This is a genomic window from Cohnella pontilimi, from assembly GCF_005049045.1.
GTDB classification, from domain to species: Bacteria; Bacillota; Bacilli; order Paenibacillales; family Paenibacillaceae; genus Cohnella; species Cohnella pontilimi.
On record NZ_SUPK01000004.1, the window covers coordinates 346029 to 403699 of the forward strand.

Sequence of the window (57671 nt, forward strand, 5' to 3'; positions counted from 1 at the left end):
AAAACGGTTCATCGCCTCCGGATTCAAAAAGGGCACCGACGGCATGGCGCTCCGGCGAACGAAGCCCGCATCCTCCTCTTCCTCCTGCTGGGCAACTGTGACAAGCCGGCCTTCAGAATCCAGCGGTTCTATCGTATCCACACTCCACTCCCGGCCGATCCGCACCAGGCGGATTCTTTCCCGCTCGACCCGCTCCTCCAGCCATGGTGTTCCCATTTGTTCAAAAGAACGCACCGTATGCAAGGCGATGTCCGCCACCAACTCTTTGTCGCCTGCGCCGACCGCGGAGTATCTCTCGATCCTCGCCCGGATCTCGCTGCGAAGCGCCCGAATCCCGCGCTCCGCTTCCCGCTGCCACAATGCCTGCGCCCGTGCGGCAAGCCGGTTCCGGTGCGCGGCATCCGGAACCGCCGTATACAACAGTCCGGTATCGCCCCGAAGCCCCGCTTCATTCACCGCGTTCACGTACCCGACAATCGCCTGCTTCCAGTCCGCCGGGTTAATTTTGGATTCCGGCACCGGATATCCCCCTTCCCCGCTTGCGCCCGAAGGCGCAGATTGAGTCGGTTCATCCTATTCGCAACCCGCGGTTTTCATGCCCGCATGAAACGGATGAAGCAAGCGGAATCTAAGGCGAAAAGCAGGCAAAAAGGCTTTACGCAGCAAGCGCGAGAGAGTATACTAATAACAGAAATGATTTTTTTGAAATCGTGTTTCACACAGTGAAACGGATGTCCATTTTTCGCAAGGAGGCTGACCCACTTGTCCACTTTACCGAAGCAATTCCAAGCCGACCTGCAGTCGTCCGGCCAATCATTCCGGTACTACCGTCTGCAAGGTTTGGAAGAACAAGGCTTGGGCCCCGTATCCAAACTTCCTTTTTCGATGAAAGTGCTGCTTGAAGCAGCGGTTCGCCAATTCGACGGACTCAGTATTACCGAAGAACACGTGAAGCAGATCGCCAACTGGACGAACGGCCGCGTGGATAAAGAAATTCCGCTGATCCCGGCGCGTATCGTGCTGCAGGACTTCACGGGCGTTCCCGTCGTCGTCGACTTGGCCGCTATGCGCGATACCGTGAAACAAGCAGGCGGAGATCCGAAGCGCATTAATCCGCTCGTGCCGGTCGATCTCGTCATTGACCACTCCGTTATGGTCGACGCTTTCGGTTCGCCGGACGCGCTGAAATACAACATGGACGTCGAGTTCGAGCGCAACGAGGAACGCTATCGCTTCCTTCGCTGGGCGCAAACCGCGTTCGACAACTTCCGTGCCGTTCCGCCGGCAACCGGTATCGTTCACCAGGTTAACCTCGAGTACCTGGCTTCCGTTGCTGCGAAAAAGAACAAAGACGGCGTAACCGAAGTATTCCCGGACTCCCTCGTCGGTACTGACTCTCATACGACGATGATCAACGGTCTTGGCGTCGTGGGCTGGGGCGTCGGCGGTATCGAAGCCGAAGCTTGCATGCTCGGTCAGCCGCTGTACTTCGTCATGCCGGAAGTTATCGGCTTCAAATTGACGGGCAAGCTGTCGGAAGGCGCTACGGCAACCGACCTGGCCCTGACCGTTACGCAAATTCTCCGTAAAAAAGGTGTTGTCGGCAAATTCGTCGAGTTTTTCGGCTCCGGTTTGTCCAACATTACGCTGGCCGACCGTGCGACGGTCGCCAACATGGCGCCGGAATACGGCGCGACGATCGGCTTCTTCCCGGTCGACAACGAAACGCTGAACTACCTGCGCCTGACCGGCCGCGACGAGAAGCAAATTCAGCTCGTCGAAGATTACTACAAAGCCAACGGCATGTTCCGCACGGACGAGACGCCGGATCCGGTGTTCACCGACGTGGTCGAGCTCGACCTGTCCACGATCGTTCCGAGCCTCGCCGGCCCGAAACGCCCGCAGGACCGCGTAGAATTGACGGCGATGAAGAAGGCGTTCAACGACATCATCCGTACGCCTGTCGACAAAGGCGGTTATGGCCTGTCCGACTCCAAAATTCAAGAAACCGTCGAAGTGAAGCACCCGAACGGTCAAGCGAGCCGTTTCGGTACGGGCGCGGTCGTCATTGCCGCCATCACTTCCTGTACGAATACTTCCAACCCGAGCGTTATGCTGGGCGCCGGTCTCGTCGCGAAGAAAGCGGTCGAGCGCGGGCTGAAAAAACCGGCTTACGTCAAGAGTTCCCTCACTCCGGGCTCCCTGGTCGTTACCGAATATTTGACCAAATCCGGCCTTCTGCCGTTTTTGGAGCAGCTCGGCTTCCACGTTGCGGGTTACGGATGCGCAACCTGTATCGGGAACTCCGGTCCGCTTCCGGACGAAGTGAGCCTCGCGATCGCCGATAACGACATGACGGTCGCTGCCGTACTGTCCGGTAACCGGAACTTCGAAGGCCGCGTGCATGCGCAGGTTAAAGCGAACTACCTCGCGTCTCCGCCGCTTGTCGTCGCCTACGCGCTCGCCGGTACGGTCAACATCGACCTCGCCAACGAGCCGATCGGCTACGACGGCAGCAACCAGCCGGTGTACCTGAAGGACATCTGGCCGACGAACGAGGAAATTCAGCAAGCGATGGCGACTTCGCAAAATGCGGAAATGTACCGTCAGAAGTACGAGCACATTTTCACGCAAAACGAGCGTTGGAACAACATTCCGGTGCCGAAGGGCGAAATTTACGAGTGGGATTCGAACTCCACGTATATCGCCAACCCGCCGTTCTTCACCGGTCTCGAAGGCGCAGCCGGCGACATCGGCGAGATCAAAGGCGCGAAAGTGCTGGCGCTGCTCGGCGACTCCGTTACGACGGACCACATTTCGCCGGCCGGCAACATCAAGGTTGACAGCCCAGCGGGCAAATATCTGATCGAGCATGGCGTCGACAAGAAAGATTTCAACTCGTACGGCTCCCGCCGCGGTAACCATGAAGTGATGATGCGCGGCACGTTCGCCAACATCCGCATCCGCAACCATGTGGCGCCGGGAACGGAAGGCGGCGTCACGACTTACCTGCCGACCGGCGAAGTGATGTCGATCTACGATGCTTCGATGAAATATCAAAATAAGAAAACGAATCTGGTCGTCATTGCCGGTAAAGAATACGGTACGGGAAGCTCCCGCGACTGGGCCGCGAAAGGTACGTTCCTCCTCGGCGTCAAAGCCGTCATCGCCGAAAGCTTCGAGCGGATCCACCGCTCCAACCTGGTCGGCATGGGCGTGCTGCCGCTGCAATTCCAGCCCGGACACGGCTGGCAGACGCTCGGCATCACCGGTACCGAAACGTTCGAAATCAACGGCCTGTCTAATGACATGAAACCCGGCCAAACGATTACCGTCACCGGCAAACGCGAAGACGGCACGACGTTCGAATTCCCGGTTATCCTCCGGATCGATTCCATGGTCGAACTGGATTACTACCGCAACAGCGGTATTCTCCAAACCGTTCTTCGCCGCATGTTGGCCGAACAGAAGTAAATCTTCTGCAAACCCCGCGGCTCGCGGAGCCTCAGCCTCCTTCTCCTGTATGGGGAAGGAGGTTTTTTGCTCCGTGCGTTTGGGCGGGACAGGTTCGATCGGTTATAATGAAACCGTCCTCGTTTTCATTTGCTGCACACGGAGGTGCCCGAACTTTTGACCACTCAACGCACCCGTTTTTACCGCCGTTATCTTACGGCTATTCTGGCCGTATTTCTTGTTTTGGTATTGGCTGCGGCTTATTTTTTCTCTTGGCCTTATGTGATTTATGGGCCCGGCTCCGCCGAACCGGTTCATCCGCGCGTGCATACGGGCAAAAATCTGGATGAAAAAGGCTCGTTCCTCTTCACCACCGTATCCGCTTATTCGCGTCCGAACGCGATATCTCTTTTGTATGCGTGGATCAATCCCAGAATGGACATCCAGACCGAAAAGTCGGCAACCGGAGGAACGACCGACTATGCGTCTTATCGGAACTTGCTCGCCTGGATGCGCGACAGCTCGGAAGCGCAAGCGCTGCTCGCCTCTTACCGCGCCATCAGCCGGCCGCTCGACGTGAAGCAGCAGGGAGTCATCGTCGTTCGTTTCCTCGAGGAGACGAAAGCGATCCAAAGCGGCCTGCACGAAGGGGATATCATCACCAAGGTGGATGACAAACCGACGACCACGGCGGAGCAGCTCTCCTCCACCCTGACCTCCCGCAAGCCGGGAGACAAAGTGAAGCTGTCCGGCACCCGCGGCGGCAAGCCGTTCAGCGTAACGGTACCGCTGATCAAAATGCCGGGAACAGGTCGCGCGGGCATCGGGTTCCAGCACAACACCGTGCTGAAGGTGACACCCCCCGATCCGGTGAAGTTCGATTTCGATGATGTTGGCGGCCCTTCGGCAGGTCTCATGATGTCGCTGGAAATTATCGCCCAGCTCAGCGGTGAAGATTTGACGCACGGATACCGGATTGCCGGCACCGGCACGATCGAAGAGTCCGGGAAGGTCGGCCAAATCGGCGGCATCCAATACAAGCTCATGGCAGCGGACAAGGAGAAAGCGGACTATTTTCTCGTGCCATATGACAAGGAGCAAGGTTTGTTGAACTGGAAGGACGCCGAGAAAACAGTGAAGAACTTGAAGTTGAACGTGAAGCTCGTCCCCGTCTCCACCTTGAAAGAAGCGCTGGACTTCGTCCGCAAGCTATCTCCGAAATCGCAAGCTTCATAAGCTTACACGAAATGCCCCCACCGCCGGACGAGCAACACTGCCGGTTGATGAGGGCATTTTTGTTTTTCAACGCTCACCGCAATAACAAAAGGACACCTCCGAAGCTTGCTGCTCCGGAGGTGTCCTTTTTTACACCGCTTTATCGTGATTAGGCTTGGCTGACTTTCAGCGCCTGCTCCAAATCGTACAAAATATCGTCGATAGATTCCGTGCCGATCGAGAGACGAATAAGTCCTGCCGTTACGCCGCTCGAGATTTGTTCCTCTTCCGACAGCTGTTGGTGCGTCGTGCTCGCCGGGTGGATTATCAGCGACTTGGAGTCACCTACGTTGGCCAAATGCGAGAACAGCTTGACGGAGTCGATCATTTTGCGTCCGGCGTCTACCCCGCCTTTGATGCCGAAGGTGAGGATCGCGCCTTGGCCTTTGGGCAAATATTTGCGGGCGAGCGCGTGAGACGGATGGCTCTCCAGACCAGCGTAGCTTACCCACTCGACAGCCGGGTGGCTCTCTAGGAATTGCGCCACTTTCAGCGCATTCTCGCTGTGGCGTTCCATCCGCAGATGCAGCGTCTCCAACCCTTGCAGCAGAAGGAACGAGTTGAACGGCGAGAGTGCGGCGCCGAGATCGCGCAACAGCTGCACGCGCATTTTGATGATGTAAGCAAGCGGTCCGAGCGCTGCCGTATACGCAACTCCGTGATAGCTCGGGTCCGGCTCGGTCAGCCCGGGGAATTTGCCGCTGGCCGCCCAATCGAATTTGCCACTGTCTACGATAACGCCGCCGATGGACGTACCATGGCCGCCAATGAACTTGGTCGCGGAGTGAACGACGACGTCGGCTCCGAACTCAATCGGACGAAGCAAATAAGGGCTCGGGAACGTATTGTCGACGATGAGCGGGATTCCGTTTTCGTGGGCAATTTTCGCTACCGCTTCAATGTCGAGCACATCGCCTTTCGGGTTGCCGATCGTCTCCGCGAACAACGCTTTCGTTTTACCGGTAATCGCCTTGCGGAAATTTTCCGGATCGCTCGGATCTACGAAATGGACCTTAATGCCGAGCTTCGGAAGAGTGGTGGAGAACAAGTTGAACGTACCGCCGTACAAACTCGTTGCGGACACAATCTCGTCCCCGGCACCGGCAATGTTCATGATCGAATAGCTGATTGCCGCCATGCCGGAAGCTACCGCTAACGCGCCGACTCCGCCTTCCAACGCCGCAATGCGCTGCTCGAACACGTCGGACGTCGGGTTCATGATGCGCGTGTAGATGTTTCCGAACTCTTTTAAAGCAAACAAATTGGCAGCATGCTCCGTGTCGCGGAATCCATAGGATGTCGTCTGGTAGATCGGGACAGCGCGGGATAAAGTGGCAGGATCCAGTTGCTGACCGGCATGAACGGCCAAAGTTTCGGGCTGAAGCTTGCGTTCTTCTGACACGGGATCATCCTCCAATAAATAAAAGATAGTTTGTTTATTCCGAGCAAAAAAGTCGGGTTTAATGGGATTTTATACTTGTGTTAGGGTTCTGTCAACAACATCTATGTATGTTGCCATAACGCGTTTGATGCTCAGTTCAAATCGCATCAGGTGCTATTAATAACGAATGATTAACTGGACAAAAACTTTCAAGATTACTGTATTATCCCTTGCTTGCTAGCGCCCCCCTATTACTTATCGATAATCGGTTCAGTCTTCACCACGTATACTTCTTAACGAGCTTTATCAAATCATGAATTTCTGGCATCAATCGGCACTGGGTAGCCCCACAAAGAAAAACCTTGAGTGGCATGTGCCAATCAAGGTTTTTGTCGTCCATTTATTTCACTTGGTAGACTGTAATAGCTTTGTCTGACTCACCCATGAAGTTATCCATTATTTCAACTTTAAATTTTACATTAGGAAGTAGCTCCTTAAAACGCAACTCCCAAAAATACTTGATAATTTTGCAGAACTCAAAATAAATATCATCATTATCTAATGAACTATCTCTAGCCAGTAAGAAAAAATCTGTCAAAGACCAGCTATTAACATGTTTTTCAATCTTCTCCTTGTCGAAATTAAACTCTTGTTCTAACGATTCGATGTTTCCATTATAAAACTCCGAAATGAAGAAGCACCCTTTAGCCTCAATTATCCTAGGCGATAAGACCGCAGCAATTGCTAAATAACTTTCAATGCTACAAGCATTAAAAGCATGATTCATCATAGTCTTTCCCATCGGATTAGCAAAGCATTTCAATAATTCCTCATTAGTTATGCCCTCATACATTCTCATGTTTAATCCCCTACTTTAATAATTCTAATGGAACCCTACCTTCTAGTTTAACATCTCTCGGATAGTAATTTCCGTTTGGCGCTTTATCCCAAACGGTCATTTTTACCCTTTCACGTGAAATATCATAAATTAGTCTACCATCACCATCATAAACGAGAGTGTGTCCTGCATCTGTTTTAACGTAACTATTCGGATTACCGTTTAATGGTCTGCCCTCACCACTTCTTCCTCCTGATTTTATTGTGCCTGCATTTTTAAGATTCTTAAGCAAATTTTTATCTAGTTCTGAAGTCTTTGTTACGTTTCGAGTTAGAAGATTACCCGTCGCTTTTGGACTACCAACGCCCATTGATTTATTTGTGGAGCCAATAGGCGATCCCAGAGAAGATATTGCCAAGACAAACGCCTTTTCTTGTTCCTCTTTAAGATACACACGTAAAAACTCACCTTTTGCCCAAGCGGCATTTCCGGCACTATTTTTGTAAGGACTTGTTTGCGTCAACAATCCAAATAAATATTTAAACCTATTAGCGGATAAAATTGATTTAAATCTTTTATCCATGATGTTCCATGCCACTTTATACCTAGGATCGGTTTTAGAGGTGATTTTCATCACTTCAGGAAGTATTTCTTTATTGAGTTCTTGATAATTAGCCGTGTAAAAAATGATTTTATGTCCACTCGGATCTACATACATCAATGGATTGTTGGCTGCATACGTATATTGGTTTAACGTTAATGGACTGTCAATCTCACCCTCATACGAATCCTCAGAGATGAACCGAGCGGGACGAGGGTCGTAGTAACGGGCTTGCAGGTAGTAATACTGCGTCTTGCGATCCCAATAGTAGCCGGCGTAGCGAATTGGGTTTTCTTTCACCAGATCCGTGGTGATGTCGTCGGTCGGCTCGGTATCGTCAGCGATTAGAGCGTCCAACGTTGCCGTTACCGATTCCGTTGACGAGTCAGCTTTCGTTGTTACAAACGACGTATCGCCTGTATTGTCTTTGCTCTTCTTCCCGTTACCGTTACCGTTGCCGTTACCCTTACCATTGCCATTACCCGGGTGATAGTCCGGTACAGTATTGCCGCTGTCGTCTTCGGGACCTTGAACTGAGCCCGGGCTGCCGTTGCCGGTGCCGAGGTCACCGATGAAGCCTATGCTTTCCCGGACTTTTTCGCCGTAGCGGTTGTACATGCCGGTGACAAGTCCCCAAGCGTCATATTCATAACGGGCTGCGACTTTGCCATCTTTGTCGGTGAGTGCCATGACGTCGCCGTGTCCGTTGTAGACGTACCAGAACGTCTGGCCCTTAAAAGTGATCGATAGCGGGCGATCGTTGGCGTCATAGGTGTACATTTTGCCGGATTCGCCGTCTTCGTTGTCTCCATTTTTGATCTCATCGGTCAGAACCCAAGTATCGCCTTTGTAACGGTAAGTCGTTGTTTGCTGCCCGTTTCCATTATGGTCAAACCGTGTCTTGGTAACGCGGCGGCCCAGCGTGTCATACGTGTACTTCTCGCCGAAACCGTCCGGGAAGGTGACTTTAGTCAGCTGCCCGCGGGCATTCCACTCGAACTTGCTGCGTCCGTCAGTGAGCAGGTTGCCGGCATCGTCGTACTTGTAATCGTAGTCCTCGTAACGGATGAGATTTTCCCGATGTACAAGCTGGTTACGAGAGTTATAAGTATAGTTCGTTCCGATGATGGTATATCCTTTGCCAACCTGGCGAATCCGCTCGAAAAGTTTCGTTTTGTCGCCCGGCGGTAGGTTAACTTCGCCGTTAACGATGTTGTCGATGGCGATACTTTTACGCAATTTTTTAATACCTATAATGCTTCTATCCACCGGGCACCTTTATTACAACTCGGAACGCTATCAGTGGACGTTAAAAAAGATGACCCCTGATGAATACAGGAGTCATCTTCTGACCGCTTAGCTGTGTTTATATAACTGTCCTCACATCGGGTCACAGTTCAGTCTCTCACGTGGCTAAATATACTAGTCATTCGATTTTTTTCTTTTGCACCAATCTATTGAAATGGAGCATTATTCTGCGCATTAATCATTCGAAACTCATTTTATAGACCAAATCCATCTAATTTTCACCGAAGTTACTCCCTAAAATAATTCAAATGAGTCGTTATCGATTTTACCGTCAAATGTAAAATATAGTTTGTATTGTCCAATGTTTTTTTTATGGTAACGAATGGGGATCATTACGACTATGTGATTGTAATCAAACTCTGGGTAGTTGCCGTAATTAACACTGACGGTTTGTATCTCTGTAACTAGATCTGCTTGTTCAATTTCACCAAAAGTTGTTCTATATTCGGCATACTCTTCGTTTTTATATTTATTTAGTACTGTTCTGAAACAGTTATAAGTTTGTTCCTCTATTTGATATTCCTTCAGCCATGCTCTTATCTCAGACACATTCATTTAGTCAACACCACTCCATTATTTTAATGTGTTTTTTCAAGCACCTCGAAAATTATATGTCCCAATTTTTCGTCGTAGTTACCAAGCACTCTCCACGCACCATATTTCCCCTTTATCTTAATTTCATATTTATAAAATTTATTTCCAACTTTTATTCCATTTCCAGATAAAATTTTCAGCATACGCATTAGCAAACCCTTTTATCATTGAACTTGCAAACTTCATCTGTGCTTCCTTGCCAAGCGATTTTGCAATCTCTTTATAAGTTTCACGTTTGATCCATCCTCTTATCCTGCTAGGCCCACCGACCATACCCAATGCTACGGATTCGATTGCCTCCTCAGTTTTAATGTATTGTTTGTCATAAGCCTTCATTAGTTCGCGCTTAGCCCATGCAGCTTTATCCTCAGTGTATCCGTGTGCAGCATCTTCTTTAGTTGCGTTGCGGCATTGGCCATTTGGTTTAAAAACAGTCATTGTAGCTAAATTAAACAGATACAAAAATTGATTACGGCTTAAATCGACATCACCCCATTTTCTTCCTACACCAAGTTCTGATTTAATACTCCAATATACTTGAGATGCACTGCCCCCAGATTTTCTGGCAATATCAATCTTAATTCCAATCCGAAACCCAGGTTGTGTTTCATGGCCTGTTGGATCCACATACATCAGTGGGTTATTTAATACATACACGTACAAATTCAAACTCTGAGGGTTTTCAATGCCCCCTTCATACGTATCCTAGTTTATAAAGCGGAATGTACTTTCACTCCGTGTTTAATGAATAAATTCTCAAAAAATTCAATTACAACCTTAGAATTTGCTTTTTCATCCATCAACTCGTAACCACCAAATCGATAAACTTCATATCCGCTTAGTTTTAACTCCCTATCCGCTTTAACCATTTCAGCATACTTTTTGGGACTTGCTATATTATCATCTGCATAATGTTGTTTACCGTCAATTTCTACCACTATTCTATGTTTGTTTGAGAACAACATTAGAAAATCCATTCTTTGCCTGGGAAGAACGGGTATATTGCCTCGGGTTTTAAGTGTATAGGGGTCATAGTGTAAGTAGACCTGTGGAACGATAGCAGGGAAGTTTTTATGATGGATGTCTTTAAACATCTTAAAATATTCTTTAAATAGAAACTTCTCGGGATCAGAACCTAGTGAGACCGCTAATCTTTTATATAGATCAATCTCCGTTGGCTTATCATTAATAGACAGCCCATTTAAGTCTGCCCACCAACTTACAAGGTCAGACCAATTAAGCCCTGTATTGGGTATTTCTCTATCATACACCAAGCAATTCTTTTCATTTTTCACGATCTTTATATCGTTATTGATTGAATCACTTATTATGATTTCTGGTTTATTGCCTATTGCTGCAAATATTAGATTCTTTACTCTTCCGTTAACACCAGCAGTCATTTTTGTGACTTTGTAAATCGGAAAACCTGAAATGTTATCCGATACAGCAAGAATATATCCATCTTTTTGTAGACGCTCATTTAAAACTGATACATATTCAATTTGTTCGAGCTGATCTCTTATCAAAGGATGAACTACTTGCTCAAGAAACCGACAAAATATTTCGTCAGTTGAGATGAGCAATTCAAGGTATCGTTCGAATAAATAAACATCATCCCAATCTGAATTGTTTATCATATGTTGCCAAATATCACCCGTTGCTGTATCAAAGCGACTATCAGTTGAAGGCATTTCATCCAAATTCCAGATTCGTTTAAGAAAATCAATTAAATCATATTTCCCTGCAATATTCCCTAATGTGTATAGTTCATCCATGATGTTTCTTCTTGTAATCTCTGAAATGGAAAATACTCCATTCGGTGATATAGATAAAAGTATTCTTGCGAGTTGTTTTGCTTCATCTCCGTAGTCTGAAACGATTCTTTTTGCCAAATCAATTAAAAATAATTGATCTTTTCCTTTTAACCTGCGTTCTACATATAATCTACGACTTTGGAATGCTTCGCTTTCTTCCCCTGATTCCAAACCATATTTCAAACAAACACTAGGAACATTATATGCCTTCTCACCAGATAGGATATAAGTGATACCAGCTAGTAAATCCTTTAATGTTGCCATTACCTCTACCCCCAAAATATAAAGGTGACAACCAGATTTCCAGTTGTCACCAATTATATCATCCCGCTTGTTTGGTCGGTACATTTGGCATCATATACGCCGTTTTTTTCGTCATCATAGCATAGATGATATTGACCAACTTCCTCATGATACATACAACAGCTTTCTGCTTCGTTTTTCCTTCCGCCAGCTTCTTCTCACGTAACGGCGATCTGACGAATGGCAAGCCCCTTGATAATATCATGTAGCTCTCGGTTTCCCTGTTTACTCTTGTAGTTTCGATGCTTGTTTCCTGAACCAACCGCTACTGGTGCAATTCCTGCAAATCGAGCGAGCTTATCCGCTGACGAGAAACGGTGTATGTCTCCGATCTCCGCTACCAACTCAGCCGCTGTTACCAAGTCAATACCTGTCATCGTTTCGAGTTGTAGACCGAGTTCTTGCATCAACACTGCAATCTTCTTCTCGGACTTGGCTATCTCGTGTTGATGGAATCGAATACTTCTCACAAGACTGATGACGATAAAATCATGCTCATCCTGAAAGTCCCTTGAGGTATCGCCATCTACGGCAATGAGCGACAGAATTAGCTCTGCTTTTTTTTTGATCGACAATCCATTGTTGCTTAGGAGTCGAAGGAACTGTGCTAGGTTATCGGCTTGTATTCCCTCTAAGTGTTTAGGTGAAGGAAACCTGTGCCAAAATGCCAATGCCGTTTTGCCATCAATTTCGGAAAAAAACTTCTTGTAACTTGGATAATTGTAGCCAAGCTTCTGATGAAGTCTCTTTCCCATTCCTGATAAGAGGTTTGCCATACTCTTTCTTTGAGTTGCTAACTGCCCGATTGCGTAGAAAAGGTCAATCGGTTTGGTATCTGGCAAGTTGTTTAGTTCGTCCTTTAGAACTCTGGCGACACATTCAGCATCCCAGCTATCCGATTTTTGAACGGTTACATGGCTTTTCCGTCTCGTATTAGAAAGTTTCGGATTAACTTCTTTCGTCCAAAACTTATTCTCGGTAAGATAGACCGCTAACGCTCTGCCATAACCCCCGACATCTTCTAATCCAAAAACAGGCGTGAGTTTACGCTTAACGTGCTTCTTAACTTCTTTGATGAGCTGAGGGAAGGCTGACGGCTTATTGTCAAACTTGATTTCCCTTAGCTTAATGTTCCAGCAGTCGATGATGACTGCGGTATGATGCTCTTTACGCAGGTCAACGCCTACATAAATCAGCTTTTGCGGCTCAATCATTCTGCTCTCCCTTTCTTATTCTCCCGATTTGAATAATCACTAATGAGTTCAATCCCTATCATCTTGGCAAATACGTCTACCAAGACACTTTCCGCACAGATTCAGCCCATTAGTAACCACTCAAGTGAGCGGCTGGCATACACTTGGCATACGTAGTATGTCAACAGGTTTTTTCCACAATTTTCACTGCATCGACAAAATACCAATTAATAATTAAAGAAAAACCACATGGAGTTGTTACACTCGCATGTGGTAAATCTCTGCTTTGTATCTCATGGATAGGGTGTTGGGTCTATATTCTCCCCCTCCCTTATCCACCATTCAGAGTCCTTTCCGTAATACAATGTTTTTGCCCAATACTCTTCTCCACCATGAGAAATTGTTAGATATTCCTCTCCTGTGAAGTCAGTTTTTCCCCAGTAACGATTAATTCTACCTACAGCCTCTTCTTTCGTGATTTCAAACAATTCGATTAACTTATCAACCACACGAGCAAAAAATTCTTCACCATCTGAATCTAACTTCATTGAAAACCGATTCACGCTAATACCTCCTGTTATAAGAATGGTTGTGGCATCAATATAGCCGGAACAATGTGTCTAAATAGCCAACCCGCCATTCTAGGTGTGTGGATACTAATTTGATGCCCCCATGGTTTTGGAGAGCCTTGTCCTTTAAGCCAACCTAAATTCCCCAGCATCGGACCTTCTACATAATCATAAGAATGCATTTTAACTGTACCATTACGATTGCCTTTTACAAAGGTTTCCCACGACTTGCCTGCCCATAGGAAAACTCTCCCTTTAAACACAGTGTATAGCTCCGATGGCTTTACTTTAAATACAACAATCGCTCCATTCGGACCCGCCCATCGAGCCGCTTGCTTAATATTTTTAGTAACATAAAATCCTTTGCCAAAATCTGTTTTCGTATTCTGCTTACTTAGATCAATACCTTTCTTAAAGATATTCGCGGAACTTGCTCTGCTGGTTCCATGATAAAGGAAAAGATACCCTTGGTTTCTTGTTTGATCATTATTCAAAAAGGGAATAGGCACTTCACCAGCACTTGCTCTTTCTTTTGCCCTATCAATCATCTCTTGGCTTTCTCCTGCAATGGTTGGTTCAAAAAGCGCCCCAACAACTGCACCGGCAAAAGTTAATAATAAGTTCTTGCCTTTTTTCGCTCCCTGCGTTGCTCCCTTTTTACCGCCTTCAATAACTTTTAAGCCTTCTCTTTTGAATTCTTCTAAATATTTATCAAAATTCGGTGATGCTTCATGGCCGGATTGATCAGTATAATATGTCGGATTGTTAGAAACGTAAGTATACAAATTCAAACTCTGCGGATTCTCAATTTCACCCTCATACGTATCCTCAGAGATAAACCGAGAAGGACGCGGGTCGTAGTAGCGTGCTTGCAGATAGTAATATTGTGTCTTGCGATCCCAGTAATAGCCGGCGTAGCGGATTGGGTTTTCTTTCACTAGATCCGTGGTGATGTCCTCGCTCGGCTCGGTGTCGTCAGCGATAATCGCGTCCAGCGATGCCGTCACGTCTTCGGTTGATGAGTCAGCTTGTGTTGTAACGGACGACGTATCGCCTGTATTATTTTTGCTCTTCTTCCCGTTACCGTTACCCTTAACCTTACTATTGCCATTGCCATTACCCGGATGATAGTCCGGCACGGTGTTGCCGCTGTCGTCTTCAGGGCCTTGAACAGAACCTGGGCTGCCGTTGCCGGTGCCGAGGTCGCCGATAAAGCCGATGCTTTCGCGGACTTTTTCGCCGTAACGGTTGTACATGCCGGTGACAAGTCCCCAAGCGTCATACTCATAGCGGGCTGCGACTTTGCCGTCTTTGTCTGTGAGCGCCATGACGTCGCCGTGGCCATTGTAGACGTACCAGAAGGTTTGTCCTTTGAAAGTAATCGACAGCGGGCGATCGTTAGCGTCGTAGGTGTACGTTTTGTTGGATTCGCCGTCTCCGTCTACGACTTCTTCGGTAAGAACCCAAGTGTCGCCTTTGTAACGGTAAGTCGTTGTCTGCTGCCCGTTTCCATTGTGATTAAACCGTGTCTTGGTGACGCGGCGGCCGAGCGTGTCGTAGGTGTACTTCTCGCCGAAACCGTCCGGGAAAGTGACTTTAGTCAGCTGCCCGCGGGCATTCCACTCGAACTTGCTGCGTCCGTCAGTGAGCAGGTTGCCGGCATCGTCGTACTTGTAGTCGTAGTCCTCGTAACGAATGAGATTTTCGCGATGCACAAGCTGGTTACGAGAGTTATAAGTATAGTTCGTTCCGATGACGGTATATCCTTTGCCGACCTGGCGGATCCGTTCGAAAAGTTTCGTTTTGTCGCCCGGCGGCAGGTTCACTTCCCCATTAACGATGTTGTCGATGGCAGCCAGGATGTGCTCGATTTTTCCTGTCTCGAACATCGCGTCAATCGAAGTTGAAGCATCGGTGCTATCTTCAGAATCTCCACCATACTTCTGGCGTAGCTTTTTCCACAGGCCCAGCTTTTTGCCGTTGCCCTCCTCCAGCGCCTTCATCCAGTCTTTAGAGCAATCGCCTCCGTTGCCGTTGCCGTTGCCATTGCCATTGTTATTCCCATTACCGTTACCATTACCATTTCCGTTGCCGTTTCCGTTTCCTTTGTCGCCCTTATCCTTGTCATGCCCATAAGCGTTGCCATTTCCATTTCCATTGCCGTTCCCATTGCCATTTCCGTTGCCGTTACTATTGCCGTTGCCGTTATCATTTTTGGCGATGAAGTCCATGGTTAGGGAGGCGACTTTTACGAAACTGTCTGTTACTGCATTTTTACCGTTACCATTGCCATTGCCGTTCCCTTTACCATTGCCGTTGCCGTTTCCGTTACCATTACCGTTTCCGTTGTTACCCTTATCCTTGTCATGCCCATAAGCGTTGCCGTTGTTGGACTTGCAAGGATCCGGAATGTCGGAGCTGGGATCCGACGGTTCGGAAGGATTGGATGGATTGGGCTTCATGCCGGATGAGCCCAAAACGAGTTCCAAAAGCTCCTCGGTCGTAATCACCTTGTGCTTGTCTTCTTTCGTTCCTTGGATAATCGTTTTCCGTACAGTGCGGTTGCCTGCACCGTCATACTCGTAGAGCATGACGTCGCCTTCCGGCGTCTCAATGCGGCTCAGCTGTTCCCGGTTGTTATATTGATACGCCGACTTGTCCTCATGATCCTGCACATCGGTAATGAAATCACGCGCATTGTAGTTATATGTGCTGGCATGCAGCTGCAGATCGGCAGCGGTCGTTTTTTGCGTGCCCACCAAATGACCCGGCTTGTAATCGATGGACGTTACGGTGCCGTTCGGATATTTAACCGAGGTCACATAACCATCCGCATCGTACGAGTACCCATAGACAAAACCTGCCGAGTCAGTATAGCTGGTCGGGCGGCCCGCCGCGTCGAGATCGATCTCGGTACGTTTGCCGTTGGTGATTTCTGCGGCTTTCTCCCCGTTGGCGTTGTACTCGTACTCCACAACGTCGCCGTTTGCATACACCGCTTTTTGCAACTGGTTGTTATCGTAATAGGTGTACGTGATCGTTCCTTCTGCGCTCGTACGGGTGAGAACATTGCCTGCCTTGTCGTAGGTGTAGGCAATGGAAGTCCCGTCGCTGTAGGCCTCGAGCGTTTTACGGTTCATAAAATCATACGTATACGTCGTGGTCAGTCCGCCTGGCTTCGTTTCCGACAGCAGATTGCCGTTCGGGTCGTACGTGTATTGGAACTCGTCCTGCCCGGATTCCGAACGGGTGACCACTTTCTTGACGCGCTGGCTGGCTTCGTCGTATTTGTAAGTAGTCGGCTGCGAGTTGCCGTCTTTTTGGCTCGTACGGTTCTGCACGGCGTCATAAGTATACTCGGTTTTCGCCTGCGGCTCCGTAACTGCTGTCAGGTTGTCACGGGAATCGTAATCGAAATAGGTAGCGCCGTAAACCGGCCGCTGTTCCTCGCGTTTGTTGCCGGCAGCGTCGTAGTGGTAGGAGTAAGTTCCCTCGCTCGGCGTAGCTTTGGTTGTCATTCGACCGGCCGGATCGTACGTATAGTGCGTAGATTGACCTAATTTGTTATATTCCGTGGAGGTGCGGCCATCTACGTCCAGCTCGTAGCGAGTAACGTTACCGAGCGGGTCTTTTTCCTGTACCACATTGCCGCGGTAATCATAGACCCATTCCGTGTCGCGTCCGAGCGGGCGGCGCTCAGCAGTCATGAAACCGGCAGGACTGTACTCGTACTTGATCCAATGTCCGGAAGGATCGACGGACAGTGTTTGTTGACCATTGGCGTTGTAAGCGAATCGCGTCCCATGACCGTTGCCGTCGGTGGATGCCACCATAAGGCCCCTCGGATCGTATGCGTACGTATTGACGATCTGTTCGCCGGACATATCAGGAGACTCAAAATGCGTCTCCGACAGCAGCCGGCTTTCCCGATCATAATCGGATTTCACCACATTGCCGTTCGGATCTTGCGCGACAACGATTCTTCCCAAGGCGTCGTAGACATAAGTCGTTTTGGCAGCCGCTTGAGAAGGATCTAGGATTGCCGCTCCTTCTTTATAACGGATCTCTTGCGTCATCTGGCCGGTTGCATCAAAACGATACTCCATCGCGTTGTTCAGTCCGTCGATGCCTACGACTTGGTCACCACGCGTGTTGAACACAGAGTATTCTTTGCTGCCATCTGGATGCGTGACCGAAGTTTGCCGTCCCATGGCATCGTAACCATATTGGGTGATGCGACTGGAACCGGTTGTGGTATCGGTTTCGATCAATTGCTTAGTGCGTCCGTGCTCATCGTAAGTATAAGCGGTCATCATTCCCGCTGGATCCGTAGATTGCAGCAAGTCTCCTTCAGGAGAATAGCGGTAGCCGGAGACAGCCCAGCCGTCCTTCAGTTCCCGGAGCTCTTCGCGCAAGTGACCCCAAGCGTCGCTCGCATAGCGGATCGTCTGGGTCAGGCCGGAAGAATTGACCGTTTCTACCCGTTCGGTGACTCGTCCGTACACATCGCTTTTCGTATGAACTTGCTGGCCTTCTTCATTGACGAACAACGTCACATGTCCGAAAGCGTCGTACTTCGTCTCGGTGACGGAGCCCGACTCGGAGACGGTTCGAATCACCTGACCGGCCGGGTTGTAAAATTCCTTGTGCTCATACATGACCGGATTGCCATACTCATCCCATGCCGGAACCGAGGTTTCAACCGAACGTCCGTCATATTTGTAAGTGGTCGTATACCCATTGCCGTCCGTCTCGCTTATCAAACGATTGAACTCATCGAATGCATAGCTTCGAGTGATAAGCGGCTGCTCTCTGGCGGCGGTCAACGATCGCACCGATGCGGACACCAAAGAAACGCCGTTCCATTCCGGCGCCGGACCGCCGGCAGACTCATCCGTCACGTTTCCGTTGCCGTCATAAGCATACCGAGTCCAAGAGCCGTCCGGATTTTTCTCTTCTATCAATCTTCCTGTACTGTCGTATTGCATTAGCGTGATCGACAAATAAGACGGTATGCTGCCAAGCGTTACCGGAAGGTTCCCCGGATCGTTAGCGCGGACGAGTTGCCGCTCTTCTACCACGCGATCCCACAGGTCATACGTATAATCCGTGCGTCCGCCGTCCGGGGCATTAACTACCGACCGACGACCGGCGCTGTCATACTCGATTGTGGTCGTATAATCGCCCGGCGACACAACCGTGCGAACCGGCTGCCCGGCATCGTTATAAAATGTCTCTGTCGTTTCTCCGCGGGAATCCGTTTTTTTCATAAGCAGCCCGCGTGCGTCGTAAACGTACGTTTCCTCGATCGTGCCTTCGGTTCCCGCCTCAAGTGGCACCGTTTTGCTTGACAGCATGTTCCCCATACCGTCGTAGGTGTAGGTCGACTTGATCAAACCGTCGGACTGCTCGACGAGATTGCCTCCGTCATCGTAAACGTAAGTCCGTACGATCTGTTTGGCCGCATCGCTCGGGTCCTTCTGCGTGTGCTTCGTGACCCGTCCCCAAGGATCGTATTCAAAATCTTCAACTACGCCTTCGGGATTTTCACGGTGAATCAGCCAGCCGACATTATTAAACTCTTGCTTCGTCACCGCCTCATCCGGTGTTCCCGCGTCCGTGATGATTTGCGTTTGGTTGCCGATTCGATCGTTCACATAGGATGTACGTGTCCCGTCGCCGGTCACAAACCAATTCTCATCATACTGATATTCAAATACGTTGCCGTTACCGTCCGTACGCTTCACCAGAAGCTCTTTGTCGTTAAATTCTTCCTTGGTTACAATGGGCTCGCCTTTGCTGCCTGTCGGATCAACGACTTGCTGCGTGGTCGTTTTGGCCAATATCGTCCGGTGCACGTTACTCTTCACATACGAATAGCTTATGTCGTATCCCAATGGTCCTGTCTCATGCGTCAGATCGTTGAGCTGGTCGTAGGTATAATGCAAAATGCGGCCTGACGGACTTTGTTCGGCGACCACCAGATCTTTATCGTCGTACCGGTACCGGTAGCTTCTGCCCAACGGATCCGTCACTTTCACTAGATTGTTCCCGCTGTAACCGAACGACGTCTTCGCTGTGGCTTCTCCGTCCGCCGTCTGCACTTTTTGCAGATGTTCGGTCGGCCGGTAGGCGTCATTCCACTTCAACGTATAGGAACCCAGCGGTTGTGCGATCGTCGCCTCGCTCGAGCCGTACTGAACGTCGACAAACTCCTCTTCCCCATCCTGCTTACGTGTTGCGCCGATCTTTTTTACACGATTTTGCGCATCGTAGGTCCAATTGGTGATGACCGATCCCGGTATTTCGCCGGATACTTTCGGATCATTATTGCCGTTGTCGATCACTTTGGTAATACGATGCAGATCGTCATATACAAATCGGGTCAATTTCAGGGACGGAGTCTTGAATCCGACGAAATCCCCCTTGGGGTTATACATAAAATAGAAACTTCTGGCCGGTCCATCCGGTTTCCCGCTAATGCCGTCTATTTCCCGAATAATGGTGGAAGTCATATCTCCATCGGGATCATAGGTAAACGTCACTTCGTGATTGTTCGAATCGTTCACTTTCCGGATTCGATAATCCAACGTGCCGTAATAGGTGGTCCACTGAGCCCAATAAAACATCACTTCATTGATGCCGCGATCCTGAATCAGCCAAAAACGGCCGTCTTCATGGAAACGGTAGTATTCCTGACCTGCCCACTCGAGAATAAAGGCATTCGGATCTTTGTCCGTCGAAGGAGCCCTCGTCAATTTCGGGAAATGCTGCTTTTGTCCGTTCGCATAGGTCTCATAGCCGTCGGGCGTCAATTTGAACCAGTACTCCGTGCCGTCAAAACCGACCCAGGTGGCGTTGTTCTCATCCCACTCGGTGATGCGGGAGTCCAAGCTAAGGCTCCAGCCGTAACCGATAGGGCCTTTGATGCGGTTCTGATGGTTGTACGTTAAAAACAAATCAAAGTCGACGCCAGGCCCTTCCTGAATGAACCCGTCGAACTTCTGAATGCCTCCCCCGGTGAGAAGGTTGACGCGTACATTCTGATCCGCCACTTTGGCCAGCGCATTGGGCACATAGTCCTCGAAACCGCCACCCGGCAAATAAGGATGAAGCGGCAGCGTCTCTTCTGTAATATTGCCGGCCACGTCTTCCAACGTCACCTTTAACGCCTCGGCGTTACCCGGTTTTATCGATAAAGCGTCGTGGAGCGGCGGATTGTCCCAATCCGGGCTGGAGGTTTGGGAGGCGCCTAGGGCCGTCACTTTTTTCAAACCGCCGATCTCGTCGCGCGATTCTACCGCAAGCTTGCCCTCACCTAGCGGGTGAATGCCGACCAACTCAGGCACTGTACGGTCCACCAACAGTATTTGAAATTCTTCGCTGTACCCTGGAGCCGTTAAGGTCACCTTTTCCGGCTTAGCACCGGTTTTGGCCGGAAGTTCAAATTCAACCGACACCGGTTCGGCCGTCAACTTCCAATAGTAAAAGCCTTCCGGAGCGTTAACTTCCGAAAATTTACCGTCCCAATCAAAAGTGTTTTTCCCATAGATGTCAGTTTTGCCGCTCAGCAAAGTATAGGTATTGTTTTTCCCGCGAATCTCTTTCATTTTCACGGTAACCTTATAGCCCGACGGAGCGTTTAATGGCGTTCCTTCCTGTGAGTTGATCCAGTCTTGTAATTTGTCGTTCCAACTGAGAGTTACTTTGGTCGATTTCGCGTTGAAGAAATCAGGCGAATCGTTCATCTTCAGATAGGAACCGCCTGATCCGCCTCGATCCGCTCCCAAGTCCGTGGGCCGCTCTGCGAGCACCCGGTCTCCGTCGAATGTGAAAAACTGCGGAGCCTCCGTCTTGTCCGGTCCATCTGTCCAAGGTTCCTGGTCTGCGCCCGATGCTTTGAGCGCAGCCAACGCGCCGGAGAGCTGTTCCGCCGCTGCTGTCCATACGGCAACGGGAGCCAACCCCATGAACAAACTAAGAATTAATGTTGCGGCCAAACTGCGAAACCAAAGCGATCCTCTCATCTCTTTAAGCACCCCTGTTTTTGATGTCGAAAAAAGCAAAACAGCCGCAGCGCCTGAAGCGCCCGGCTGCTTGCAATTTCCAGCGGATCGTCACACTTCGGCGGTCTGGCGATCCGGCAAAGGACCCATGACTTTGCGTCCCCATCTCTCGATGGGTTTGCCTTTTTCGGTTGTTAGTATTGAACTATACAAGAAGAATCTGGAATACATAGTCCCGATTTTAGCAGATTTTGTCGGGACTTAAAGCATATTTCCGAGATTTTTGTAAGATTTTGTAGTTCGCGAGTTGAGGTTCGCAGTTAGGTCGATAGACATAAAAAAAAGAAGCCGCTGGGACGGCTTCTTTAAATTTGATAGGAGATTCTGTAACGCTATTTCGCCGAATTGCAGAGACAAACTCCACTTCGGCTGACGCCGCAATTGTATTTTGCCAAATTGAAGAGCCTTTTCAGGTCCTTCCGTCCCGGAAAGTCCGCTGTAATTTGGCAAAATGACGTTACGGATCACTGCAAGCCTCTCATTACCTCTGCAATTTCGTGAAATGCAATTGCAGCTCACACGAGAGACCACAGTACAGCAGCGGTCACCCCAACAGCGCACCCATGCGCTTGGCGGCTTCCACGATGGCCGGCGCTTGCCGGTGCATCACTTCGGGCGCCATCCGGTTAGACGGGCCGGACACCGCGAGCGCGGCCACCTGCTTGCCGGAGCGGTTCACGATGGGCGCCGCCACGGCGGCTGCGCCGGGTTCGCGCTCCTCGAAGCTGGTCGCGTAACCGCGCGCGACGATGTCTTCGAGCTGCCGGGTATAGGCCGCTTTATCCAGCGCCTGCGGCCAAGCGGGATCCGCCATCGCTTCGGCCCGCACCGCGGGATCCGCGAAGGCGAGCAGCACTTTGCTAGATGCGCCGACCGACAAAGGCAATCTCGCGCCAACAGGCGCAACCCGGCGGATCGGCTGCTCGCTTTGCACGGCTTGAATGCGCACCCTTTCCGTGCGGTCGCGCACATACAGGCTCACCGTCTCGCCCAGCTCATTACGCAGCCTCTCCATCTCCGGTAGCAGCACGATCGACGGATCGTCGGGCCGAGATTGGTTCGAGCTAAGCTCCAATATCCGAAATCCGAGCCGGTATTTCTCCGTCCCCTCGTCCCGGATCACGAAGCCGCGGTTTTCCAGCGTCGCCAGCAAGCGGTGCACCGTGCTTTTATGAAGTCCGACTTTGCCCGCGATTTCCGACAGTCCCCACTCGCTTTTTCCGGTAAAACAAAGCAAAACGTCCAACGCTCGTTCCACCGCGCGGACGGTTCGTTTTTCTTCATCCATCGGGCTTGTCCCTCGTTTCATTGTATGAAACCTCGTTATACTCAGTATAACTCAACATGCAACGAGAGTAAACGCAGGAGGCCTAGCATTACAGTTTGATTACATGACGCTTACAAATCGCCGCGCCTCATTGACGCTATCGCCGCTAGCATCTACGATAGGTACACACCAAGCTTTTAAAACGCTTACAAACAAGAGGCGATCACATGACGACGTTGCAAGCTCCCCTGTCGCTCGAAGGTTCCGCAGCCTTTCCCGGCACGCCGGAAATAGCGGAACCGGTTGTCGTTCGTCGCATCGGCCGCATTCTATTATCGATTCTATTAATTGCCGCATCGGCACTCATTCTTGCTTTTTGCGTTTTGCACGCTTATATTGCCTGGAAACTCTCGCATCCGGATGTCGCCGCATTGGCCTCCAACCCGATGGCTGCCAAAAATCTGGCCTACTCGGACGTGACATTCCCCAGCGCGGACGGCCGTTCTATCTTGAGCGGCTGGTGGATTCCGGCTGAAAGCGGGCAGTCGGTCGTTCTGAGCCACGGGTATGGCGCGAATCGCGAGGAAAGCTGGGTGCCGATGTACGACCTGGCGGACATGCTCCATCAAAAAGGGTACAACGTGCTCATGTTCGACTACGGGTTTGCGAATCACCGTCATCCGATGCCCGCGACGGGCGGACGGCTGGAATCGCAGCAGCTTCTCGGAGCTATCCAGTTCGCCAAACAGCAAGGCTCTGACCAGCTGATCGTCTGGGGCTTCTCCATGGGTGCCGGTACCGCGCTTCAGGCGGCTTTGCACCAAGCCCCGGTGGACGGCATGATTTTGGACAGCACATTTCTGCCAAACGAAGATACACTATACTTTAACCTCGAACAGAGCAAGTTGAAACTCCCGAAATATATTTCGATGCAAATGATTCGCTGGTTTTTGCCGATCGTCGGAGGAACGTCACTGGATCAGATTCCGGCCGCTGCCGCGCAGCACACTTCTTTCGATTTTCCGATTCTTCTGATTCATGGTACGGCGGACAACAAGGCCCCGGCCTATCTGTCTGAAAATGTGGCCCACGCACAGAAAAATCCGAACTCGGGGCTTTGGATCGTGAAAGGCGCGATACACGAAATGATTTACCGCACCCGTACCAAAGAATATAACGCCCGTATCGATGCTTTCCTCGGAGAAGTGCAAGCCGCCTGGTTCGCCAAGTACGTGAAATCCTCCGTGGTGTCGGTCTAATCCTGTTGACATGAAAACATCCCTTCCGCGCATACGTTGGGTACGAAGCGAACCTGACGGATGCGGGAGAGGGGTGTTTTTTGGCATGTTGGCGGTATACGGATCGAAAATGCCGCTTCGATTATTGGAAGAGATTGCGATCTGGAAAATGCGGGAGATGCAGCACACGGAGGCCATTCGGGAGATCTTGCCCGAGCTGGAATCTCCATATCGGAATTTGATGCTGGACTGGCACCATGTATTTGCGAAAACAAGGGAGCAAGCCCAGGCGGCCATACGGGCCGGTCTTGCCGGCCAGGGAGAAGCGCTGCCACCCGAATGGCAGCTTTACCTGCCGGTGCTGCTGGAGCAGTCGGTGGTGCAATCGCGCGAATTCGTCCGGCAGCTGCTGGCGCTGCAAGAGCGAAGCGCGGCGTGTCGCCGGTCGCCGGTCGCTGCGGCCGTATTGGCGCCGATTCGCCGGCAATCGGAATATTTTCTCGGCGCGATGGAGGAGCTTACGAGAACAGGGCAGTCGCCGTGGCTTACTGAAGGGGTGACGGTGTCCAGCCTCGAGGAAACCGGCAGCGATTCCCCAGAATCTTACGGCGGTCCCGAGCCTGCGGACGTTCCGCTGCGTCCGGAAGGCACTTGGTCCGATCCTCTAGCCGGTATGGAAGGAGGCGAATCGAGACAGTCCGTGCCGATCGGCGGACACAAGCTGCCTCCTCTGCCTTACCGTTACAATGCGCTTGAACCGTGTATCGATGAGAAAACGATGAGGCTTCACCACGACAAGCATCATCAATCGTATGTCGACGGATTGAACAATGCGGAGAAAAAGCTGGAAGAAGCGCGCCGCACCGGCCATTTTGACCTGGTCAGGCACTGGGAACGTGAGCTGGCTTTTAACGGGGCGGGGCATTATTTGCATACGATTTTTTGGGATGCCATGTCTCCCAGAGGCGGAGGGAAACCGTCCGGAGCACTGGCGGGAGAGATCGACCGGAGCTTCGGCGGCTTCGATGCATTCAAGAAGCATTTTACGGAGGCTGCGACGAAGGTGGAAGGCAACGGCTGGGCGATTCTGGTGTGGAGTCCCCGCAGCCACCGGTTGGAAATCTTGACGGCGGAGAGGCATCAGAACTTGTCGCAATGGGACGTTGTGCCGCTTCTTCCGCTCGATGTGTGGGAACACGCTTATTACTTGAAGCACCAAAACGACCGGGCATCGTATGTGAAGGACTGGTGGAACGTGGTCAACTGGCCCTACGTGGCTGATCGTTACACCAAAGCGCGAACGCTGCAGTGGCCGCCGTATTGAAAGGAAGAGGGCTGGCGAGAAATTCTCGTCAGCCCTCTGCTATGCCTCACAAACTCCAGTCCAGCTTCACTTCTCCGCCGGTACGGGAAGATTCGTAAATCGCGTCGATGATCAGATTGCTGCGCAGACCGGTGTCCGCCGATGTGGTCGGCTGCTTGCCGTCCCGCACGCATTCGAGGAAATGGCGGCTCAAACGTACCCGCGCGCCTTCATCGTCCGCCGGCGTGAGCAGCGGAACCTCCATCGCCTGGTCGAACCGTTCCGTCAGGAACTTGCCCTGCAGCCCGCGAAGCGCCACACCGCCTTCGCTGCCCATCAAGTGCAGGAACGGTTCATTGTCGGTGTCCATATGGACCGCCCAGCTCACTTCGAGGGTGAGCGAGCTGCCGTCTTCCATTTTGATAATGGCCGTCGCCAAATCTTCCACATCATAAACGCCGTTCCAATCCGGCTTGCCCCACGTGCCGATGCCCTTCCGCTTCGGGCCAAATTCGGCGTAAGCCGCTCCATAGACCGAGACCGGTTTCGGCTCACCCATAAGGAAGAAAGCCAAATCCAGCATGTGCACCCCGATGTCGATCAGCGGTCCGCCGCCGGCTTGCTCATGCCGCGTAAACCAGGTGCCCCAGCCCGGGATGCCTTTGCGCCGGAACCAGCCGGTTTTGGCGGTGTAAATCCGGCCCATTTCGCCGCGGTCGATCTGCGCCTTCATCTGAAGAGGCAGCCACTCCCAGCGCATCTGGTGAGCGACCATCACGGTTTTGCCCGTGCGCTGCTGAGCACGGACGATGTCTTTCGCGGCTTCCGAGTTGAGCCCCATCGGCTTCTCGACCAGCACATGCTTGCCGTGCTCCAAAGCCGCGATCGTCAGCGGCGCGTGAAAAGCGTTGGGAACCCCGATGATGACCGCGTCAACATCTTCCCGCAGAAAGACTTCTTCCGGCGTATCGAGTACGACCGGGATGCCGTATTGCTGGGCACGCTGCTCCGCCAAAGGACGGTAGACGTCGGTAATCACCGTAAATTGACACTCGCTGCCCAGCTTGCCGAACTCCTGGAGATGAACGTTGCCGATATTTCCTGCACCAATGAGGCCGATTCTAACTTTATCCGTTGGGTTCATGGGATCCTTCCTCCGTCTGCTCGAGTCTGACACACCAACACTATCATATCGGACAAGCGGTGAAGTCCGTCACGACCATTTTGGCTTACTTTTTATGGTGTTTTGGCGAATAAAATGAGAAAGCCCGCCTGTCAGCAGGCGAGCTTCCATGTTTCAATCCTTGATGAGAGACAAAAATTCCGAGCGGAGCGCGGCGCTGGTGCGGAATTCACCCCGGACCGCGGAAGTGACCGTTTTGCTGCCCGGTTTCTTAACTCCTCTCGAGCACATGCACAGGTGCTCACCATCGACAACCACCATCACGCCATGAGGCTGCAAAACTTCCTCCATAATATCGGCGATCTGCGAAGTGATCCGCTCCTGCACCTGCAGTCTCCGCGTCACAGCTTCCACCAGACGGGCGAGCTTGCTCAGACCGGCAATTTTGCCGCTAGGGATATATCCGATATGCGCTTTGCCGAAAAACGGTGCCATATGATGTTCGCACTGGCTGTAGTAGACGATATCCTTCACGATGACCAGTTCTTCATGCCGTTCGTCAAAAGTGACACCGAGCACGGAACGCGGATCCACCGAATAACCGGCGAAAATTTCTTCGTACATCCGGGTCACGCGCGCCGGCGTCTCGAGCAATCCTTCCCGCTCGACGTCTTCCCCGATCAACTTCAAAATTTCCCGGATATGATGCTCGATACGCTCCCGGTTCGCTTCCACCTGTCCGTTGACGTAATCTTTCATTCCCGCCACAATAATCCTCCCATGCCGGCTCCCGTTGCAGCACCGGAGCGCGGCCTAACGCTGCGCCCGATTATTTCTTCCGGGGTTTGGACTTTTGATTGAAGTTTTGATTCTTCATCATTTGCTGCGCTCGCTGCATCTGCTGCTTGTTCATGTTGTAGCCCATCTTCTTGGCCATTTGCTGGAGCGCATCCGGGTCGCTTTGCATTTTGGTCAACTGATTGCGCAAATAAAATACTCCGACGGCAAAGCCGATGATGACACCTACGATAAGCGTTACGATGGGTATAACAATATCCCAGACCATGATGGTCCCTCCTGTTACGTCATAATAAAACCTTGCCTCCCAAGACGCGAGATCGCAAGGTTGTGCATTCATGATAGCATGGCCTCCGCCAGCGTGCAAACGCCCGGTAAGCGGGCTTTAGATGCGGTTGTTCAGCTCAAAACGGCTTCAATAAAAATGGTGGTGTGCTGCGCGAGATCGATCTCCCGGGCTTGTACGTTGTTTTCATCTTCCCGGTCGAGAAGGCGAACGATCGGCCTGCCGGGCAGACCGCGGTGCTGGCCGACGACAACGCCGATTTTTTTGTTGGACAGGCGGACGGAAATCCCGTTCGGGTAGATCGACACGATTCTCATAAAATGCGTCAGCACTTCATGGTCCAATATCGTGCCGGACATGGCGTTCAACTGCTCGCAGGCTTCATGCGGCAATAAGGAACGTTCGACGCCGGCTTCCGGATACAGCAAATTATCGAACGTATTGGCGACGGCGACGATTTTGGCATACGGGTGAATCTCGTCTCCGGTTATTCCCCTTGGAAGGCCGGTACCATCCATCGCTTCGTGGTGCTGAAACGCAACATGGGCGATCAATAGGCTGTATTCGCGTTTATTTTTGAGCAGGTCGAATCCGCGCCAAGCATGGTGCATCCGGCCTTCCTGCACCTCGGGCGCATTCAGCTTGCCGATATCGTGCAGCAGCGCGCCGATGCTGAGGTCCTTCAGCTGTAGCATATTTAGTCCCATTTCAAGGCCTAACATGGTGGCGACTGTACATACGTTCATCGCGTGCACGAACTTGGCGTTGTCCGCGGTGCGAATATCCGCCAGCTGGATCATGACGCTGGAATTGCGCATGACATCGTCCATCAGTTGATCGATTGTTTGGCCGATGGCCTTAGAACTGAAATCTTTCCCGGAGCGTAATGCTTCGAACGTCTCGGACATTTGGTTGATGACCGCCCGCTTCGTCTCGTCGGACAATACTTCCTCCGGGGTAATATCCCGGAATTGCGGGTCGTCTATGTAAATCGTCGAGACGCCGAGCCGCTTCAAGGTGCTGATCATGAAAACGGTCAGCTGCACCCCCGCGGAGAGCAGCACCGTCCCGTTCGCGGAAAAAATCGTTTTGCCGAGTGTTTGACCCGATTCCACGGCTTCGATATCGACGATTCTCATCGTAAATCTCTCTCTCCCGATCCCTGTACATGCAGGATTTCTTCTATTCTATAATAAATCGCTATAATTCGACAGTAGAAAAACAGAAAACGCGCGCGGATTCCCGGCGGTTTATCCCGTTGGCTCAGATGGCAAGTGGGTGCTGCTGCGTGCGGGTTCCTGCCCGGGTTATTCCGTTGGCTCAGGAGGTTACAGCGGGACTCCCAGGTACCTAGAAAACCCATGTTATCCCGTCGACTCAGGAGGTTGTGACGCTATCAAGTTTCACTAGCCTGCAAGTTTACCATGCACCGCCAATTTATCGGCTCCGAGAGTCACTAAATTTTGCTCGATTACTGGACTCCCGCACCACCCTATGGCCCGTCAATATTCTGAGTCAAGGGGATAACCTGGGTATGACAAAATGGGAACACGGGTGTTCGATAATAACCGAGGGGGTGCAACAGCGCGCATCGCAGCGGTCAGCGAGACGCCATTAAGGCGCGGATACCGGCTCGATCTTAGCCAGCGCCCGCTGAGCGGCATCGCGCACGGTGTCGTCCTGCTCAGCCGTGAGTGCGGCGGCCAACGCATCGACGGCCGCTTGTCCGCCAATGCGGCCGAGCGCCCACGCCGCCGTGGCGCGCAGCTCCGGGCGCGGATCCTCGCGCAATACGCGCGCGACATCCGGCACCGACTCCGCGTCGCGGAAATTGCCGAGCCCGATCAGCGCGTTGCGCTGGATCGGTTTGCGTCCGCGCCATGCGGCGGCGCTGGCGCCGAATTTGTCGCGGAACTCGCGGTTGCCCATCGCGAGCAGCGGCCGCAGAAGCGGCTTGGCCACTTCCGGATCCGGCAGAAGCTCGGTATGGTGCCTCATATCGATTCCGCGATTCACCGGACACACGATTTGGCAGGTGTCGCAGCCATACAACCGGTTGCCGATTTTCAGCATAAGCTCCTCGTCGACCAGCCCCTTGGTCTGGGTCACGAACGAAATGCATCTTTGCGCATTCAGTTGCCCGGGTCCGACCAGCGCCCCTGTCGGACATGCGTCGATACAGATCGTGCAGTCGCCGCATCCATCGGCGATCGGTTGATCCGTCGGCAGCGGCAAATCGGTGATCATCTCTCCGAGATACATCCACGAACCCAGCTCCGGGGAGATGATCGCGCAATTGCTGCCGCTCCAGCCGATGCCGGCGCGCTCGGCCACGGCCCGGTCCGCCAGTTCGCCGGTATCCACCATCGGCATCAGGCTGACTTCCGGAACCCGCTCGGTGAGCCACGCGGCTAACCGGTCCAACCTGCGCCGAAGCGCATCGTGATAATCCACGCCCCAAGCCGAACGGGACAAAATCCCGCGGCGCTTGCCCGGCTCGGACACCGGAGCGTTTTTCAATTTCGACGGATACGCCACCGCGATCGAAATGATTGACCGGGCGTTCGGCATCAAGAGCGCCGGCTCCGTCCGTTTGTCCAAATCCGGCTCCTCGAAGCCGGATTCATATCCAAGCTCGCGATGGCGAACCAGTCTTTCCTTCAACTCGGTAAAAGGCTCCGCCGAAGCGACCCCGATTTTGTCGATTCCGAGTTCGGGAGCCGCGGCGATCATCTCTTCCTTCAAGTCCCGCCAGAAAGCGGCGTCCCGTTCCGTCGGGGTCATGCGGAGTCCTCCTTTCAATCCTTGCTCAATTGCGTAATCGCCTGACGAGCCATCAGATCACAATAGTTGTTGAGCTCGTTGTCGCTGTGCCCTTTTACTTTGACAAATTCCACTTCGTGCTTCTGCATCAGCTCGTTCAATCGTTCCCACAGGTCGCGGTTCTCGACGGGCTGACCGCGGCTGTTGCGCCAGCCGTTGCGGATCCAGCCTTTCATCCAGCCTTCTCGAAAACAGTTGACCAAATACGCGGAATCGCTGTGAAGCTTCACCCGGCAAGGCTCCTTGAGCCGCCCGAGCGCCTCGATCGCCGCTGTAAGTTCCATCCGGTTGTTGGTCGTCATTTTCTCCCCGCCGGAAATATCCTTGCGATGCTCCCCAAACAGCAAGACCGCGCCCCAGCCTCCCGGTCCGGGATTGCCGGAGCACGCCCCGTCGGTGTAAACCGTCACATCTTTCAACTGCGTTCCCTCTTTCCCGTTACAGTTTGGCCCATCGCGATATCGGCCAAATAATCAGCTCAGCGCGGCCCTTTATCTTATTTTCCGGCACCTGATCGAAATCCCGGCTGTCTTTGCTTGCGCGTGAATGGCGGTTGTCCCCCATCACAAAATAGTGTCCCGCGCTCACCTGAACAGGTCCGTAGTCGCCGTCTTCGATCTTGACATCCGTATAGCGCTCGATCGTGAGCTCTCCGTTGATATACAACTGTCCGTTGCGGATTTCCAGGCGGTCTCCAGGTACGCCGATTACCCTTTTCACCAAGTAATCTTTGCGGTCCGGCCCCATGCTCGGATCCTGGAGCACTATCACGTCGCCTCGCCCCGGGTGACTGAATTCGTAGGAGATCTTGTTGACAAACAGCCACTCGCGCTCATGAAGAGTAGGTTCCATCGAATGCTGGCGCACGGTGGATAATTGAAACACGTACGTCTTCAAAAGATAAACCACGACAAAAGCCACGATAAGCGCCTTAGTCCAATCCCAGACTTCCTTCCTCCATCCGCTTAATGCAGGCTTGTCCGCTTTCTTCCTCTGACGCGGAGCGGGCGAAACGCCGGTCTCTTGATCCATACGGGTCAACTCTCCTTGGGACGGACTGAATCTTTCCATTCTTTATAGTATCGGCGAACCTCAGCATCCCGGAAAGGGATATCCGTACGGGACATGCGATCTTTCAACCTTGCCAGCGCCCGATCCGCTTGCTCGATGACGTCGGCGCCGTACCGGTATTCCACGGAATGTTTTTTAAATTCGTCACGGTCCAATTCATGCACCGATCCGTCCGGCAGCATCAGCAAATCCAAATCGTAATCAATGTAGGTGAGCACGTTATGGTACCGAAAAGGAGGCGAGGCAATGTTGCAATAGTAGCGAATGCCCCCCTTCTCTTCGAGAAGCGCCACCACGTTGAACCATTCGCCCGGGAAAAAAAACGCCACCGCCGGCACGCGGCTGATCCATTCTTTGCCGTCCGCTTCGCGGATCAGCGTATGTTCGTTCAGCAATACCTCGAGCGATAACGCCGCATGATCGGGATGAAGCCGCTCTTTCGGAACCTGCCAGTTGACGAGCCACATCCGGTGGAGGGAACCGTTATGCTTGAAGCTTTTGATGGTGCAGCATTTATAGATGGATGAATTGGTTTCCTTCTGTGCCATGGCGCCTCCCGAGCATCCCGTTATCATTAAGAAAAGCATATCCATTCGCCAAAAGCAATGGCGCATCGGATATGCTTCATGAGTTATAAATAGATGAGTTCATCTAATCGTTATCTATCTGCTTATCCCGCCACGATCGCTAACGGACGGGCAGGCCGGACGAAATCGAGGGGCGTAACGCCAAGAGACTCGTAAAAAGGCAGCAGCATTTCATTATGCTTGTCCTTCGCGATGAGAACCTTCAGCACTTTGCGTTGACGGAACCTGTTGTTCATCGAAGCCACAAGCGCTTTGCCCAGGCCTTGCCGGCGATAAGCCGGATGAATGGCGATGCGGTAAACGTAGCCCTTGGAATGGTCGATCGTTCCGATCAGGAGTCCGGCGATCGTATCGTCCACCTCCGCCACCAGAATGAGGTCGCTGTCCCATGAAAGCTGCCGGGCGAAAGCGCCCATCGTCTCCTCGCAGCATTCCTCGGATAACGATTCTTTCAATAGCTCGGTAACGGACCGATAGTCCGAAAGTTGGAAAGAACGAATCTGCATGTGCATGATCTCCCCGGCAACAGAATTAACAGCCAGTTAACGTATCCTTAATTCTACGACAAAAATAGTAATTTTGTATCCCTTTTTCTAAAAAAAAGTTGGATTTTTTTCGGGTAAAATAAAGGAAATTTCATGAAAACGCTTCATTGTGTCCGATTGCCCCGTCACAACGCCGAAAATTAACCGAAAATCCCGGATTTCGGCATTTTTTACCTGAATTCAACAAATGGTATAAGAACAACGTATTCGGAAACAATAGTTGCCGTTGCCCGATTGTACAAATTACCCGGCTATTCGACTTTCCAAACATCCGCGTTGATTTACTATCTCAAATCAAGGATAATAATAACTGAGAGCTACATATGTCCACCAATTTGAGGAGGTTTTTGCACATGGCACATCAATTGCCCGAACTGCCTTACGCGAAGGACGCACTGGAACCGCACATCGACGCGATGACGATGGAAATCCATCACGGCCGTCACCACAACACGTACGTGACGAACCTGAACAAAGCGCTGGAGTCCGCTCCTGAGCTGGCCGACAAGCGCGTGGAAGATCTCGTCTCCGATCTGAACTCCGTTCCGGAGAGCATCCGTACGGCTGTTCGCAACAACGGCGGCGGCCACGTGAACCATTCGCTGTTCTGGCAGACGCTGTCCCCGAACGGCGGCGGCGCTCCGACCGGCGCGCTGGCACAAGCGATCGACAGCGAGCTCGGCGGCTTTGAGAAGTTCAAAGAAACTTTCGCTGCAGCTGCAACGACCCGTTTCGGCTCCGGCTGGGCTTGGCTCGCAGTCGGCAAAGACGGCAAGCTCAAAGTATACAGCCTTCCGAACCAGGACAGCCCGCTGATGGAAGGCGACAAGCCACTCCTCGGCCTGGACGTTTGGGAGCACGCTTACTACCTGAAATATCAAAACAAGCGCCCCGACTACATCGCAGCTTTCTGGAACGTCGTGAACTGGAACAAAGTGAACGAGCTGTACGAAGCTTCGAAGTAATCGGCATCGAGAAAACCGCTCTTCCGCGAGGGAGAGCGGTTTTTTGTGTTATACGTCCGCCTGCACGGCTTCGTCGACGAGTCTGTCATTTTAAAAGAAATCGTGTAGTCCGATTTTAACGAACTGCAGCGGTACTACCCACTCGTTCACTGGCTGTAGTTGGAAAATGCCGAATTGCAGAGTGGTTTTTGGGTGTCGGAACTTGGAAAGTGTCGTGCAGTTGGGCAAAATCGGGCTACAGCTCGGGGGTGGGTGGAGGGTGGGCAGTAGATGGGCAAAATCGGACTACGGCGCGGGGATGGGTGGCACCTTTCTCACCATACCCCCTGGGTGATGTCAGAGTTTGCACGTGCCGCGGTATTTTCTATGGTCATACTTAGGAAAAATATATTTAGCCGACTTGAAGATAGGAAAAACGTGGTAATGGAGGTAGAGTTTTTATAAATTTTAGGATACGTCCGAAACATAGTGAGGGGGGAGGCGTTTAAACAGAGGCAAGCAGTTTTGTTTTAGTCTTAATCATGAAGGGAGCAGATCCATTGAAAAAGTTACTAGTAATCAGTTCGATTATTGCACTAACACTTTTGGCTGCTTGTTCTTCCAAAGCAAGTAAGAGCTCCTCGAACGACGAGGCCAAGTCAGTAGCCACAAGCAGCCCCACAACGACAAATAGAGAAACCACACCAGTAATCAGCACGGTTCTTCTGGATGAAAAGGCATTTCATGGGGAGGAACTTGAAGCTGTAAAAGTCATCAATCAACGAGCAAAATATTACAATGAGCGAAATAGCGAAAAATACCCGGAGATCTTTACGACGGACACTGTGTCATCAACCGATCTTGCAGCCGATAAAGAGAACAAAATGATCATTACGAAATTGAGTGATCCTAAATTTCTGTCCGTAAAAAAAGAGCTGATTGCGGTCTCTGTTCATGAGACATACCAGGATTCACCTTTTGGATCGGAAGGGGACACTGTATATACACTGAAGAATATCGATGGGGTATGGAAGATCTATGGTATCGATTAATCCTTCAGATAAATTGACGGGAACGTCTTCAGCCTCGTCTCTCATTCGAGATAGTTGGCTGATGACTACTACAGTGTCGTGGACGACCCAAATCACAACCTTCCTTGAAAATTCTTTTGAACAATAGCGCCCGCCGTTCGGCGTTCCTGGAACGCAGACGTATAAATGGGAGCGGTAACTGCATCCCTAGTAGGAGTGCTTTTTTGTGTGCACTTACCCCCCTCCCCCATGCTTGACAAATACGGCCACTCGCATATAATTAAAGTCAAAGTTAGTCAAAGTCAATGTCAATTTTGATCAATCATTCTGAGGGGCCGTCATGGCACCCTTCAATCCCATATATACGAAACTCCATCGAAAGGGGTAGACCTATGAACTGCCAAAACTGCCACAACCACGAGGCTTCGATTCTTCTTAACATCCAAGTGAATCAGCAAGCGCGCAAGCTGTATTTGTGCCAAGAATGCTATGCGAAAATGCGCAGCGGCGCTCCGTCGGCCATCGGATCTTACTCCGGCATGCCTTCCTTTGAAGACTTCTTTAAAGGGTTCATGCCGCCGGCTCAAAATCAGGAGCAATACGCATCAAACGCAGCAGCGCCCAATAGAGGCGGAATCTTGGATCAAATGGGCCGGAACCTGAACGACGCGGCCAAGTCGGGCATGATTGACGCCGTGATCGGCCGGGATGAAGAGATTGAGCGCATTATTGAGATTCTGAACCGCCGCAACAAAAATAACCCTGTGCTGATCGGCGAACCCGGTGTCGGCAAAACCGCCATCGCGGAGGGGCTTGCCCTTCGCATCACAGAGGGCAAAGTTCCTGCCAAGCTGCTGAATAAAGAGGTATATTCCTTGGACGTCGCTTCTTTGGTAGCGGGTACCGGCATTCGCGGTCAGTTCGAGGAAAAAATGAAGCAGTTGATTTCCGAGCTGCAGCAGCGCCAAAACGTTATTTTGTTCATTGATGAAATCCACTTGATCGTCGGAGCCGGCTCGGCCGAAGGCTCGATGGATGCGGGGAATATTCTGAAGCCTGCGCTGGCACGCGGCGAGCTTCAAGTCGTGGGTGCCACCACGCTGAAGGAATACCGCACGATCGAAAAAGATGCCGCATTGGAACGCCGGTTCCAACCGGTGACGGTGGACGAGCCTACGGTCGAGGAAGCCGTTGAAATCCTCAAAGGGCTTCGCGCGAAGTACGAAGAGTACCATCAAGTGCGTTACCCCGACGAAACGATCAAAGCATGCGTGACGCTTTCTCACCGCTACATCCAGGATCGTTTCCTGCCGGATAAAGCGATCGACCTTCTGGACGAAGCCGGCGCCAAACTGAATCTTCTGGCCTCCGAAGGTGACCGCGGACAAGTGCTCGCGCGTCTTGAGAGCATCAAGAAGGAGAAAGAGCTGGCGTCCCGTCAGGAAAATTACGAGCGAGCCGCACAGCTTCGCGATGAAGAAGCCGATCTGCTCAAGCAGCTGGATGCCAAAGACGGCGACAATACGCTTGAAGTTCGAGTGGAACATATTCAAGAGATCATTGAGCGCAAAACCGGCATCCCTGTAGGTAAACTGCAGCAAGACGAGCAGTCCAAAATGAAAAATTTGGCCGCACGTCTCGGCGCCAAGGTCATCGGTCAATCCGAAGCCGTTGAGAAAGTGGCCAAAGCGATCCGCCGCAGCCGTGCAGGACTGAAGCCGAAAAACAAACCGATCGCTTCCTTCCTCTTCGTCGGACCTACCGGCGTCGGGAAAACCGAATTGTCCAAATCGCTGGCGGAAGAACTGTTCGGACAAGCCGATGCGATGATCCGCCTCGATATGAGCGAGTATATGGAGAAGCACTCCGTTTCCAAGCTGATCGGCTCGCCTCCGGGATATGTCGGACACGAAGAAGCCGGTCAATTGACCGAGCGCGTTCGCCGCAATCCTTACAGCATTATTTTGCTGGATGAAATCGAGAAAGCTCATCCGGACGTGCAAAACATGTTCCTGCAAGTGCTTGACGACGGACGGCTGACGGACAGTCAGGGCCGCACGGTAAGCTTCAAAGATACGGTCATCATCATGACGTCCAACGCCGGCACCGCGGACAAGAAAATCACCGTCGGATTCAACGCCGAGGCGCCTCAAACAAGCTCGGTCGTAGAATCGCTCGGTTCCTACTTCCGGCCGGAATTTTTGAACCGTTTCGACGCCATCATTGCGTTCGCCTCTTTGGGCGAAAGCCATCTCCTTAACATCGTGGATAAAATGCTCCAGGAAATCGAGAACAACCTGCTGGAACAAAACATCACCGTCACCGTCACAGACGATGCGAAGAAAAAGCTTGCGGAGCTCGGATACCATCCGGCCTTCGGAGCGCGTCCGCTTCGCCGAGTGATCCAGCAATATGTGGAGGACGGCATCACGGATCTCATTTTGGAGACAGATGACGTGCAACGTGTTCAAGTCGATGTGAAAGAGGATCGGATTACGGTCGAGAAAATCGCATAATGAAATAATGACAGCCACAATGGCCTATACAGGCCGCCATGTCTGTCAGTTGAAGAAGCCCCGGTACCCCCGGGGCTTCTTTCCGTTTACAGAGGTGGGGATGGACCAAGCTACATCCATGACAGATCAGCCTCGCGAAGCAGCTCTTTTAACGCTTTTGCCGCTGCGGCGAATAATTGTTCGCCGCCGAATCCTTCGAATCGTCCCGTGCTTGCCAGGTGCGGCTCAAGGGACATAAAGCCGTCATATTCCTTTTCTTTTAGGATAGACAACAATCGTCTCAGCTCTCCGTCACCCTCGCCTGCGGGAACGACCTTTCCGCTGCCCATTATCGCATCCTTTACATGAATATAGGAAACGAACGGAGCAACGAGCGGATATGATTTTGAAATGGGGCTTTCGCCGCACTGTACATAGTTAGCAGGGTCAAAAGCCGCTTGTAACTGCGAGGATCGGCACGTTTCCAAAATATCGAGGCACCGCTCGGCAATGTCTCCATAGACTTCCGTCTCGTTTTCGAGAAGCATGACAACGCCCGATTGCTCGGCAAGTTGAGTGAACTGCTTCATGCGAAACATGACTTGATCGCGGTAACCCTCGGCCGCTTCCCCTTCGGGAAGGAAAAAAGAAAAAATTCGGATATATGGCGCTCCAAAATATTTTGCCAGTTGAACGGCCCTCTCGGCGTCCTTCATGTGAGCGGCGAAATCATCTGCAATTCCGATCTTGCCAAGTGGGGAACCGATCGACGAAACCTTAAATCCGCGGTCTTCCAACCTTTCCTTGATATGTGCCGCCTCTTGATCGGTTAATTGGAGCACATTTTTCCCCCATACGCTTCTTAACTCCAAATGAGCAATGCCTTCGGAAGCCATTACGTCAAGCTGTTTCTCCAGATCGTCCGATATTTCATCCGCAAACCCCGTCAAAATGATCAATTTCTGCACTCTCCCCAGGATTATTCGATTCTAATGGCCGTCTCTTGCGCAATCAAACATAGTTCGGCCGCTTTAAACGCATGTTCTTGCGTCATTGCGGTCTCCGTGCGATTCATGCAGTCGGTAATGAACTCGCCGAAAAACGGAAACCCGACTTTCCCATGCACGGCGAAATGATGCTCTCCTTCATGATTGACCAAATAGACATGATCGCCGTTCGGATCCCGCGCGACGTCAATGTATTTGCGTAATTCGATATAACCGTCCGTCCCGAGAACGGTCAGGCGCCCGTCACCCCATGCGCCTAAGCCGGCCGGCGTGAACCAGTCGACTCGAAAGTAGTTGGTTGCCCCGTTATCGCCGACAAGCGCCGCATCCCCGAAATCCTCGAACTCCGGATATTGCTTATGATGATAATTCGCTACCTTGCTGTGAAGGATTTTGGCATCCTTGCAACCGGCGAAATAAAGGAACTGTTCGATTTGATGACTGCCGATGTCCCCTAGAATGCCGCAATAGTTGCTTTTTTTGAAAAACCAATCCGGACGGGTCTGCGCATTCAGCCGATGAGGACCGAACCCGATAACTTGCAGAACTCGTCCGATCGCACCTTGCTTAATTAATTGCCCCGCAAAAACGGCGCTTTCCACATGCAGCCTCTCGCTATAATAAACGGCATATTTCCTGCCCGTTTGTTTCACCTTTTGTCTCGCGCTTTCGAGCTGAGCTTGCGTAGTGAACGGAGCCTTATCCGTGAAAAAGTCTTTTCCGGCATCCATCGCTCTCAGTCCAACGGAGCAGCGTTCCGACGGAATTGCGGCACAGGCGATTACGCGAACCTCTTCATCGTTCAACACCTGTTCGAGCGATGCTGCCGCCTTCGCTTGCGGAAATCGTTCGACGAATGCTTTCACCTTTAGGGGGTCCGGATCATAGACCCACTTTACATTTGCGCCTGCCTCCATTAGTCCGTTACACATGCCATAGATGTGTCCATGATCAAGCGAAACCGCCGCAATGGGGAACTCTCCCGGCCCGACGACCGGTTTCGATTTGCCGACAGGCGCGTAATACATGCCGTCTTTTTTCTGCATGTCGTGTCCTCCTGGTTTGCCGATCACCTCTCGGTTTCCGCTTGTTTCCGAAACTTCGAGTCCTTGATTTTTTCTTGCAAAAGCTGAAAATAGAGGTCCTCGTCGATCGGCATCTCCACCCAGTCGTCCAGCCACGTCGAAAGATGCATCGCGTTGGAAATCGAAAGGCCTTTAATCCCTTCTTCTCCCGGAGCCTCGAGCGGAGTACCGTTGCGGATGGCATCGACGAAATTCTGCATGATCCCGACATGAGCCGTGTTCTTGCCCTCGATCGGAACCTCGCATTTCCAGCATTCCGGTTCGCCGAAACCGCCTGTATAGGAAGCATTGAATTCTTTCTCGGAAATACGCAGACGCCAAAAGGTCAATTTATCGTCTTCAATAACGATTTTGCCGCGATCGCCTGTAACTTCAAATCGATTGGTTCCCGGCGCTTCACCGGTCGACGTAACAAAAACGCCCGTGGCACCATTGGCATACTCGACATATGCGGTCACATCGTCTTCTACCTCGATATTACGGTTCTTTCCAAAGGAGCAAAATGCGCGTACTCGTACCGGCATCAATCCGGTCGTCCACTGCCACAAATCCAATTGATGCGGATCCTGGTTCAATAGCACGCCTCCTCCCTCGCCTTCCCAAGTGGCCCGCCAGTTTCCGGAATCGTAGTAGCTTTGCGAGCGGTACCAATTCGTAATGATCCAGTTCGTTCGTTTGATCTCGCCAAGCTCTCCGGACAGGATTAAATCCCGCAGCTTCCGGTAAAGGGGATTCATCCGTTGATTATACATAATCCCGAACTTTTGATTCGTTCTGGCAGCAGCTTCGTTCATCAAACGTACCTGCTTCGTATAAACGCCGGCCGGTTTTTCGGTAAGCACATGCAATCCATGTTTGAAGGCCGCGATTGCGATCGAAGGATGCGTGTAGTGCGGCGTGGCGATGAGCAGCGCATCGATGCAATGAGCCGCAAATAATGCATCCAAATTGTCATAAATCAGGATGTCTTCGCCCAAATGCTCTTTTGCCAACTGCAGACATGCAGGATTTGTGTCACAGACCGCAGTAAGCTTGGCCCCCTTCACTTCCCCCTTCGCCAGCCAATCCGCATGAGCGCCCCCCATATTTCCTATCCCGACGACCCCGATCCGTACTTGTTCCATAATAGTCTCCTCTTCTCAGCACTGATTTTCGAAAAGGATACCTCTCCAAATCGATTAGAATTGAAGAGGCATCCTTTACTTATTTCTATTGATTTTTAAATTCATTCGCGAAAGGATAAGAGCGTTCCATCGACTTGAACTTCAGTCCTGCCGATTCGAAAGACTTATTGATATTGGTTTCCGCCGTCACCACCGCATCGGAGATCGGCACCGCATTGAACAACACGTCTTCTATCATTTTCGTAACGATTTTGTTGATCGCAGACTGCGGAATGAATCCATAATTAAGAGTGCGCGGGATCGTATCTTTCTGCACTTTCAGAATCGGATTGTCCACCACGAAAGGATCGTTCATCAAAGATTTTTTGGCCGGAATGCCCGATGCCTCTTTTACCTGCTTCATCACTTGCGTATCATCTGCGGCTATGAACTTAATAAAATCCCAAGCAACCGCTTTTTTCGTATCGTCGATTACCTTATTGACGCCAGGCGTAAATTCCAGCATGTTCTTGTCATAAGCCGGAGGAGTCGCGCCGTCGAAAGTCGGCAGAGCAAAATAACCCCATTCAATATCCGGATAAGTCGAATTGAAATATTCGCCCGCCCAGTTGTAATTGTATACCATGGCCGCCGACCCTTTGCCGAACTCGTCTTCGTCGCTGTCTTGCCGGGGCTCCGTTACTTTGTGCACGGACGATAAATCCTTGTAAAACTTCAGAGCGTCCTTCACGGTATCGTTATTGAGCGATACTTTGGTACCGCTTGAGTCAAAAAGAAAATTGCCTTTTTCGAAATTCATGGCATTCAACATGTCGTGATATTCACCATTTGCGCTAAAGCCCATGACCGTCATGTTGCCCTTCTTATCCAACTTCGTCAGCTTTTTCGCTGCGTCGATCAATTGATCCCACGTTTTTGGAATATCGGTTTCGGTTAATCCGGCTTCGGCCCACATTTTTTTGTTGTAGTAGATGCCGGACGTCGTAACGGCTAGCGGCAATCCATATAATTTGCCGTCTTGAGTCTTTACGATATTCGTAAAATCGGCCTCGATCTCGTTTGAAGGAAAAACACTTTCCGGCATAGGTTCCATGAAATCGACCATTGTCAGCACATAGGACGGATGCTGATAAAAGACATCCGGCCCGACTCCGGATTGAAGAGAGAGGGGAAGCTTCTTCCAATAGTCGCCCCAGGGCGATTTGACAAGTTCCAATTTGACATTCGGATGAATTTGCGTATAATCGTCCGCCCAGCTTTTGAAACGGTCATATTGATCCGCAACCCAAACATTCAGAGTAATTTGCTTTCCGCCGTTTACTTCTTGATTCGGATCATACTTTAAGCTGGCGCCCAGAATCGGCTTGTTTGGAGTACTCGTGCTGCTTGGACTTTCTTTACCGTCACCGCTCTTTACATCGCCCGATCCCGACGCACTCTCTTTATTAGTGCCTGAACTACAACCTGACATTGCCAACATAACCGCAAGCAGAACAGTCAATACCAACACAAACAGGCTTCTCGTCTTGCGCATCCTCTGAACGACCTCCCTTATGATTGAAACCGCTTTCCGATTTCAAAGTTTATGTTACTTACTAGGAACCCGGTTTAAAACTCCGTTTTGTTCGTCGATTAGGTTCCTATTTGTTAGAATTCAACCTTTGATTCCCGACATGGTAATCCCCTCGATAAACCTTTTTTGGAACAGGATATAAAGAATGAGCACCGGAATAACGGAAATCGTTGCCCCCGTATACAACAGGTCGTAGCTTGTCTTAAATTGGCCGCTGAAAAAGGCAAGTCCTATCGGAAGCAAGTATTGGCTTTGGTCGTCGATCATTAAATACGGCCACAAGAAATCATCCCACGTCCATAAAAAGATGATGATTGCAAGGGCAGACAAAGAATTGGATACGAGCGGAAGAACGAGGCGGTGGAAAATTCGAAACTCGCCCGCGCCGTCGATCCGTGCCGCCTCAAGCAGTTCAGTCGGTACATGGGACACGAACTGGCGCATCATGAAGATGCCGAAACTGCTGAACATGGCCGGAACGATCAACGAGAGGTAGCTTCCCTTCCAGCCCAACCAAACCATTAATTGATACTGCGGCACGATCGTTACCGGCCAAGGCACCATCATCGTGGCGAGAATCAAAATAAAAATGACGTTTCTTCCGCGAAACTGCAATTTACCTAAAACGTAACCGGCCAAAGCGCTAAAATAGAGAACGAGAGCCGTTCTCGTAACGGCAACTAGTACACTGTTTTTAAAATATACGGAAAACTGAACTTCCGTCCACACTTTCGCATAATTGGAGAACTTGAAATGTTCCGGAAAGATGGTGAACGGCACACGCATAATCTCTGCGTTTGTTTTAAATGACGAGAGGAGCATCCAAAGAAACGGCGCAATCATCACGCTAACGCCGATGAACAAGAATAAGTACAGCAATGCTTGTTTACTCTTCTCCCTCTTCATTGGTCAAAGCCTCCTCTTCTTTTCGTCAACGCCGTTTGGGCAAATGTTACGATTAAGATCACGAAAAAGAGAAGGAAAGAAATGGTCGAAGCCTCGCCAAAGTTGTAATAGTCGAATGCGGCGTCGTAAATCATGAAGCTTGTCGTAAAGGTGGACGTGCCCGGCCCGCCTTTCGTCATCAAATAAATCGGAATGAACACTTGCAAATAACCAATGATGTTGGTGACGACCACGAAAAAGGTAGTGGATCTCAGCATAGGCAGCGTAATATTCCAGAAGATCGCCCGGCTGTTCGCGCCGTCGATTTTCGCCGATTCAAATAAGCTGGACGGGATATTCAATAGTCCCACCATATAGAGAACAATCGCAAAACCTGCGTCTTTCCATACCGTCATGAGAATAATCGACGGCATCGCCGTATGTTTATCCGTCAACCATTCCACATGCGGAAGATTGAACATATCAAGGATTTGATTGAACAACCCCATAGTGGGGTCATACATCCATTTCCATACAAACGAGGCGGCAACCAGCGACGTCACGACCGGCATGAAATAAACCGTGCGGAAAAACGTTTTAAAGCGCTTTACAGAATGGATGCTTAGAGCGATGATTAATGAAAGGACAGTCACGAGAAGAACGCTGAAAAACGTAAAATAAACGTTATTGAACAGAGATTTCCAAAATACAGGATCTTGCAATTTACGGGCGTAGTTATCGATCCCGACAAACTTAAAGTTGCTCGTCGTAATATTCCAATCAAAGAAACTTCCATATAGGCCGTACAAAATCGGGAAAAAGAGAAACATCCCGTAATGGATAATAATTGCTCCTACCGTCACTGAAATGATCAGTTCGCGGCTGCCGAAACGAAAACGTCTCGATTTTCTTAAGCCGGTCAAATTGCTAGCCATCTTACTCCCTCCTGTGAGCTGCTTTCATTGTGCATGAACCATCTTACTTGCTTTGAAAGCGGTTTAACACTTCGTTTTGTTTGCGATTGGGGGTGGAAATTGTTCGGTCAGCTTATCTTTTTCTTTAGCGGGCTATGATATTTACAAAAAGGAGACGGCACCGTGCTAGATCGCTTTCGAACATTCGGCCAAAACCTCATTTTTCTTTTCAGCACGAGAATTCGCGTGAAATTGCTCGTTTTTTTCCTCTGCATTAGTGTGGTACCTCTTATGACGCTTGGGATTATGTCATACAACAAAGCTTCGGAAATCGTCGATCAGCAGTTCGGAAAATACGGCGAATACGCCATTACCCAACTTCAGCTCCAAGTTGACAATTACATGAAGCAGGTGCTGCAAACCTCCAACAGCGTATTAACTTACTTAATGGATCCGACGCTCATCTCCCTTCAGGACGAAAAAACATTTTCTTACGCCGAATATTTAAACAGAACGAATTTTGTAAAATTTTTGGAAAACAGCAACTCCGATCTCGTGAAAGATGTATATGTGGTAACAAACACCGGGTTTTATTACGGAAGCAACAAAAATTTGGATGTCAACAAGCTGCAGGAACTCCATTGGTGGAAATCGATAGCCAAGAGCTCTAACGAAAGATATTGGACACATTTTTTCAAGCCCGATTACTATATAAAAAAAGGGGGTTCGCAAGAAGATATCTTCAGCGTAGTAGTCCCCATCAACAATAAGTACGGTGTGCTGCAGCATAGTAAAATTTTGATCGAAACCAGATCGGCGCCTTTTATCGATTTATTCAAACGTTTCGCGGAAGAAACGAACAGTTCCGTTATCATTCGCAATGAATCGAATGAAATCATATATCAAGACGACAAAACCAGGGAAAGTCTCCCTGACGATATCGTTTGGCAAAAAAAGTTGTCCGTGAACGATTGGAACATTGAAGCAAGAATTCCGCACGCAACCTTTTACCTTGGATCAAAGGCCATAAATACGAATACTTATTTACTCATCGCTATAACCGTCGTATTCGCTTCGTTACTTACGCTGGTCTTTTCCAGTTATTTGACCAAACGGATCCAAAAATTGCGCGACAGCATGAAACGATTCGGAGAAGGAGATTTAAATGCCAGAGTGATGATCTATTCAAGGGACGAGCTTGGGCAATTAGCCAAATCTTTCAATTCCATGGTCGGCCAAATTAATTCCTTAATAGATAAAATCAGCCGTACGGAAAAATTAAAATTGGAAGCCGATTTGAGAGCCTTTCATCATCAAATCAATCCTCATATGTTTCTAAACACGCTGAGTACGATTCAATGGAAAGCCTTAATGAGCGGGGACGAACAAACCCATGCCATGCTTGGAAGTCTTGCTCACCTGTTGGAAGAACATTTGGACGATTCGCAAGAATATGCCCCTCTTTCCAAAGAGCTTTTAACCGTGGAAAATTTCCTGGAAATACAGAAGATTCGTTATGGTTCCGCGTTTGCGTTTCACTTAGATATCGAACCCTCCTTATCGACGGCAATGGTTCCCCGCATGATTCTCCAACCTTTGTTGGAGAACACGTTTTTTCATGGATTTGAAGACGGGCACGGTACCATTAAACTTTCCATTTATCGACGGGACGAGTATTTGGAGCTGTCATTACATGATGACGGAAAAGGAATTGCGGAAGACAAAATCTCCGGCATCCTGGATCCCAACCGTGTCAGGACCAATAAGCGCGGGATCGGACTGCTGAATGTACAGCAAAAAATAAAGCTGCAATGTGGGGATCAGTACGGATTAACGGTTTTCTCCAAAAGCGGAGAAGGCACTACGATCACCATAACGCTTCCGCTGATCGGCGGATTACCGAACCCCTTGCGTCTCGCATAATGGCAAGAAGACATCTGTCCGAGATTTCAGGACGGATGTCTTCTTTTGTGGCCTGCTAAACGGTTGCGTTTTTTCGATGCCGCATCCGATACTGACTTGGCGTATCATGCATGCATCTCTTGAACCACTTGCTGAAATTTTTGGCGCAATCCATGCCTGTCCGTTCCGCTATTTCATCTAAAGTTAAACGCGTATTCAGCAACAGCTCGGAAGCGACTTCCAGCTTTCTTTTGTGCAAATAGGACATAAAGTTTTCTCCGACCGCTTTTTTAAACATCACGCTGAAATGGCTCCGGCTTAAACCTACCAAGTGAGACACTTCGCTGGCTGTCCATTTCACGTTTATGTCGTCCTTCATGAGCTGCAGAGCTTTCAGGATCGGTTCTGGGCATAAATTCGACTCGAAACCGTATTTGCTTTCGATTTCCGATTGCTTGAGCAGCCCCTTCATGGATTGAATCCATTCCTCTGGGCTCGAAATGGGGTCGCCTTTCATCCATTTTTCGATTTCATGCATGCTCTTTTTCTCGATTAGCATCTGTTCGAAGCGGTTCCTATTTCGTTCGTTGCATATAAAAATGCATTGATCATGGCCAATAGGAATCAGTTCGTTTTCGGCGCTTAATGCCTGTTTAAACATAAGATGGATTTGATCTTCCGCCATAGCGGTCGGAAACTCCAACAAATACAAGTAAGTCGGTTTTGTCATCCATGCCCAGTCTGAGGCGAACCATTTCAACAACTCCGACCGGATATCCGTTCTAACGCCGCCTAACCAAAGCTGAATTTGGATATGCCGGTTTCTGCTGATTTCAGGTGACGATTCGCCTTGCACCAAACTTTGGTTTTCGATTTCGTTCCGAAACTTGACCAAGTACTCCGTAATTTTGGCTTGATTGAGTTCTGTTTTCAGAAGATAGCCGGACGCTCCGAGTTCAATGCCTTGTTGAGCGTATTCAAAATCGCGATGGCTGCTGAGCAATAATATTTTCGCCTGGGGACGATGCTCTTTAATCTTTTTGGCAAGTTCAATACCGTTCATTTCGGGCATGACGATATCTGTAATCACGATATCGGGAAGGTGCTCCATGAAGGCTTCCCACGCTCTTTTTCCGTTAGGCGCATCGGCAACGACCTGCATGTCATGCTTGTCCCATTCGGCAACATAGATAATCCCTTTGCGAATGATTTGATCGTCGTCGACGACCAGCACTTTTAATTTCGGTGCATTCATGCTCGTGGCCCTCCTTTAAATAGAGCGCTTTCAAACCTGCAATCATTATACCAAACGGTGAAATGCGACAGACACCGCTTTTTGTTAGCTTCATAACCGCCAAATGTTTGATGCTCCGCTCAGATCCTCTCTACAATAGCAAAAAGACCCGATCTTTGCGAACGGGTCTGCATGGTTTTATGTCGTTACTCCGGCTGCGTCTTCTTCAGATAGGCGCGCCATGTAATGCACCATTCCTTCGGATTGTCCAAGCTGGAATGGTCGATCCGGTGCACGGTGCTGCGCGTAGGCGCATTTCGCACGATTTCCGGGCTCTCGTACGCTTCCTTCGAGATTTGCTCCAATGCATGAATATATTCGTCGAGGTCTTCCTTGGAGTAAGATTCCGTCGGCTCCAAAGTAAACGGCTGCGGAACGACGTACGGATGATGGCTGGTCCAGTAGTGCAAGCCGAAATCGCACATTCTGTGAGTGACGTCTTCTGTCGTGACGCCGGTTTCCTGTGTCATTTGCTCCCAGCTGTAGCGAACCTGCTCCAGGCGGTTGCCCTTTACGTAAGGAGCGGATGCGCCGCGAATTTGCAATATTTTATGATACAAGTAGTTGTTGTTGAGTACGGCCGTATGCGCCACTTCAAGCAAACCTTCCGCGCCGAGAGCGCGAATCCAGGCATACGCGCGCAGCACCGTTTGCGCCACGCCGTGGAAAATGCGCACCTTGCCGATGCTAAGGCCGCCCGTCCGCTTCAGCGAGTATACGCCTTCTTCCGCCTCGACGACCGGGCCGGGCAAGAACGGGATCAACTCGCTTACGACGCCAAGCGCGCCGGTCGCCGGCCCGCCGCACATATGCGGTGCCGCGAACGTTTTGTGCAGGTTGAAGAAGCACATGTCGAAGCCCGCTTCCTTCGCCCGCGTCACGCCGAGCAGCCCGTTCGCGTTCGCTTGGTCGTAATAGCACACGCCGCCCGCCGCATGGACGATATCGGTAAATTCCTTGATTTTCGGGTTGAAAATGCCGGTGTCTTCCGGATTGGCGACGACAAAGCCGGCCGTCCGGTCGGAAACGACTTTCTTAAGCGCCTCGATATCCGGGAAACCGTCCGCATCGGGATATAGCGTAATAATTTTGTAGCCTTTCACCGCCGCGGTCGCCGCTTGAGAAGGATGAGAGAAAATCGTCGTAATGATTTCGTCCCGCTTCGCGCCTTCTCCCCGAGACTCGTGATACTTGCGGACGATCGAAGCCATCGTGAGAAGCGCCTGCGTACCGCTGCTCGGCTGGAACGAAAATTTGTCCATCCCGGAAATTTCACGCATCGCCAGGTCAAGCTTATAGAACACTTCCAGAATGCCCTGCACATGGCTGACGTCCTGCAGCGGATGAAGCTCAGTCAGCTTCGGCGTGCGGATCATCATTTCGTTGACGCGTGGAATGTATTTCATCGTACAGGTGCCCTGCCCGATTTCCACATTAAAGTCGGAGCCCATCGTCTCCTGCGAGAGGCGCAGGTAATGGCGCAGCACCTTCGCCTGACCGATCTCAGGCAGCTTCGGCGCATCCGTCCGGCGCATCGAGGCCGGAATCGCGGATACGCCATCGCCTACAGCCGCTCCGATCGCCGCTTCGGCCTTGGGGACCTGTACGCCCCGTTCCCCTTCTTGATGCAGCTCGAAAATAACCGGTTCATCCCATTTCGCCTGATGGAAATTTCTCACTTTACTTTCTCTGCGAATGCGCTTCATACGGACACCGATCCTTTCGCCGATCCTGTCGCACATAAGGAAATCGCGCTAATGAGCCGTTCAATTTGTTCCTGCGTGTGCACTTCCGTCACACAATATAGCGCGGACTCGCCAAGTTCCGGGAATTCGCCGGACAAGTCTTTGCCGCCTTGGATGCCGACCGCAAGGAGTTCTTCGTGAATGTCCGCGACTTTCTTGCCCGTGCCGGTAAAATCGACGACGAATTCTTTAAAGAACGGAGATTGGAATCGAACGCTCACACCTTCAATTTTCGAAAGCAGCTGCGCCGTATATTGCGATTTTTGCATGATCGTCTGCCCCAGCTCCTGCATGCCGTGCGGTCCGAGCAGCGCCAAATATACGCCGGCCGTAATGCCCCACAACGCCGTCTGGGTGCCGACGGATTCTTTACCTTTCTCGCGCAAGGCGAAAGAAGTGCGTTCGTAAGCGACGTCGCCGAAGCCGTATTCACCTTCGACGATCGTCGGCGCGATCCCGAACAGACGTGAAGGATATTCCATGACGAATTTCTCCTCGTCTCGAGTCGCGATAAATCCGGCTTGGCCGCCGCCGTAGTTCATATGCATACCAAGCGGCTGCAGCTCGCCGCAGACGATATCCGCGCCATATTGACTCGGCGGCTTCAGCACGCCGAGCGAGCTCGGATCGACGCCGACGACGCACAGCGCGCCCGCTTCGTGCGCAAGGTCCGCAATCTGCTGCCCTTGCGACTCGATGATGCCGAGGAATGTCGGATTTTCGAAATAAACGGCCGCCACATCGCCGTTCAGCTTGGTTTGCAGGTCGGCCAAGTCGAGTTCTCCCGTCGCCCCGTTATAATTTACGAGGGTGTAGGACAAGTCTGGCGTAATATAATTCGCGATGATCATCAACTTGTCGGCATCGATATTTTGTGGAAGCAGGACGCGGTTTCTTCCCGTAATGCGGGCCGCCATCCGCAGCGAGGTCGAGGCCGCCTGCGGCCAGTCGAACGTCGGAACGTTGACGACGTCCATATCCACAAGCTCCGCCATCAAGCTTTGGTATTCGAACAGCGCCTGGAACCGGCCGTGATCTTCATAGGGCTCGCCTGCATAAGCGGTTACAAATTCGGAGCGCTGGTTGACCTCGTCGCACACCGCCGGGATAAAATGCGGCCAGCAGCCTGCCCCGAGAAAGCTCGCAACTTCCCTTGTGCTCGTGTTTTTGGTCAGCATCCCGTCCACATACCGGGTCAGCTCATACTCGCCGAGCGCCGGCGGCAGATCCATCTTCCGGTTCAGCTTTAGCGAATCGGGAATAATATTGTACAAGTCTTCCACGCGCTGCACACCGATCTCGTCCAGCATTTGCCGCTGTACGTCCGGCACCGTATTCGGAATATACGGATGGACTTGCTTTCTATCGTTCATACTCATATCGAAATTCCTCCTTGTGAGAGATTTTAAGCCAAGCCGCCGCCGTCCACGACAAGCACGCTGCCTGTCACCCAAGCGGACAGATCGCTGGCCAGGAACAGCACGGCTCCGGCGATATCGCGCGGCGTACCCAACCGCTCCAGCGGGCGCCCCGAGGCCGAGGACACGAGGAATTTGCCCTCTTCCTGCCCGAGTTGCTTCGCTTCGTCACGCAATAGCGGCGTATCCGTATCGCCAGGACATACGCAGTTGACCCGAATATTGTCGGGCCCATGATCGATCGCCATTGCCTTCGTGAGATTGACGACGCCCGCCTTAGCCGCACAATATGCGGCGGCTTTGTCGCCGCCCTTTAGTCCCCAGCCGGAGCCGGTGTTGACGATGCTTCCGCCCCCGCTCCGAGCCATGTAAGGAATCATATATTTGGAAAGCAAGTATGCGCCTTTCAGCGAGACGTCGATGACGAGATCCCATTCTTTCTCTTCCAGTTCAACGACCGTTTTCCGGCGAATGACGCCCGCATTGTTGAACAAAATGTCAATTCGGCCGTGGTCGTTCATCACCGCTTCGGCAGTCGTCCGGCAATCCTCGGCGGATGTGACGTTGCACTTGTAGAACGACGCCTTGCCGCCCGTTTCCCTGATGGCAGCCGCAGCCGCATGTCCTTGCGACTCGTTAATGTCGAGGAGCATGACGTTCGCTCCGAACTCGGCAAGCATCGTGGCCGTCGCAAAGCCGATGCCCGAAGCTCCTCCCGTCACAACGGCTGCCTTTCCCGTCAAATTGAGTGCGTCGAATGTTTTGTTCATTTAGCCATCACCGCTCCTTTGTTCGCTAATGCGATGGGTGAAATCATTTCTTTATTGTAAGGCGTAATCGCGAATGCGAAGCGGAACGGTTCCGCTTTAAGCGCATAAGGTTCTAGCTGGGCGGGACCGCAGCTGTTGCTGCCGAGCCCGTTTTGCCGGTAATCCAGATGCAGGGTGATCGTCTCCCTCGGCGCGAGCTCCGAATGGTGCTTCGCCTGCTCAAAGTCTTCCGGAGCATAGCGGTGCGCGGAAAACTCAAGCTTCGGTTGGCCTTGGGCCAACAGTCCGATTCCGCGAACGTTCGTCAGCGATACCCATGCGACGTCCGTGCGATTCCCGTTGTCCTGGGGATAGGGGTACGGCGTATACAGCTCGTCGACGGAAGCTTGGTAAAGCCCGATCGCGTTAGCACGTTTGCTATCACTGTAGCTTTCGCCGGGTCCTCTGCCGTACCAATTCACGCGGTGCAGACTGCCCGGCAGCTCCATGCGGAGGCCGATTCTCGGCAGCATGCGTGGGAGCGTTCCGGGGCCGTCAGGGGCACCGTCGACCTCAATGCGTACTTCGCCGTTTCCGGAAATCGTATATAAATACGTACAGCGGAACCCATAATCGTGAACCGGCGGGGCGATCCGCACTGCAGCCCTAACGGTTAGGGACGATGCGGACGTCTGATCCCATTCGACCCGTTCCACCCGGCACTGCAGCTTGTCGAGATGCGCTTTGCGCCATTCTTCGACGATGTACATATCGTTATCGATCGGCGCGCGCCAGAAGCTCAGCTTCGGACCTTTGCCTTCCGCGATAACATCCGTCCCTTCGTATTGCCACGAACGGATCGTCCCTTTCAGCAGGTCGAAGCGAAGCTCGAACTGCGAGCCGGCAACGGTCAGCTCATGTCCCGAGACGGCGCAAGTCACCGGCTCTTTTGCCGTTGCATCCTTTGGAGCGGAAGCCGCCCTTGACGGCAATCGGAACTGCGCCGTCCCCACTTCATGGCCCCGCTTCGCCCACGGGACGTCTTTGTTCAAACAGTAGCTCAGCGTTAGCTGACAGTCGGCATACGCTCCTATGGTCCGCGCTCGGGCCGCAAGCGGAAGCTCGATCGCCGCTTTCCCTTTCGCCGGCACATACGGCAGCGCCATGGAACCGCTGTCCAGCAGCTTCCCGTCACCATAAACCGACCAGATCAGCTCGAGCCCGTCAAGCGAAATAAAATCGTATAAGTTCGTGATTGCGAGCAGTCCGCGGTCCAAATCAACCGCTTCCGTTTCGACCGGCTCAATGACCTTCTTATATTCCAGCAGCCCCGGCGATGGCGTGCGATCCGGAAAGACGAGCCCGTCCAAGCAAAAGTTTGAATTGTTCGGCACGTCGCCGAAATCGCCGCCGTACGCATAGTACGACTTACCATCTGCGGACTCCATCTTCAGCCCGTGATCGATCCACTCCCATACAAATCCGCCTTGCAGCCGCTTATGTTTGCGGAACGTGGCTTGATACTCCGTCAATCCGCCCGGGCCGTTGCCCATCGCATGCGCATACTCGCAAATCAGATGCGGTTTTGTATACGCCTCTTCCTCCGCGATCGCCGTAAGCTTCTCAATCGACGAATACATCGTGCTGCATACATCGACCGCCTTCAGCTCGCGGTCCTCTTCGTAATGAATCAGGCGGGTGGGATCGTTCGCCCTGCACCAATCCGCCATCGCCATAAAATTGCAGCCGAAGCCGGACTCGTTGCCGAGCGACCAGAAAATAATGCTCGGATGATTTTTGTCACGCTCCACCATCCGTTCCACGCGGTCGATGTAGGCTTCTTTCCATTCTGGATCGTCGCTGATCCTGCTAATGTTACCTAACGGTTCGAAACCATGGGTTTCCAAATCGGCCTCGTCCATGACATACAAGCCGTATTCGTCGCAAAGGTCGTAAAACCGCGGATCGTTCGGGTAATGCGCCGTCCGCACGGCGTTAATGTTATGCCGTTTCATCAGCAGCACGTCCTGCAGCATCGTCTCGTACGGAGCAATGCGGCCCAGCTCCGGATGGTGGTCGTGCCGGTTGACGCCCTGCAGCATGATGGCGACCCCGTTTACGTAGAAGTTGCCGTCTTTCACCTCGATTTGACGGAAGCCGACGCGCTGCGGAACGATTTCTACCGCTTGTCCGTCAGGTCCCGTAAGCGAAAGCACTAATCGGTAAAGCTGCGGATCCTCCGCCGACCATAACCGCGGATTCGGCACGTCGAGCCGCAGCTCGACCGCTTGTTCCGTGCCGCCCGACACCGTCACGTTGTCCTCCTTCATGAGGCCGATAACGGCATCGCCCGTACCGTCGAGCAGTTGCGCATTCAGCGTATATCCGATCGCTGTTTCCGGCAGCAAGTTGCCGACGCACGCCTTAATCGAAAGCGAACCGTGCGTCATGTCGTCTGTCAAAGTCGTCCTTACCGTAAAGTCCCTTATTTGCACCTTCGGCCTTGCAAACAGGCTGACGTCGCGAAAAATGCCGCTAAGCCACCACATATCCTGGTCTTCCATATAGCTGCCGTCCGACCACTGTACGACGCGCACCGCGAGCACATTCCCGCCTAGGTGGACGAACGAGGTGATGTCGAATTCGGACGGCAGCCGACTGCCCTGGCTGTATCCGACCTCTTGCCCATTTACCCAAACGTGGAACGCGCTGTCCACACCTTCGAACCGAAGCACGATTTGCCTGCCGTCCCATTTTTGCGGAATGTTGAACGATTTTCGGTAGCAACCTGTCGGATTATCCGACGGCAAGTATGGGGGGTTTACCGGGAACGGATAATGCAAATCCGTGTAATGAGGCTTTCCATATCCTTGCAGCTGCCACATTCCGGGCACTTCCACCCGGTCCCAGCCGCTGTCGTCGTAATGTTCCTGATCGAAGCCGTCCGGAGCGTTCGCCGGATTATCCGCATAGGCAAATTTCCATGTCCCGTTCAAAAGACGAAACCAAGGCGAGTTGCCTCTCTCGAAAGTGAGCGCATCTTCCTTGGTTGCATAGGAGTGGAAGTAGGAGCGCCCTTTCATCCGGTTTCGCTGCAGCACGCGCAAGTTCTCCCAATCATGAGGTTGGGGCTGAATCACTGTAGTCACGACATCACTCCATGCCTTTATAGATATCGAATTGAACGTAATCGCATTAAAAACGCTTTCATTATAAACCGATTAGACCAGCTAAAGAACGGCATTCTGACGGCATTTATGTGCCAAATTGTCGGTTAGAACGCCCTGTTCGCCCGATTCAAGTGCTCTTTTGTTCGGCGGTATCCGTCCTTTTGTTCGCGAGGTATTAGCTTGGAGTCATGCCCGTGAAGCTTGAGAAAGCATAATGAAACGAAAGCATGGCGGCCTAAGCAGGCCGCCATGCCTCTTATAAATGTGAGATCGCTTCCTGTGTTGTCCATACAGCGCTGGCAAATGCTTTGTAATTGGTAACTGCAGCTAGGAAATCCCTTTCACTCGTCGCTGCTGTGGCATCATATACAACCGCGGTTTCGAACCCGTTTTCGATTAAATGCCTCATATGTGACTCTACACAGATGTTGGAAAGTACACCTGCAAGAATCGTCTTTTCTTTTCTATGTTGTCTTAATTGGTAGACCAAATCGTTGGTTTGTGGGCTCGCAACTTTGTGCGGAGTCGCAACGATTGTTCTCCTATCAAAGATGTAAGGTTTGAAAGAAGGAACGAAATCAGCTCCTGGAGACGGTGGTGTGTACGCATTTGCCACTTGATACATTCTAAGGCTAAGTAACATTTTTTGTTCATTTCCGGTAAATTGCCAGCCAAAATCATGAGGGTATAAATAATGAGGGGACATGAAAAGCTGATACCCCTTATTCAGTGCAGTCCTCATGAGTAGTTCAAGGTTGTGTACCGTGTTGTTTTGCTCAATTGTCTGCTTTGTCAGATGATAGCCTTTCCCCCCAGGGCTCAAGAAATCATTTTGCGGGTCTGTGATTACAATAGCGGTATTCATGGGGTGTGGATTAAAAGACAAAAAGCAACCCCCCTCGCACTTATCCTTACATATTCTTTATGAAGCAACGTTACGAAACATGAAAAAAAAAGGATCCACCGTACGGATCAATTCCGTCGGGGATCCTTTTTGGAGAAGCCCGGATTTACAAGGAAATAAAATATTCGCCCAGCAGCGTGCGGAACACTTTCGGCCACGCCAGCTGCTCAAATTCGGCGCGGTCGATCCAGCGGTAAGAATCGCCATCCGACGGGGGCTGCCCCGCCATCTCCGCCGACCACAACTTCACGTACCAGTGCAGGTGCGTGAACACATGCTCGGCATCGGCGATGTGCCCAATCGGCCGGACCGCGAGGCCGTCCGCGGCCAGCGCGCCGGCGAGCCAGTCCGATGCGGCTGCCGGCGTGGCCCATACCGGCTCGTTCGGCGCCTCGACGTGAGGCACCTCCCACATCCGCGCGAGCAAGCCTTCGGCCGGCCGCTGCCTCACCAACACCTGCCCTGCACGCTCACCGGTACCCTCTATCAGCACCGCCAACCGGTACACCGGCTTCGGCGCCTTCGCTTTCGTCTTCACCGGCAATTCCCGCTCTCGCCCGGCGATCCGCCCCGCGCATTGCTCCATGACCGGGCAGGACAGGCAGCCCGGAGACCGCGGCGTGCAGACCAGCGCGCCTAACTCCATCAGCGCCTGGTTAAAATCGCCCGCGTGTCCTTCCGGAATAAGCTCGGCCGCCAGCTTCTCCATCTTCACCCGCACAGCAGGCCGGGCAATGTCGTCGTCCAGATTGAAGAAGCGCGACAGCGCACGCATCACGTTGCCGTCCACCGCCGGTTCCGGCTCGTTAAACGCGATGCTCAGAATGGCGCCCGCGGTGTACGGACCGACGCCTTTCAAAGCGGAAACCGCCGATTTCTCTTGCGGCACCCGGCCTCCATGCAGCTCCGTCACCTGTCTGGCGGCCGCCTGCAAATTACGGGCTCGGGAATAATAGCCGAGCCCTTCCCAAGCTTTGAGCACATCGGCTTCCGGCGCCGCGGCGAGATCCCCGATCGTCGGAAACCGCTCCATAAAACGGTGGAAATACGGAATGACCGTGTCGACGCGCGTCTGCTGGAGCATGATTTCCGACACCCAAATGTGATAAGGATCCCGGCTCCGGCGCCACGGCAAATCCCGCCGCTCCCTTGTATACCAGCCCAGCAGCTCGTAGCCGAAGAAACGTTTTCTGTCCGCTTCCTTCATCTTGTTCAAGCCTCCTCCGCCGGGTCCGCGCAAGCCGATGCGATTTCGAGCGCCTGCTTCCGGTAACGGCTGGGAGTCAGACCTGTGTGCGCTTTGAACATTCTGGAGAAATAATAAATTTGCATGCCGATCCGGGCGGCAACGTCGGACACGTTGATTTCGGGCATCATAAGAAGTGACTTGGCGATTTCCATTCGGCGGTGATTCACATACTGGATCGGTGAATGCCCGAGCAGCGACTTGAAGAACATGATGAAATAGTTCGGATGCAAAAAGACTTGGCGCGCCAAATCTTCAACGGTGATGTTATCCGCCAAATGTTCGTCGATGTACTGAAGCACGACGTCGATTTTTTGCAGCTCTTGTGTAGGAGCCGCTCCTTGCCCTTCCGGCGGAAGGTGTTCCAAATACACACTGAGCAGCTCCAGCATCAGCGCTTTCACCCGAAGATTGGAAGTCGGCTTCGCCGCCGCCATTTGCTCAATCAATCGGTCGAAAAGGGACGAGACCTCCGCTTTGCCGCCGACCTGGACCGTATACGGAAGATTCAGCGCCTTATAGATCTCCCGATCTCCGTAGCTCGTGTGAAAATGGCACCATTGAACGTTCAGCACCTCACCGGGATTGACCGCTATCCGATGCGGCGTTCCGGCCAGCAAGATCCCTAAAATGCCGGGAACCAGTTCTTCCTCGCGCCCCTTGATCCAGATTCTTCCCCTGCCGGAGCGGATGTACAGGAAACGGCTCTTGTCATATACCGTCTCCCTCGGTTTCAGCGGAACCGATCCGATTTCGGTCTCGCCGGCCGCGGCCACCTCAATCTGCATCTGTTCGAAGTGCTTCAGCAATAAAGTAAGATAAGTCGTTGTCATGTCGTTCTCCAATAGGCATCCCGGATCGCCTGTCTCCGGCAATCCGGGATGTAAGTTCACTCTATTCGTTCTACAACAGCGGTCGCTGCTGCCATTGTCCGTTCGTGGGTGATGGCCACCAGAATCTTATGATTCGCACCCGCCGCTCCAAGACGGGACCAGGCGGCGTCCGTCACAACGCAGGCTGGCTTCCCCGCCGCATCCGGCAATATTTCGATGTCCCGAAAGCCGACCGCCGCGCCGATGCCGCAGCCAAGCGCCTTCACGACCGCCTCTTTGGCCGCGAACCTCCCGGCGAGAAACTCCAATGCGCGGCGTGAAGGCAGTGCCGCCCACCGCGCTTTCTCCCGTTCCGTGAGCACCCTGTCCGCGAAGCGGGCGCCGCCCGTCGGCTGTTCCACAATCCGTGCCACCCGCTCCAGCTCTACCATGTCCAACCCGATTCCGATGATCATACCGTGATAATGGATAGGAATCCGGTCAAATGCCCGGGATCGGTTTACGTTTGTGCTGGGTTCGGCGGTAGTGCTTTTCGAGCTTTTCGCGGGCGGCGGGGTCGATCTCCTTGCCTTCCAGGTAATCGCTGTTTTCGTCATAACTGACGCCCAATTCGGCTTCGTCCGTCTGTCCTTCCCACAAGCCGGCGGTGGGCGCTTTGTCGATAATCGAGGCCGGCACGCCCAGCGCACGGGCGATTTGACGAATTTGCCGTTTGTTCAAGCTGCTCAGAGGCGTAATGTCGACGGCTCCGTCGCCCCATTTGGTGAAAAAGCCCGTCAGCGCTTCGGAAGCGTGATCCGTGCCGACGACCAGAAGGTTCATATCGAAAGCGAGCGCATATTGCACCACCATGCGCATGCGTGCTTTGACATTGCCTTTGCCTCCGCGGCTGATATCACGAGGAATGGCCATCTCG

The 57671-nt window shown here is 51.7% G+C and carries 43 protein-coding genes, 1 pseudogene and 1 riboswitch (2 of these 45 cut by a window edge); of the genes and pseudogenes, 8 read left to right on the plus strand and 36 right to left on the minus strand.

Annotation, left to right across the window (positions count from 1 at the left end):
* Positions 1–519, minus strand: partial view of an amidase domain-containing protein gene (locus E5161_RS10390; RefSeq protein ID WP_136777718.1) — the 5' portion only. The gene continues 573 nt to the left of window position 1, outside the view; only the first 519 of its 1092 coding nucleotides appear in the window; it begins with the start codon at positions 517–519; its stop codon lies off the left edge, out of view.
* Between the two features lie 243 nt (positions 520–762).
* Between E5161_RS10390 and acnA the strand changes: the two genes are divergently transcribed.
* Positions 763–3474, plus strand: coding sequence for an aconitate hydratase AcnA (gene acnA, locus E5161_RS10395; protein ID WP_136777719.1), 2712 nt, complete (start codon positions 763–765; stop codon positions 3472–3474).
* 156 nt (positions 3475–3630) lie between these two features.
* Entirely contained in the window at positions 3631–4689 is a 1059-nt protein-coding gene (locus E5161_RS10400; RefSeq protein ID WP_136777721.1) for a SepM family pheromone-processing serine protease, read from the plus strand.
* A gap of 148 nt (positions 4690–4837) precedes the next feature.
* On the opposite strand, the gene E5161_RS10405 is transcribed toward E5161_RS10400, so the two are convergent.
* The 10 genes and pseudogenes from E5161_RS10405 to E5161_RS10450 form a co-directional block, all read right to left on the minus strand.
* Complete coding sequence (locus E5161_RS10405; protein WP_136777722.1) at positions 4838–6130, minus strand: homocysteine synthase; 1293 nt, start codon at positions 6128–6130, stop codon at positions 4838–4840.
* A gap of 379 nt (positions 6131–6509) precedes the next feature.
* Entirely contained in the window at positions 6510–6968 is a 459-nt protein-coding gene (locus E5161_RS10410; RefSeq protein WP_136777724.1) for a hypothetical protein, read from the minus strand.
* Positions 6969–6978: 10 nt separating this feature from the next.
* Positions 6979–8817 (minus strand): RHS repeat-associated core domain-containing protein, encoded by a 1839-nt coding sequence (locus E5161_RS10415; RefSeq protein ID WP_136777726.1) that lies wholly within the window; start codon positions 8815–8817, stop codon positions 6979–6981.
* Between the two features lie 273 nt (positions 8818–9090).
* Positions 9091–9411 (minus strand): hypothetical protein, encoded by a 321-nt coding sequence (locus tag E5161_RS10420; protein WP_136777728.1) that lies wholly within the window; start codon positions 9409–9411, stop codon positions 9091–9093.
* A 138-nt stretch (positions 9412–9549) separates the two neighbouring features.
* Positions 9550–10107, minus strand: a complete 558-nt coding sequence (locus E5161_RS10425) for a hypothetical protein (protein ID WP_136777730.1) — start codon at positions 10105–10107, stop codon at positions 9550–9552.
* 53 nt (positions 10108–10160) lie between these two features.
* Positions 10161–11528, minus strand: a complete 1368-nt coding sequence (locus E5161_RS10430; RefSeq protein WP_136777732.1) for an AbiJ-related protein — start codon at positions 11526–11528, stop codon at positions 10161–10163.
* 58 nt (positions 11529–11586) lie between these two features.
* A pseudogene (locus tag E5161_RS10435) lies at positions 11587–12781 on the minus strand (IS110 family RNA-guided transposase).
* A 272-nt stretch (positions 12782–13053) separates the two neighbouring features.
* Positions 13054–13323: a hypothetical protein gene (locus tag E5161_RS10440; RefSeq protein WP_136777734.1), complete on the minus strand. Its 270-nt coding sequence runs from the start codon at positions 13321–13323 to the stop codon at positions 13054–13056.
* 14 nt (positions 13324–13337) lie between these two features.
* Positions 13338–21356, minus strand: a complete 8019-nt coding sequence (locus E5161_RS10445; RefSeq protein ID WP_136777736.1) for an RHS repeat-associated core domain-containing protein — start codon at positions 21354–21356, stop codon at positions 13338–13340.
* A gap of 96 nt (positions 21357–21452) precedes the next feature.
* Positions 21453–21528, minus strand: a riboswitch (cyclic di-GMP riboswitch).
* A 411-nt stretch (positions 21529–21939) separates the two neighbouring features.
* Positions 21940–22683, minus strand: coding sequence for an IclR family transcriptional regulator (locus tag E5161_RS10450; protein ID WP_136777821.1), 744 nt, complete (start codon positions 22681–22683; stop codon positions 21940–21942).
* A gap of 206 nt (positions 22684–22889) precedes the next feature.
* Here E5161_RS10450 and E5161_RS10455 point away from each other — a divergent pair, with 206 nt between their 5' ends.
* Together E5161_RS10455 and E5161_RS10460 are read left to right on the plus strand one after the other, a co-directional pair.
* Positions 22890–23921 (plus strand): alpha/beta hydrolase, encoded by a 1032-nt coding sequence (locus E5161_RS10455; RefSeq protein ID WP_136777737.1) that lies wholly within the window; start codon positions 22890–22892, stop codon positions 23919–23921.
* 85 nt (positions 23922–24006) lie between these two features.
* Entirely contained in the window at positions 24007–25224 is a 1218-nt protein-coding gene (locus E5161_RS10460; protein WP_136777739.1) for a Fe-Mn family superoxide dismutase, read from the plus strand.
* Between the two features lie 46 nt (positions 25225–25270).
* On the opposite strand, the gene E5161_RS10465 is transcribed toward E5161_RS10460, so the two are convergent.
* The 9 genes from E5161_RS10465 to E5161_RS10505 form a co-directional block, all read right to left on the minus strand.
* The gene (locus tag E5161_RS10465) at positions 25271–26347 is read right to left on the minus strand and encodes a Gfo/Idh/MocA family protein (RefSeq protein WP_136777741.1); all 1077 of its coding nucleotides are present in this window, start codon (positions 26345–26347) and stop codon (positions 25271–25273) included.
* Between the two features lie 153 nt (positions 26348–26500).
* Entirely contained in the window at positions 26501–27094 is a 594-nt protein-coding gene (folE, locus tag E5161_RS10470; protein ID WP_136777743.1) for a GTP cyclohydrolase I FolE, read from the minus strand.
* A gap of 61 nt (positions 27095–27155) precedes the next feature.
* Positions 27156–27392 (minus strand): YneF family protein, encoded by a 237-nt coding sequence (locus tag E5161_RS10475; protein ID WP_136777745.1) that lies wholly within the window; start codon positions 27390–27392, stop codon positions 27156–27158.
* A gap of 131 nt (positions 27393–27523) precedes the next feature.
* Positions 27524–28549: an HD-GYP domain-containing protein gene (locus tag E5161_RS10480; RefSeq protein ID WP_136777746.1), complete on the minus strand. Its 1026-nt coding sequence runs from the start codon at positions 28547–28549 to the stop codon at positions 27524–27526.
* Positions 28550–29024: 475 nt separating this feature from the next.
* Entirely contained in the window at positions 29025–30194 is a 1170-nt protein-coding gene (gene queG, locus E5161_RS10485) for a tRNA epoxyqueuosine(34) reductase QueG (RefSeq protein WP_136777747.1), read from the minus strand.
* A gap of 14 nt (positions 30195–30208) precedes the next feature.
* Positions 30209–30652: a ribonuclease HI gene (rnhA, locus tag E5161_RS10490; RefSeq protein WP_136777748.1), complete on the minus strand. Its 444-nt coding sequence runs from the start codon at positions 30650–30652 to the stop codon at positions 30209–30211.
* Positions 30653–30671: 19 nt separating this feature from the next.
* Positions 30672–31265 (minus strand): signal peptidase I, encoded by a 594-nt coding sequence (gene lepB / locus E5161_RS10495; RefSeq protein ID WP_246042179.1) that lies wholly within the window; start codon positions 31263–31265, stop codon positions 30672–30674.
* A 5-nt stretch (positions 31266–31270) separates the two neighbouring features.
* Complete coding sequence (locus E5161_RS10500; protein WP_136777750.1) at positions 31271–31852, minus strand: DUF402 domain-containing protein; 582 nt, start codon at positions 31850–31852, stop codon at positions 31271–31273.
* A 122-nt stretch (positions 31853–31974) separates the two neighbouring features.
* Complete coding sequence (locus tag E5161_RS10505; RefSeq protein WP_136777751.1) at positions 31975–32397, minus strand: GNAT family N-acetyltransferase; 423 nt, start codon at positions 32395–32397, stop codon at positions 31975–31977.
* Between the two features lie 392 nt (positions 32398–32789).
* Between E5161_RS10505 and E5161_RS10510 the strand changes: the two genes are divergently transcribed.
* The 3 genes from E5161_RS10510 (at position 32790) to E5161_RS10520 (ending at position 36927) form a co-directional block, all read left to right on the plus strand.
* Positions 32790–33401 carry a superoxide dismutase gene (locus E5161_RS10510; RefSeq protein ID WP_136777752.1) on the plus strand — a complete coding sequence of 204 codons (612 nt, stop codon included), beginning with the start codon at positions 32790–32792 and terminating at the stop codon, positions 33399–33401.
* 539 nt (positions 33402–33940) lie between these two features.
* Entirely contained in the window at positions 33941–34432 is a 492-nt protein-coding gene (locus E5161_RS10515; RefSeq protein WP_136777753.1) for a hypothetical protein, read from the plus strand.
* Positions 34433–34803: 371 nt separating this feature from the next.
* On the plus strand, positions 34804–36927 hold the full coding sequence (locus E5161_RS10520; protein WP_136777754.1) for an ATP-dependent Clp protease ATP-binding subunit: 2124 nt from the start codon (positions 34804–34806) through the stop codon (positions 36925–36927).
* Positions 36928–37037: 110 nt separating this feature from the next.
* Here the strand turns inward: E5161_RS10520 and E5161_RS10525 are convergent, their stop codons facing one another.
* The 6 genes from E5161_RS10525 to E5161_RS10550 all read right to left on the minus strand — a co-directional run bounded on the left by E5161_RS10525 (position 37038) and on the right by E5161_RS10550 (position 43515).
* On the minus strand, positions 37038–37865 hold the full coding sequence (locus tag E5161_RS10525; protein ID WP_136777756.1) for a sugar phosphate isomerase/epimerase family protein: 828 nt from the start codon (positions 37863–37865) through the stop codon (positions 37038–37040).
* Positions 37866–37885: 20 nt separating this feature from the next.
* Positions 37886–38959 carry a Gfo/Idh/MocA family protein gene (locus E5161_RS10530; protein ID WP_136777758.1) on the minus strand — a complete coding sequence of 358 codons (1074 nt, stop codon included), beginning with the start codon at positions 38957–38959 and terminating at the stop codon, positions 37886–37888.
* 23 nt (positions 38960–38982) lie between these two features.
* A complete protein-coding gene (locus E5161_RS10535) occupies positions 38983–40122 on the minus strand; it encodes a Gfo/Idh/MocA family protein (protein WP_136777760.1) in 1140 nt (379 codons plus the stop codon).
* Between the two features lie 85 nt (positions 40123–40207).
* Entirely contained in the window at positions 40208–41656 is a 1449-nt protein-coding gene (locus tag E5161_RS10540; RefSeq protein WP_136777762.1) for an extracellular solute-binding protein, read from the minus strand.
* A gap of 120 nt (positions 41657–41776) precedes the next feature.
* Positions 41777–42601: a carbohydrate ABC transporter permease gene (locus tag E5161_RS10545; protein ID WP_136777763.1), complete on the minus strand. Its 825-nt coding sequence runs from the start codon at positions 42599–42601 to the stop codon at positions 41777–41779.
* The gene (locus tag E5161_RS10550) at positions 42598–43515 is read right to left on the minus strand and encodes a carbohydrate ABC transporter permease (RefSeq protein ID WP_136777764.1); all 918 of its coding nucleotides are present in this window, start codon (positions 43513–43515) and stop codon (positions 42598–42600) included. Before E5161_RS10550 ends, E5161_RS10545 begins: the two co-directional genes overlap by 4 nt.
* A 162-nt stretch (positions 43516–43677) precedes the next feature.
* Here E5161_RS10550 and E5161_RS10555 point away from each other — a divergent pair, with 162 nt between their 5' ends.
* Positions 43678–45417 (plus strand): cache domain-containing sensor histidine kinase, encoded by a 1740-nt coding sequence (locus tag E5161_RS10555; protein ID WP_136777765.1) that lies wholly within the window; start codon positions 43678–43680, stop codon positions 45415–45417.
* 55 nt (positions 45418–45472) lie between these two features.
* Here the strand turns inward: E5161_RS10555 and E5161_RS10560 are convergent, their stop codons facing one another.
* The 10 genes from E5161_RS10560 to nadE form a co-directional block, all read right to left on the minus strand.
* On the minus strand, positions 45473–46651 hold the full coding sequence (locus tag E5161_RS10560; RefSeq protein WP_136777766.1) for a response regulator transcription factor: 1179 nt from the start codon (positions 46649–46651) through the stop codon (positions 45473–45475).
* 185 nt (positions 46652–46836) lie between these two features.
* Positions 46837–48396 (minus strand): aminomethyl-transferring glycine dehydrogenase subunit GcvPB, encoded by a 1560-nt coding sequence (gene gcvPB / locus E5161_RS10565; RefSeq protein ID WP_136777767.1) that lies wholly within the window; start codon positions 48394–48396, stop codon positions 46837–46839.
* The gene (gene gcvPA / locus E5161_RS10570) at positions 48393–49808 is read right to left on the minus strand and encodes an aminomethyl-transferring glycine dehydrogenase subunit GcvPA (protein WP_136777822.1); all 1416 of its coding nucleotides are present in this window, start codon (positions 49806–49808) and stop codon (positions 48393–48395) included. The genes gcvPB and gcvPA overlap by 4 nt, the downstream gene beginning before the upstream one ends.
* Positions 49809–49840: 32 nt before the next feature.
* Positions 49841–50623, minus strand: coding sequence for an SDR family NAD(P)-dependent oxidoreductase (locus tag E5161_RS10575; protein ID WP_136777768.1), 783 nt, complete (start codon positions 50621–50623; stop codon positions 49841–49843).
* Positions 50620–53751: a beta-galactosidase subunit alpha gene (ebgA, locus tag E5161_RS10580; protein ID WP_281279871.1), complete on the minus strand. Its 3132-nt coding sequence runs from the start codon at positions 53749–53751 to the stop codon at positions 50620–50622. Before ebgA ends, E5161_RS10575 begins: the two co-directional genes overlap by 4 nt.
* 277 nt (positions 53752–54028) lie before the next feature.
* Positions 54029–54658 (minus strand): cysteine hydrolase family protein, encoded by a 630-nt coding sequence (locus tag E5161_RS10585; RefSeq protein ID WP_136777769.1) that lies wholly within the window; start codon positions 54656–54658, stop codon positions 54029–54031.
* A 124-nt stretch (positions 54659–54782) separates the two neighbouring features.
* On the minus strand, positions 54783–55883 hold the full coding sequence (mutY, locus tag E5161_RS10590; RefSeq protein ID WP_136777770.1) for an A/G-specific adenine glycosylase: 1101 nt from the start codon (positions 55881–55883) through the stop codon (positions 54783–54785).
* A gap of 5 nt (positions 55884–55888) precedes the next feature.
* Positions 55889–56755: an AraC family transcriptional regulator gene (locus E5161_RS10595; RefSeq protein WP_136777771.1), complete on the minus strand. Its 867-nt coding sequence runs from the start codon at positions 56753–56755 to the stop codon at positions 55889–55891.
* 56 nt (positions 56756–56811) lie between these two features.
* Positions 56812–57210 (minus strand): holo-ACP synthase, encoded by a 399-nt coding sequence (acpS, locus tag E5161_RS10600; RefSeq protein WP_136777772.1) that lies wholly within the window; start codon positions 57208–57210, stop codon positions 56812–56814.
* A gap of 25 nt (positions 57211–57235) precedes the next feature.
* Positions 57236–57671, minus strand: partial view of an ammonia-dependent NAD(+) synthetase gene (gene nadE, locus E5161_RS10605; protein WP_136777773.1) — the 3' portion only. Its footprint extends 374 nt past the window's final position; 436 of the gene's 810 nt are visible here — the last part of the coding sequence; the start codon falls outside the window, past its right edge; it ends in the stop codon at positions 57236–57238.

Bases quoted from the DNA above. Each gene is read 5' to 3' on its own strand.
- E5161_RS10460 (WP_136777739.1), top strand. From the start codon at position 24,007: ATGTTGGCGGTATACGGATCGAAAATGCCGCTTCGATTATTGGAAGAG.
- E5161_RS10500 (WP_136777750.1), bottom strand. From the start codon at position 31,852: ATGGCACAGAAGGAAACCAATTCATCCATCTATAAATGCTGCACCATC.
- E5161_RS10535 (WP_136777760.1), bottom strand. From the start codon at position 40,122: ATGGAACAAGTACGGATCGGGGTCGTCGGGATAGGAAATATGGGGGGC.
- E5161_RS10545 (WP_136777763.1), bottom strand. From the start codon at position 42,601: ATGAAGAGGGAGAAGAGTAAACAAGCATTGCTGTACTTATTCTTGTTC.
- E5161_RS10475 (WP_136777745.1), bottom strand. From the start codon at position 27,392: ATGGTCTGGGATATTGTTATACCCATCGTAACGCTTATCGTAGGTGTC.
- E5161_RS10480 (WP_136777746.1), bottom strand. From the start codon at position 28,549: ATGAGAATCGTCGATATCGAAGCCGTGGAATCGGGTCAAACACTCGGC.
- E5161_RS10445 (WP_136777736.1), bottom strand. From the start codon at position 21,356: ATGAGAGGATCGCTTTGGTTTCGCAGTTTGGCCGCAACATTAATTCTT.
- E5161_RS10465 (WP_136777741.1), bottom strand. From the start codon at position 26,347: ATGAACCCAACGGATAAAGTTAGAATCGGCCTCATTGGTGCAGGAAAT.
- gcvPA (WP_136777822.1), bottom strand. From the start codon at position 49,808: ATGAACGATAGAAAGCAAGTCCATCCGTATATTCCGAATACGGTGCCG.
- E5161_RS10560 (WP_136777766.1), bottom strand. From the start codon at position 46,651: ATGAATGCACCGAAATTAAAAGTGCTGGTCGTCGACGACGATCAAATC.
- E5161_RS10520 (WP_136777754.1), top strand. From the start codon at position 34,804: ATGAACTGCCAAAACTGCCACAACCACGAGGCTTCGATTCTTCTTAAC.
- E5161_RS10530 (WP_136777758.1), bottom strand. From the start codon at position 38,959: ATGCAGAAAAAAGACGGCATGTATTACGCGCCTGTCGGCAAATCGAAA.
- gcvPB (WP_136777767.1), bottom strand. From the start codon at position 48,396: ATGAAGCGCATTCGCAGAGAAAGTAAAGTGAGAAATTTCCATCAGGCG.
- E5161_RS10575 (WP_136777768.1), bottom strand. From the start codon at position 50,623: ATGAACAAAACATTCGACGCACTCAATTTGACGGGAAAGGCAGCCGTT.
- E5161_RS10550 (WP_136777764.1), bottom strand. From the start codon at position 43,515: ATGGCTAGCAATTTGACCGGCTTAAGAAAATCGAGACGTTTTCGTTTC.
- E5161_RS10510 (WP_136777752.1), top strand. From the start codon at position 32,790: ATGGCACATCAATTGCCCGAACTGCCTTACGCGAAGGACGCACTGGAA.
- E5161_RS10455 (WP_136777737.1), top strand. From the start codon at position 22,890: ATGACGACGTTGCAAGCTCCCCTGTCGCTCGAAGGTTCCGCAGCCTTT.
- E5161_RS10450 (WP_136777821.1), bottom strand. From the start codon at position 22,683: ATGGATGAAGAAAAACGAACCGTCCGCGCGGTGGAACGAGCGTTGGAC.
- E5161_RS10410 (WP_136777724.1), bottom strand. From the start codon at position 6,968: ATGAGAATGTATGAGGGCATAACTAATGAGGAATTATTGAAATGCTTT.
- E5161_RS10430 (WP_136777732.1), bottom strand. From the start codon at position 11,528: ATGGCAACATTAAAGGATTTACTAGCTGGTATCACTTATATCCTATCT.
- E5161_RS10505 (WP_136777751.1), bottom strand. From the start codon at position 32,397: ATGCAGATTCGTTCTTTCCAACTTTCGGACTATCGGTCCGTTACCGAG.
- lepB (WP_246042179.1), bottom strand. From the start codon at position 31,265: ATGGATCAAGAGACCGGCGTTTCGCCCGCTCCGCGTCAGAGGAAGAAA.
- acpS (WP_136777772.1), bottom strand. From the start codon at position 57,210: ATGATCATCGGAATCGGGTTGGACATGGTAGAGCTGGAGCGGGTGGCA.
- queG (WP_136777747.1), bottom strand. From the start codon at position 30,194: ATGACCCCGACGGAACGGGACGCCGCTTTCTGGCGGGACTTGAAGGAA.
- E5161_RS10420 (WP_136777728.1), bottom strand. From the start codon at position 9,411: ATGAATGTGTCTGAGATAAGAGCATGGCTGAAGGAATATCAAATAGAG.
- E5161_RS10540 (WP_136777762.1), bottom strand. From the start codon at position 41,656: ATGCGCAAGACGAGAAGCCTGTTTGTGTTGGTATTGACTGTTCTGCTT.
- mutY (WP_136777770.1), bottom strand. From the start codon at position 55,883: ATGAAGGAAGCGGACAGAAAACGTTTCTTCGGCTACGAGCTGCTGGGC.
- E5161_RS10595 (WP_136777771.1), bottom strand. From the start codon at position 56,755: ATGACAACGACTTATCTTACTTTATTGCTGAAGCACTTCGAACAGATG.